Source organism: Sporosarcina sp. GW1-11 (assembly GCF_033088395.1).
GTDB lineage: Bacteria > Bacillota > Bacilli > Bacillales_A > Planococcaceae > Sporosarcina.
Genome location: NZ_JAPMIW010000001.1, coordinates 335,470 through 393,140 on the forward strand (window position 1 = coordinate 335,470; position 57,671 = coordinate 393,140).

At 40.5% G+C, this 57,671-nt stretch carries 53 protein-coding genes and 3 pseudogenes (1 of these 56 running past the window's edge); 9 read left to right on the forward strand and 47 right to left on the reverse strand.

What is annotated here, in order from left to right; genetic code table 11:
• Window positions 1-420: pseudogene (locus ORD22_RS01660) on the forward strand (dihydrolipoamide dehydrogenase); the annotation flags it as partial.
• A 192-nt stretch (window positions 421-612) separates the two neighbouring features.
• On the opposite strand, the gene ORD22_RS01665 reads toward ORD22_RS01660, so the two are convergent.
• The 9 genes from ORD22_RS01665 to ORD22_RS01705 all read right to left on the reverse strand — a co-directional run bounded on the left by ORD22_RS01665 (window position 613) and on the right by ORD22_RS01705 (window position 11,503).
• A complete protein-coding gene (locus ORD22_RS01665) occupies window positions 613-1,032 on the reverse strand; it encodes a PaaI family thioesterase (RefSeq protein WP_317644102.1) in 420 nt (139 codons plus the stop codon).
• 60 nt (window positions 1,033-1,092) lie between these two features.
• Complete coding sequence (locus ORD22_RS01670) at window positions 1,093-1,911, reverse strand: phosphotransferase (RefSeq protein WP_317644103.1); 819 nt, start codon at window positions 1,909-1,911, stop codon at window positions 1,093-1,095.
• 495 nt (window positions 1,912-2,406) lie between these two features.
• Window positions 2,407-4,074 carry a UvrD-helicase domain-containing protein gene (locus ORD22_RS01675; RefSeq protein ID WP_317644104.1) on the reverse strand — a complete coding sequence of 556 codons (1,668 nt, stop codon included), beginning with the start codon at window positions 4,072-4,074 and terminating at the stop codon, window positions 2,407-2,409.
• A complete protein-coding gene (locus ORD22_RS01680) occupies window positions 4,058-6,595 on the reverse strand; it encodes a hypothetical protein (protein WP_317644105.1) in 2,538 nt (845 codons plus the stop codon). The genes ORD22_RS01675 and ORD22_RS01680 overlap by 17 nt, the downstream gene beginning before the upstream one ends.
• The gene (locus ORD22_RS01685; RefSeq protein WP_317644106.1) at window positions 6,549-8,951 is read right to left on the reverse strand and encodes a UvrD-helicase domain-containing protein; all 2,403 of its coding nucleotides are present in this window, start codon (window positions 8,949-8,951) and stop codon (window positions 6,549-6,551) included. Before ORD22_RS01685 ends, ORD22_RS01680 begins: the two co-directional genes overlap by 47 nt.
• A gap of 641 nt (window positions 8,952-9,592) precedes the next feature.
• Window positions 9,593-10,381, reverse strand: a complete 789-nt coding sequence (locus ORD22_RS01690; protein ID WP_317644107.1) for a flagellin — start codon at window positions 10,379-10,381, stop codon at window positions 9,593-9,595.
• Window positions 10,382-10,537: 156 nt separating this feature from the next.
• Window positions 10,538-10,834 (reverse strand): TolB family protein, encoded by a 297-nt coding sequence (locus ORD22_RS01695; protein WP_317644108.1) that lies wholly within the window; start codon window positions 10,832-10,834, stop codon window positions 10,538-10,540.
• Window positions 10,824-11,213 (reverse strand): flagellin, encoded by a 390-nt coding sequence (locus ORD22_RS01700; protein ID WP_317644109.1) that lies wholly within the window; start codon window positions 11,211-11,213, stop codon window positions 10,824-10,826. Before ORD22_RS01700 ends, ORD22_RS01695 begins: the two co-directional genes overlap by 11 nt.
• Before the next feature lie 17 nt (window positions 11,214-11,230).
• Window positions 11,231-11,503, reverse strand: coding sequence for a flagellin N-terminal helical domain-containing protein (locus ORD22_RS01705; protein WP_317644110.1), 273 nt, complete (start codon window positions 11,501-11,503; stop codon window positions 11,231-11,233).
• Between the two features lie 301 nt (window positions 11,504-11,804).
• Between ORD22_RS01705 and ORD22_RS15185 the strand changes: the two are divergent.
• A pseudogene (locus ORD22_RS15185) lies at window positions 11,805-12,736 on the forward strand (endonuclease).
• Window positions 12,737-12,766: 30 nt separating this feature from the next.
• On the opposite strand, the gene ORD22_RS01715 reads toward ORD22_RS15185, so the two are convergent.
• From ORD22_RS01715 to ORD22_RS01745, 7 genes and pseudogenes are all read right to left on the reverse strand, one after another.
• Window positions 12,767-13,456 carry an acylneuraminate cytidylyltransferase family protein gene (locus ORD22_RS01715; protein WP_317644111.1) on the reverse strand — a complete coding sequence of 230 codons (690 nt, stop codon included), beginning with the start codon at window positions 13,454-13,456 and terminating at the stop codon, window positions 12,767-12,769.
• Window positions 13,449-14,501 (reverse strand): nucleotidyltransferase family protein, encoded by a 1,053-nt coding sequence (locus ORD22_RS01720; RefSeq protein ID WP_317644112.1) that lies wholly within the window; start codon window positions 14,499-14,501, stop codon window positions 13,449-13,451. The genes ORD22_RS01715 and ORD22_RS01720 overlap by 8 nt, the downstream gene beginning before the upstream one ends.
• Window positions 14,502-14,504: 3 nt before the next feature.
• A complete protein-coding gene (locus ORD22_RS01725; RefSeq protein WP_317644113.1) occupies window positions 14,505-15,128 on the reverse strand; it encodes an acetyltransferase in 624 nt (207 codons plus the stop codon).
• Complete coding sequence (neuB, locus tag ORD22_RS01730; protein ID WP_317644114.1) at window positions 15,121-16,200, reverse strand: N-acetylneuraminate synthase; 1,080 nt, start codon at window positions 16,198-16,200, stop codon at window positions 15,121-15,123. Before neuB ends, ORD22_RS01725 begins: the two co-directional genes overlap by 8 nt.
• Window positions 16,197-17,327: a UDP-N-acetylglucosamine 2-epimerase gene (neuC, locus tag ORD22_RS01735; protein ID WP_317644115.1), complete on the reverse strand. Its 1,131-nt coding sequence runs from the start codon at window positions 17,325-17,327 to the stop codon at window positions 16,197-16,199. The genes neuB and neuC overlap by 4 nt, the downstream gene beginning before the upstream one ends.
• Window positions 17,314-18,489 (reverse strand): LegC family aminotransferase, encoded by a 1,176-nt coding sequence (locus tag ORD22_RS01740; RefSeq protein ID WP_317644116.1) that lies wholly within the window; start codon window positions 18,487-18,489, stop codon window positions 17,314-17,316. The genes neuC and ORD22_RS01740 overlap by 14 nt, the downstream gene beginning before the upstream one ends.
• Window positions 18,486-19,500, reverse strand: a pseudogene (locus ORD22_RS01745) (NAD-dependent 4,6-dehydratase LegB). Before ORD22_RS01745 ends, ORD22_RS01740 begins: the two are co-directional and overlap by 4 nt.
• 131 nt (window positions 19,501-19,631) lie before the next feature.
• On the opposite strand from ORD22_RS01745, the gene ORD22_RS01750 reads away from it, so the two are divergent.
• Window positions 19,632-22,505, forward strand: a complete 2,874-nt coding sequence (locus ORD22_RS01750; protein ID WP_317644117.1) for an IPT/TIG domain-containing protein — start codon at window positions 19,632-19,634, stop codon at window positions 22,503-22,505.
• A 165-nt stretch (window positions 22,506-22,670) separates the two neighbouring features.
• Here ORD22_RS01750 and ORD22_RS01755 read toward each other — a convergent pair whose 3' ends face one another.
• The 14 genes from ORD22_RS01755 to ORD22_RS01820 form a co-directional block, all read right to left on the reverse strand.
• A complete protein-coding gene (locus ORD22_RS01755; RefSeq protein ID WP_317644118.1) occupies window positions 22,671-24,350 on the reverse strand; it encodes a motility associated factor glycosyltransferase family protein in 1,680 nt (559 codons plus the stop codon).
• A 1-nt stretch (window position 24,351) separates the two neighbouring features.
• Complete coding sequence (locus ORD22_RS01760) at window positions 24,352-24,861, reverse strand: hypothetical protein (protein WP_317644119.1); 510 nt, start codon at window positions 24,859-24,861, stop codon at window positions 24,352-24,354.
• A 62-nt stretch (window positions 24,862-24,923) separates the two neighbouring features.
• Window positions 24,924-25,736, reverse strand: a complete 813-nt coding sequence (gene hag / locus ORD22_RS01765; protein ID WP_317644120.1) for a flagellin Hag — start codon at window positions 25,734-25,736, stop codon at window positions 24,924-24,926.
• A gap of 205 nt (window positions 25,737-25,941) precedes the next feature.
• Window positions 25,942-26,163, reverse strand: coding sequence for a carbon storage regulator CsrA (csrA, locus tag ORD22_RS01770; protein WP_317644121.1), 222 nt, complete (start codon window positions 26,161-26,163; stop codon window positions 25,942-25,944).
• 1 nt (window position 26,164) lies between these two features.
• The gene (gene fliW, locus ORD22_RS01775; RefSeq protein WP_317644122.1) at window positions 26,165-26,611 is read right to left on the reverse strand and encodes a flagellar assembly protein FliW; all 447 of its coding nucleotides are present in this window, start codon (window positions 26,609-26,611) and stop codon (window positions 26,165-26,167) included.
• 92 nt (window positions 26,612-26,703) lie between these two features.
• The gene (locus ORD22_RS01780) at window positions 26,704-27,255 is read right to left on the reverse strand and encodes a DUF6470 family protein (protein ID WP_317644123.1); all 552 of its coding nucleotides are present in this window, start codon (window positions 27,253-27,255) and stop codon (window positions 26,704-26,706) included.
• 22 nt (window positions 27,256-27,277) lie between these two features.
• Window positions 27,278-28,153, reverse strand: a complete 876-nt coding sequence (gene flgL, locus ORD22_RS01785) for a flagellar hook-associated protein FlgL (protein ID WP_317644124.1) — start codon at window positions 28,151-28,153, stop codon at window positions 27,278-27,280.
• Between the two features lie 16 nt (window positions 28,154-28,169).
• On the reverse strand, window positions 28,170-29,726 hold the full coding sequence (gene flgK / locus ORD22_RS01790) for a flagellar hook-associated protein FlgK (protein WP_317644125.1): 1,557 nt from the start codon (window positions 29,724-29,726) through the stop codon (window positions 28,170-28,172).
• 12 nt (window positions 29,727-29,738) lie between these two features.
• A complete protein-coding gene (locus ORD22_RS01795) occupies window positions 29,739-30,242 on the reverse strand; it encodes a flagellar protein FlgN (RefSeq protein ID WP_317644126.1) in 504 nt (167 codons plus the stop codon).
• A 21-nt stretch (window positions 30,243-30,263) separates the two neighbouring features.
• The gene (gene flgM, locus ORD22_RS01800; RefSeq protein WP_317644127.1) at window positions 30,264-30,527 is read right to left on the reverse strand and encodes a flagellar biosynthesis anti-sigma factor FlgM; all 264 of its coding nucleotides are present in this window, start codon (window positions 30,525-30,527) and stop codon (window positions 30,264-30,266) included.
• Window positions 30,528-31,102: 575 nt separating this feature from the next.
• Window positions 31,103-31,519 carry a TIGR03826 family flagellar region protein gene (locus ORD22_RS01805; RefSeq protein ID WP_317644128.1) on the reverse strand — a complete coding sequence of 139 codons (417 nt, stop codon included), beginning with the start codon at window positions 31,517-31,519 and terminating at the stop codon, window positions 31,103-31,105.
• Between the two features lie 5 nt (window positions 31,520-31,524).
• Entirely contained in the window at window positions 31,525-32,139 is a 615-nt protein-coding gene (locus ORD22_RS01810; protein WP_317644129.1) for a ComF family protein, read from the reverse strand.
• On the reverse strand, window positions 32,136-33,476 hold the full coding sequence (locus ORD22_RS01815) for an ATP-dependent helicase ComFA (RefSeq protein WP_317644131.1): 1,341 nt from the start codon (window positions 33,474-33,476) through the stop codon (window positions 32,136-32,138). The genes ORD22_RS01810 and ORD22_RS01815 overlap by 4 nt, the downstream gene beginning before the upstream one ends.
• A gap of 44 nt (window positions 33,477-33,520) precedes the next feature.
• On the reverse strand, window positions 33,521-34,369 hold the full coding sequence (locus ORD22_RS01820) for a DegV family protein (RefSeq protein ID WP_317644199.1): 849 nt from the start codon (window positions 34,367-34,369) through the stop codon (window positions 33,521-33,523).
• A 561-nt stretch (window positions 34,370-34,930) separates the two neighbouring features.
• On the opposite strand from ORD22_RS01820, the gene ORD22_RS01825 reads away from it, so the two are divergent.
• A complete protein-coding gene (locus tag ORD22_RS01825) occupies window positions 34,931-35,707 on the forward strand; it encodes an enoyl-CoA hydratase-related protein (RefSeq protein WP_317644132.1) in 777 nt (258 codons plus the stop codon).
• 40 nt (window positions 35,708-35,747) lie between these two features.
• Here ORD22_RS01825 and ORD22_RS01830 read toward each other — a convergent pair whose 3' ends face one another.
• Window positions 35,748-36,146 carry a flagellar protein FliS gene (locus tag ORD22_RS01830; protein WP_317644133.1) on the reverse strand — a complete coding sequence of 133 codons (399 nt, stop codon included), beginning with the start codon at window positions 36,144-36,146 and terminating at the stop codon, window positions 35,748-35,750.
• 112 nt (window positions 36,147-36,258) lie between these two features.
• Between ORD22_RS01830 and ORD22_RS01835 the strand changes: the two genes are divergently transcribed.
• Entirely contained in the window at window positions 36,259-37,068 is an 810-nt protein-coding gene (locus tag ORD22_RS01835; RefSeq protein WP_317644134.1) for a flagellin, read from the forward strand.
• A gap of 77 nt (window positions 37,069-37,145) precedes the next feature.
• Here ORD22_RS01835 and ORD22_RS01840 read toward each other — a convergent pair whose 3' ends face one another.
• The 9 genes from ORD22_RS01840 to lplA form a co-directional block, all read right to left on the reverse strand.
• Entirely contained in the window at window positions 37,146-37,382 is a 237-nt protein-coding gene (locus ORD22_RS01840; RefSeq protein ID WP_317644135.1) for a late competence development ComFB family protein, read from the reverse strand.
• 31 nt (window positions 37,383-37,413) lie between these two features.
• Entirely contained in the window at window positions 37,414-38,859 is a 1,446-nt protein-coding gene (gene aspA / locus ORD22_RS01845) for an aspartate ammonia-lyase (protein WP_411567607.1), read from the reverse strand.
• 95 nt (window positions 38,860-38,954) lie between these two features.
• Complete coding sequence (locus ORD22_RS01850; RefSeq protein WP_317644136.1) at window positions 38,955-40,925, reverse strand: S9 family peptidase; 1,971 nt, start codon at window positions 40,923-40,925, stop codon at window positions 38,955-38,957.
• Between the two features lie 207 nt (window positions 40,926-41,132).
• On the reverse strand, window positions 41,133-42,686 hold the full coding sequence (locus tag ORD22_RS01855) for a fatty acid--CoA ligase family protein (protein WP_317644201.1): 1,554 nt from the start codon (window positions 42,684-42,686) through the stop codon (window positions 41,133-41,135).
• A gap of 542 nt (window positions 42,687-43,228) precedes the next feature.
• Window positions 43,229-45,163, reverse strand: a complete 1,935-nt coding sequence (locus ORD22_RS01860; RefSeq protein WP_317644137.1) for an FtsX-like permease family protein — start codon at window positions 45,161-45,163, stop codon at window positions 43,229-43,231.
• On the reverse strand, window positions 45,135-45,914 hold the full coding sequence (locus tag ORD22_RS01865) for an ABC transporter ATP-binding protein (RefSeq protein ID WP_317644138.1): 780 nt from the start codon (window positions 45,912-45,914) through the stop codon (window positions 45,135-45,137). The genes ORD22_RS01860 and ORD22_RS01865 overlap by 29 nt, the downstream gene beginning before the upstream one ends.
• A complete protein-coding gene (locus ORD22_RS01870) occupies window positions 45,895-46,917 on the reverse strand; it encodes a sensor histidine kinase (protein ID WP_317644139.1) in 1,023 nt (340 codons plus the stop codon). The genes ORD22_RS01865 and ORD22_RS01870 overlap by 20 nt, the downstream gene beginning before the upstream one ends.
• The gene (locus ORD22_RS01875) at window positions 46,917-47,621 is read right to left on the reverse strand and encodes a response regulator transcription factor (RefSeq protein WP_317644202.1); all 705 of its coding nucleotides are present in this window, start codon (window positions 47,619-47,621) and stop codon (window positions 46,917-46,919) included. The genes ORD22_RS01870 and ORD22_RS01875 overlap by 1 nt, the downstream gene beginning before the upstream one ends.
• Before the next feature lie 75 nt (window positions 47,622-47,696).
• Window positions 47,697-48,689: a lipoate--protein ligase gene (lplA, locus tag ORD22_RS01880; RefSeq protein WP_317644140.1), complete on the reverse strand. Its 993-nt coding sequence runs from the start codon at window positions 48,687-48,689 to the stop codon at window positions 47,697-47,699.
• Window positions 48,690-48,896: 207 nt separating this feature from the next.
• On the opposite strand from lplA, the gene yhfH reads away from it, so the two are divergent.
• Entirely contained in the window at window positions 48,897-49,022 is a 126-nt protein-coding gene (gene yhfH / locus ORD22_RS01885) for a protein YhfH (RefSeq protein WP_317644141.1), read from the forward strand.
• A 506-nt stretch (window positions 49,023-49,528) separates the two neighbouring features.
• On the opposite strand, the gene hemY is transcribed toward yhfH, so the two are convergent.
• Genes hemY through hemE form a run of 3 tightly spaced genes read right to left on the reverse strand, consistent with a single transcriptional unit; the run spans window position 49,529 to window position 52,976 of the window.
• Window positions 49,529-50,944: a protoporphyrinogen oxidase gene (hemY, locus tag ORD22_RS01890; protein ID WP_317644142.1), complete on the reverse strand. Its 1,416-nt coding sequence runs from the start codon at window positions 50,942-50,944 to the stop codon at window positions 49,529-49,531.
• 28 nt (window positions 50,945-50,972) lie between these two features.
• The gene (gene hemH / locus ORD22_RS01895; protein WP_317644143.1) at window positions 50,973-51,908 is read right to left on the reverse strand and encodes a ferrochelatase; all 936 of its coding nucleotides are present in this window, start codon (window positions 51,906-51,908) and stop codon (window positions 50,973-50,975) included.
• Between the two features lie 24 nt (window positions 51,909-51,932).
• Complete coding sequence (hemE, locus tag ORD22_RS01900) at window positions 51,933-52,976, reverse strand: uroporphyrinogen decarboxylase (RefSeq protein WP_317644144.1); 1,044 nt, start codon at window positions 52,974-52,976, stop codon at window positions 51,933-51,935.
• A gap of 263 nt (window positions 52,977-53,239) precedes the next feature.
• On the opposite strand from hemE, the gene ORD22_RS01905 reads away from it, so the two are divergent.
• The 3 genes from ORD22_RS01905 to ORD22_RS01915 all read left to right on the forward strand — a co-directional run bounded on the left by ORD22_RS01905 (window position 53,240) and on the right by ORD22_RS01915 (window position 55,762).
• Complete coding sequence (locus ORD22_RS01905) at window positions 53,240-53,749, forward strand: antibiotic biosynthesis monooxygenase family protein (RefSeq protein ID WP_317644145.1); 510 nt, start codon at window positions 53,240-53,242, stop codon at window positions 53,747-53,749.
• A 136-nt stretch (window positions 53,750-53,885) separates the two neighbouring features.
• The gene (locus ORD22_RS01910) at window positions 53,886-55,049 is read left to right on the forward strand and encodes an amidohydrolase (protein WP_317644146.1); all 1,164 of its coding nucleotides are present in this window, start codon (window positions 53,886-53,888) and stop codon (window positions 55,047-55,049) included.
• Between the two features lie 176 nt (window positions 55,050-55,225).
• Window positions 55,226-55,762 (forward strand): competence protein ComK, encoded by a 537-nt coding sequence (locus tag ORD22_RS01915; protein WP_317644148.1) that lies wholly within the window; start codon window positions 55,226-55,228, stop codon window positions 55,760-55,762.
• On the opposite strand, the gene ORD22_RS01920 is transcribed toward ORD22_RS01915, so the two are convergent.
• The 4 genes from ORD22_RS01920 to ORD22_RS01935 all read right to left on the reverse strand — a co-directional run.
• Window positions 55,725-56,102, reverse strand: coding sequence for a YhjD family protein (locus ORD22_RS01920; protein ID WP_317644149.1), 378 nt, complete (start codon window positions 56,100-56,102; stop codon window positions 55,725-55,727). The genes ORD22_RS01915 and ORD22_RS01920 overlap by 38 nt on opposite strands.
• A gap of 143 nt (window positions 56,103-56,245) precedes the next feature.
• Window positions 56,246-56,827, reverse strand: coding sequence for a nuclear transport factor 2 family protein (locus tag ORD22_RS01925; RefSeq protein WP_317644150.1), 582 nt, complete (start codon window positions 56,825-56,827; stop codon window positions 56,246-56,248).
• Between the two features lie 56 nt (window positions 56,828-56,883).
• Window positions 56,884-57,564 (reverse strand): response regulator, encoded by a 681-nt coding sequence (locus ORD22_RS01930; RefSeq protein WP_317644151.1) that lies wholly within the window; start codon window positions 57,562-57,564, stop codon window positions 56,884-56,886.
• A gap of 28 nt (window positions 57,565-57,592) precedes the next feature.
• Window positions 57,593-57,671, reverse strand: partial view of a sensor histidine kinase gene (locus ORD22_RS01935; protein WP_317644152.1) — the 3' end only. It continues 1,070 nt past the right edge of the window; only the last 79 of its 1,149 coding nucleotides appear in the window; its start codon lies beyond the right edge, outside the window; it ends in the stop codon at window positions 57,593-57,595.

The following is a 57,671-nucleotide window of genomic DNA, read 5'->3' on the forward strand; positions in this document are numbered from 1 at the left end:
ATCGCAGGTGTGCCGACAGAAGCAGATTTCACTTTATCCCCGGTCATTGTGCACACACTGCCCCCCATCGCTTCTGTCGGGCTGACAGAAACGGAAGCCACGGATCAGAATTACTCCATCAAAACGAGTCAATTCCCGCTGGCAAGCAACGGATATGCATCTATTTTAGGGAAGAAAGACGGCTTTGTGAAAGTCATAGCCGAAGAAGGCAGCGACCTAATACTCGGCATCCATATGATCGGTGCAGGCGCCATCGAACTCTCAAGCACGATGGCAATCAGTATGGAAATGGTCGCACGTGCAGAAGATTTCACCTTCCCGAACTATGCACACCCAAGTAGTAATGAAGCGCTATTAGAAGCTGTTGAAGGCTTGACTGGACTAGCAATTCATATGGCACCACAAAGAAGTAATTCCTAAACCCGGTTAACGTAAACCGGGTTTTTTCATGTACTTATTTCATTCAATTCACTAATAAAAACCTTTCCCGTTTTACCGGAAAAGATTTCTAGAACTGCTTTTACAAAGCTGAAAAAATGCTCCAATAATCTGTACATAACAATCAGCACCCCGTGAGCACCGTTGACGTCTCTTCGCCCACACTGGTTCAACTTACTTAGTCAAAATCATTACAGAAGAAACGACATCTCCGACTTTCTTATCCTTTTGAAAAAGACTAGACACTACGTAAGCCATCTTGCGTCCGAGCCTTTCTACACGCGCTTCCACTTCCACAGTCCCTGCAAATACAGGCCGATGAAACGTCGTATGTATATCAACAGAAGCAAATGTCTGATCTTCGGTTATTTTTGAAGCAATCGCATAAGCCATCATAATATCTGCCGCGGATGTTAAAAAACCACCCATCGACACTCCGTTTCCGTTAATAAACTTTTCATCCACTGTCCAGACACCTCGAGCCAATCCATCCTCTGCTGACAGTACTTCAATCTGCAATGTCAAATCACAATTCGGCGGTGTCGCTTCCCCCTTTACTACCTCCATCAAATCCACTGTTTTCGACTGTTCCATAAACGCATTCACTCCTTTGCTTTATTCTATCACACTGTCATCCTATCACTAAAAATCCCATTACTCATGTCCATACAAACGATAATACTGCTCTAAATTCTCGATCAGGCGCTCCGTCCGCATTGATGTATACTTTTCATACGAAGGATCTTCCTTTTCTTTAACGAGCGACCATAACGACCAAAGAAAGTCTAACTTCAACTTTTGTAGATCAAGCGACTTTTTCGAAGAAGCCAGCAAACCGTAATAACCGAGTAACAGTTGCTCTTGCTCCTCATTTAACTCACGCTCCAAAATAAACGCCGCCAAATCCCACTCCGGCAAATAATTCGCACTATACTCCCAGTCGATCAACAGTAACTGCTTTGCATCATTCTGAATAAAATTAGACGTCACCGAATCCATATGACACGACACATAGTCCTGCCGCTCCCCTTGCATCAACTTCCTCATCCGCTCCTCCAACAACACATAGATCGAAGGTATTTCAGTTAACGCACTTTTATACTTCTCAACCTCTTCCCAATACATAAAACGATTCGTAAATTCCCTTTTTGATGAATGAAGCGTTGACAACACATCTGCTACCTTCTCCAAATACTCCGGCGTCACAATTAGATCTCGCGTTAAATGAGCCGTCGCGTCGTAATACGGTGTCATTTTAATCCCATCATCCGTAAACACCACATTGCCGACCGTCACCCCAATTTCAGCCGCAATTTGCTGGTTTTCTTTTTCATGCTGGCGATTAATAATATCTTCAAACTCATGCGCTGGGAAACGTAAGACGTATTTTCTCCCTTTATGTGCAACGAGGAAGTTTAGGTTGGTGAGACCGCCTAGTCTTTTGATGTATGTTAGTTCTTCGATTAGAAACACTTTTTTGCCCCCTCGTTTTGTACTATTTCACATTTTCAAAACGATTAACAATAAATACATTATGATAGCAAAATGAAATCTAAAATCCATTTTATCCTTGAGATAAAAAAATTGATAGTAGTTGAACAAAAAATGGTCCCAATTGAATAGAATGGTATCATACATCAATGTTCTTTAATTTCATTTTTTAAAATTTGACTCATTTCGAAGGTTACTGCAAATGATATTGAATTATCAGGAATCCTTCGATTGAATTGAGTTCACCTATGCATCACATAACTCGAGAACTATTCTGAGCAGCGTCTATATTGTGTCTTGTACATATTCGTTTTCTGAAAAAGGACAACAATGGACACAGCAATCTTGCTGTAATCAATTGTTGTCCTTCTGTTGATTAGAGGTGAATATCGAACACATTAGTTTTTCACATAGGTCCACTTCACAAATAGCCGATTTAAATTATCATTAATCTTTAATGCATATCTTCAAAACACTTTATTTGTATGGTGTTTTTTTAAAATTGCAGTCATATAAAACAGTATCAATACCTCGTATGAACGGAGATATTCCCCTTGTTTTTAAAGCCACATAATATATATGCAATTCATCTTTTGCCCGCGAACAAGCAACGTACAGTAACTTTTTTTCCTCATTCTCAATTAAATCATAATCTTTATCATAATGTAAATCGCCAATTTGCCGACCGTTATACTTTTCATTCAATTCTTCAACCTTTAATTTTAAGGGATAATGTTCTTTGTCAAAATGCATGATGAACACATAATCAAATTCCAGCCCTTTTATCTCATAAGGCGTTGTAAAGAAAATCGGCTTTTTGACACTATTGTAATTATACTTTCTTCCGTACTTTTTTATATCCACTACATCAAATTCACGATTTAGTCGAAAACGTATATTTTCTTCCTGTCGTAGTTCGTTTTCAGTATATCTATGAATAACAGCGATTGTTTTGTGTGGTTTTTTTTGATGAATGTTTTTTATTTCAGCAATCATTTTTGTTGCCAAGCGTTCCATTGAAGAAAAATGAATAATTTGTGGTTTGATTCCTTCACGGAAAAAATCCTGATCATCATCTCGGACATTTTCGGTATCCAGAAACTTCAACGATCCTGCAAAATCCATAATCTGCTTGGTCGACCTGAAATTTTTCGTCAGTCTGTGATTCGTCCGGGGATTCAATTTTAGTTGCAGCTCTTTATATGGAAGAGGGCTTCTCTTATAAATCCGCTGCTTGTCATCGCCCACTAATGTGATCGTGCTTTTCGCTAATAATACAAGACTTTTAATCTGCATCGGCTGCAAGTCCTGAAACTCATCCACCAAAATATGATCATATCGAAACGCTACGTTAGGACGAATAGCCATCTCATTCAACAAGTATAAAGCGTAATCTTCCATATCCAGCCGAATTTCGCTATAATTATTCTTCATAAATTCATTATATTTTTGAAATAAATGAAAAATGGTAGACCGCTGCTTCATCCGGACACTCGGATTAATCCCCCTTCCTGTCCTCTCATTCTCTAAATACTTTTCTTCAGTTATTAAGCCGTTTGCTTTCATCCAAAAGAATTCTTCTTGCAGAAACCTGGCTGTATGTGTTTTAAATAATTTTTCGAGCGTATGATATTCCTTCGAGTTTCTGAAATGATGTAGTACAATTTCAATTTTACCGATGATATCATCTTCATGTTTTTCAATAGATGCCTGGGTTACGTATAACCGCTTCATTTCAGAGAATCCACAAGATTTTGTTAAAATGTCTTGAACTAAATTATGGTATGTCACAATCTCCACTGAATGCTTTTTTGATAGCTCTTTATATTTCTCTGACTGATTTAACCTTTTGATTGTATCGTCTATCAACACTTGATTAAATGTCACGTAAAGAATTCTTTTCCCGCTGTCTGCCTGCTCCATAATTTTTATCAGGCGGTATGCCAGCATAAGGCTCTTCCCACTGCCAGCAGATCCTCTGATAATTAGCTGCTTTTCACTGGACTGTACAACATGTGCCTGCTCATTTGTCGGCTCAATGCCCGGGATCAGCCCTTCTAAATCAAAATAATTCTTCCACTTCTTAGAGAAAACACTGCCGAAGTTCTCCAGCCTCTCTCTTCGGTCATTACGTAATGCTTTCAATGGAATACATCCCTTCGTTACAGCTGGCAAGATGAGGACACATTTTACAATGATTGCCTGGTTCTGCTTTCACATCATACATGCCAGTATTGGATTGGAATTGCTTGATCAGTTCATTTTCATTTGAATTGTTGTTACTTCTAAATTGATTTCTAGCTTTCGTGCGGCGGTTTTCTCTGTATACACTTCTCAATATTTGAATGCTTTTCATTTCTTTAGGGTAAGAAATATTTTCAAAATGTTTATAATTCCTTAATGTCACCTTATATTCCATGTCGATTAAATTTTCTTTTTTGGTGTACGTCCAATGCGGAAACAGCGGATAAATCAATTCTCTAAACTCTTCACGCTCATGCATCAATTGTGAGAATAACTTGCCAATCTTGCTGAATACAAATTGCTGATGGAAATCCGAGTGATAAACGGGATGTCTCTCCACGATGCACGTCAAATAAAATTTCTTCGAACAAAAATCATGATCCAGCCAAAACAGGTCCGGTATCTTCCCTTTTAAGTTCCTTGAAATGGAACTCTTCTCCTCATCGTTAGCCGTCATAAAAGACTCTGCTGGTACTACTGACTCTTCATCATGTTGATACACCGATATTATACCGCCCTGATAAAGATCAGCTAAAATATCAAGATAGACGTTCTTAATACCGTCTGTATGCAAGTCTTTAATCCAGCTGAATATAATTTTCCCTGTAAAACCGTTCAGCAGACTATAAATACGGTATACACCAAGCGTCTCAAATTGTTTTTTCACTTCATAATCAATCCACAGCGAATGAAACAGTGTCGACTGCATATGAGCATCTTCAGGAAAATTGATTTTCACTATCTCTTTTAACTCCGTATAAGTAAAAAAAATAGATAAATCGGTATGGTGACTGACAGGGAAATTAGTAAACGTAAGATTGGTCAGATGCAGTGGCTTAAGCACTTGATCATTGAGAATATAATCCAGGAGCAAGCCTTCAGAGGGTATATTGTTCTGACTGCCGTGTTGTTGATTTGCCGATAAAAAGATTATGTCGAACAGTTCCTGCATTCCGAAATTCCACTCTGCGGGAAATCTGTGCGAAAAGACCTTGCGCCAAGCTGATTTGTTTTCATTGTCCCCGGCCTTCTTTAGTACTTCAAGCCAGCGTTCCATATATTCATTTACATTCACACTTTCATTCTCCATCAGCAATACGTAATGACAAATCCTCTTTAGCTCATGCGCCAAATCCACCAGCTGAGTGATGGTTATATCATGCCTGTCCGGATGAATATACGAAAAAGTTCGGAATGGATTCAGCATATACCGTTTCATATGATTCGAATGAACATCTTTCATATTCTCTCGATCCAGTGATTTGCTGACTAATTCTAAATCCTGAAGTAGTTGCAACCTGTCAATTATGGATTGAAAATTCTCTGTCCCCTGCATGTATTCCTGCAGTTCAATTAACAGCGACAGCGCCTTCTCCCCCGTTGCGGATGATGTCTGTACCCATCCGCTCGTCAGCAGCTCTGTAAATATATGATATGTTAGCTCTATGTCGTCGTCTTGCCTCTTGCATTGATGCAGGAAATAAATGAATTTACCAAATTCGTCATCATACAATCCTTTTTTATCGAAAAAAACCAACCGTTCGACTTCATCGGACTCAATCGCAAGGAATTGATCAGAATGCATATTAAAGTATTTTTGAAAATCATCAGGAGTATAAAACTCCGTAATTTCAACGTTTGCAGCATCATAGTATACGCCAGGAATATTTTCATTGAAAGCAACAAACTTACTTCCTCTGTCCCCGTTCAAGGGCATCGTTTCTTCTTTCTGACTTCTCCTGATTTTCTGTCTCCCCACTACCGAATATACTTTGTCCCAAAATGAAAACGTTCGGGGATAGCGCTGATCATAGGGAATAGTAAATTCTATTTTGATTCCTTTTTCACTGAGCCAATGAAAAAATTTTAGGCGGAAATAATTCAAGTATTCTATTTCATACACATAGATAGTCTCCAATTGAGTGTGTCCGCATAGAAGACTTGAAATTTCTTCTTTCGTCAATTGATTTAGACGCCGCCGATACTCCGTAAATACTTCTTTCGATAACAAAAAATTGACGAGCTGAATAATCTCCACCTTGTCTGATTGATCGCTTCCCGGCGTAATGGATGTAAGTTCAAATTCCGCAAAGACACGACATGTTTGAATAAACTCAGGTAATCTATCGAGCAGCTTCTCATTCAAACCGGTCCGCTGTATCTCTTTTCTCAATACTGATTTCAAATAAATATCTGTCAAAGGAGTTTCCAGTGAAGGAAATAACTTACCTCTTACATTATCCAGACTTACCGCCCTCAAGTTATATTGATTGTTTACGGTTCTGGCAAGCGCGTTTGTCGCAAAAATATGCAGTTCATTAATTCGTGCATCAGTGCCTTTCAGCTTTTTAGTTAAGTTCTGATATGCTGTTACATTAAAAGCTTGTTTGGAAATTTGCTCTTCGTCTGTGATCAGCCGCAATCAAGTCACCCCACTTTCTAATTTCATGATTATTGGTAAACTCCGGTGCATCATAGTACACTCTCTTTTTAGCTCTGGTCATCGCAACATAAAGAAGGCGGGCTTCTTCCCCAATATTCTCCTGACTGTCATCTCTTTTTAATTCGTCGTACAGATTATTAGTAAAGGTTTTACCTTTTTCATCATATGCCTGATATCCAATTTTCCCTTGATCATAAAGAATTTCCAACGCAATAAAGTGATTGATCTGTTTGGAAGTGTTCGGTAACACTACATAGTCAAACTCGAGACCTTTTGATTTGTGTACAGTCATGATTTTCAATCGTTTATCTTCCAACTCGTCAATCCTTTGATACGTTTCTGTTTTATCTGTCTGCATCTTAATCCGCAAGATGCTTTCCAGTTGATTCAATGTAGATATACCATCCTTCATTTCTTTCTTCATAAGATAGATCAGATGATTGAGATTCAACATATATTCTCGCCGGGCGAACTCCGCCAGCTGTACTAACTCTTCTGACTGTCGTTCAGTCAACAGTCGCTCCTGCAGAAAGCGCTTCATATATATTTGTGCTGGATTGATCTCTTGAATGATTTCATTCAGTACTTTAAAAATATTTTGATGTCTGAATTTCTCTTCATATGCCACGAATTTTTTGTCGACATCTGCCAACAGACTGTCCTTCCTCTTGTTTGAAAGGAAGTGTTCGATCGTATCATCCGTTGTCAATAATCGATCGCCATACGAAGAAAAATGCAATGTATACCGGTTCTTCCAGTTGGAAGGATGGACAAATCGCATGATAAGCTGGTAAAATTCCCTAACTACAAGCGACCGGTAAAAATCGCCGTCTTTTTCAGAGGAATAGAAAATCTTATTCTGCTCACACAATAAAGACAACTCGTTCACTTCTCGATTTGTTCTCACTAGCACTGCCGTGTCTGTACCTTCACAGCTTTTTAAAAATTCTAGATACCTATGAATGCTTTTCACGTCAATATTCACAAATGGTTCGTCCGTCACCAATTCTTCCTGCTGCCGCCCTGGATATAACCGATCTTTTTTCTCATAACGGAAGTTGCGCACCTTATCGGGCCATGTAGAAAATAGTTGATTGAACTTATCCAACAGCGCTCCGTCAGACCGATAGTTCATCTGCAGACTGAACTTGTGATCCATTACTAGCTCCTTTTCCATTTGCTTAATAGCAGTATAATCGGCTCCTCTGAATCTATAGATGCTCTGTTTCACGTCTCCTACTATAAAAATATGGAGAGGATAGGATTTGCCTAAAAAAGAAAGGAATTTTGTTTGCTGTTCATCCGTATCCTGGAATTCATCTATGAATATGTACTGGTACGGGATGACTAATCGGTCCCTGCGTTTCATCAGGGAGTTCAGATTCACAATTAAATCGGTAACATCCAAAACCTCTTTACTTTCTTTGAACTCTGAAAATTTTACCGCTGATTTGGTTACAATGTATTTAAACATTTCATGGGAAGAATCATCGGATCCGCCGAAGTCCAACTTTTCTATTTGGCTAGTTGGAATAGAATAATGATTCAATCGATTCATGATTGCTTCTGTTATCTGGATCAGTTTGTATTGCTCAATATACTTAAAACGATCGAATATTTTAGGTTGTTCCTGATGGTATTCGTCCAGTACCTGTTCAATAATCTTACGTCTTCTGTATACAAATTGTGATATCGGTAATTTTGCTGAACCATATCCGCTCTCTTCATTCTTCTGCAGCAACGTATGCGCGAATGAATGAATCGTGCCAATCTCCATCTTTTTTAATTCCAATAACCATTGCAAATATTGATGATTTTTAGTGAAATGAAAGTATGATTTCAACTTCTCTACAAGTTTACTCCGCATATGTAAAGCTGCTTTATTCGTAAATGTAATCAGAACTACCTGGGAAAGGTCTAATTCTGGAATCATATATTTTAGAAAGAGAATCCGGTTAATCATCACTGTCGTTTTACCTGTCCCTGCACCTGCAGACACACTGATATTCGTATTAATTTGGGCATGCTCAATTAGAAATTGGTCATGATTAAATAAAGGGGTATGAACCGTCAGAGTCTCAAAAATATCCGGAGTAATAATTCCATTAAAAAATGTGAAATTATTTTGCAGACTTTCAGTAAACATCGTTTCATACACAAATAACATTTGAGCATGCAGAGCTTCATTCAATAATTCATCGTCCTCAATTTTGTCAGTTAGATCATAGCTGAAAAAATAGCACTTCGTCCCGTTTTTAATCAGACTACGTAATTCCTCTATCGTTTCTTCTGTAATATCACTGCGAAATATAATGCACGAATAATATTGTTTCATACCTTCCCCTCCCTTTTCTTCATACCTTTGCAACAAACTATTACATTTTTAATCAGTTTGATTTACATACATTGCTTCATATATACAACCAGAATCTTCTGAAAAACATTATTGGTTAAATGGTATCATAAAATATTACAAAATGTTACATATAATTATGAGTTATCTCTTTTCATCAACAGTTATTTTGAGCTAGTATTAAAAATTAAATTATTTTTCAATTTCTGCAAAACCTAAAACTTGAATTTTTTTTAAAATCAAGTTTTTTACACGAGTTTTTAATAAATAAATTCATGGAAAGAGTTCAGTTCTAGACTTATTAGTGAGAATTTACAGATTCATAGACATAGATAATCCCCCAGCTGAATGACGGCTGGGGGATTTGTTAGTGAGGTCACCTGTGCATCACACAACTCAAGGACTATTCAGAATAGTTTACTAGTTATGTGTTGCTTAGGTGCATGTTCTTACAGAATACACTCATAGATGTATTCGACTCCCTGACTTGATTGATGTACTTGTGCACCAAACTTTCACAATTGTTTAAACAATCACGATCATCGTAATAATCATGTTAGTTTCTCACACAGGTACTCCTTACTATTATTGTTAGTACACCCATGCATAGATATAGACCCATCCTACTTCAACAATTCCAATATCCCCTGCGTCATCTGATTCTCCTGAACTGTCATGGTCTGTGAGGATTGCAAAAGAATCTGATGGGCTGTCAGCTCAGTGATCTCCTTCGACATATCAGCATCCCGTATTCGCGACTCAGCAGCGGCCAGAATATTCTCGCGGTAATTCGCTACGTTATTGCCGACGTGTTCCAGAGCGTTTTGGTAGCTGCCGTATTTGGAGCGTTCACTGGAAATCTTCTGTATTGCCTGATCCAACAAAGAAATGGCTTGATCTGCCTGTTCTCTCGTGACTACGGAAATGCCTGCTATACCGAGTGCTGTCGTGCGTGCATCGGTCAACACAATTTTCATATTTTGGCCTACGTTAGCACCTACCTGCAGAAAAAGCATCGTACCGCCAGTAGCGGATGAATCTTCAGAGGTCGTGTCGCTTAATTCTACTCTCCAAATATCTCCTGACGTACTAGAATCTTTCGCATTATCCGAATGAAATACGATATATTTCCCATCCGGTGACCAGGAAGGATATATATTATGCTGATGGTCCGCGGCAGTATCCATTTTGCTCGTGATATCTGTCTTGCCAGAGCCGTCAAAATTCATGACAAACAGTTCGTTATCCTGGCTTTCGCTGGATATTACGGAAAAGGCAATCATTCTACTATCAGGAGAAATTCTGGGTTCAGAACTTTCAACGCTCAACAAAACTTGAGATTTCGTATCCAAATCAAAAGAATAAATCCCACCGATCGCCTGATATACCAGAATTTTTCCGTCAGGCGTCAATCAAGGAGAATTGGCATGCGGGTCATTCACTCTTTCTTTCCTTATTCCATCAGATATATAATCCCTTGTCTGTCTGGAAGTACACCGTCTTTCCATCAATAGACCACGCAGGGCGGGAGCCAAACCCGCCGTTCATTGAGAGAGTACCGTCTGTCGTCAATTGCTGACTGTCAGAACCGTCTGCCTTTGATACATATAAGTTTTTTCTTGCACATAGGCTATCATATGCCCATCCTCAGAAAGTGCTGGCTGACTGGCATTAGCCACGATTTGCTGCTGGCCCGATCCGTCCGGTTTCATCGTAAAGATATTATTATCACGGGTAAAGGCTATCGTGTTTCCTTTCCAGCTCGGCTGTGTGTCGTAGTCTGTCGTTGAAGTTAGTTGCTTTTCCGATCCATTAATTACCGTAACACCCTTTGCGCCGCCTACAGTATTTGTCCTATTCAGCAATGGGATCGTATTGGATTCCGTTCCGTTTGCAATCTGGTCGATNNNGAAGCAGCTCGCGATCCTTGTCAGTCAGTGTATCGTTTGCTTCCTGTACAGCCAGCTCCCGCAGACGAATCAACATCGGATCATTGTTATTGCCGAGCGCCGCATCAGCAGTCAACGTCAGCGAGATTCCGTCTTCAATATTTTGTTTCGCCTTCTCCAGACCTCTAATTTGGCCGCGCATTTTTTCTGAAATCGCAAGACCCGCCGAATCATCCACCGCCTGATTAATTCTCATACCTGAGCCGAGTCTCTCTGTAGAACTAGAAATGTTAATAACATTTTGCTGCTGTTTGCGATAATTATTGAGCGCCGGTATATTATGATTAATCCGCATAATAGTCACTTCTCTCACTAGTCTTGTTTTATTTTTCTACTGATACTCATATGTATACACGTTAACTTACTAAGTATTATAAGCGACTGCGCATCCTGCCCATTCTGATGTGCCCGCCTAGATCCACGCTGCAGTGCCCGCAACTTCTCGCTAATTGCCAGGCCCGAAGCATCCACCGCCGCGGACGTAATCCACTTTCCGCTCGACAGCTTCGCCATTGACTTTTCCAGACGGTCATTCGCCTGATTCATATTACGCTGCAAACCAAGCGATCCGTTTTTGATGATCATAGTATGTATTCCTCCACGCGTCCCATATATTTCAGTATTGCTGAGTGTGCATTTGGATGTATAGGATTGATATACGTATTATATCGGTTGTAAATGGAGGAATTTTACTATTATCAGGGTTTTCTTAGGAGGGTTTTCTTAGGAGGCTATCAAAGTAGCGGGTAATGAAGATAGGAAAAATACAAATATGCAACGTTTATAGTGCAACTAGTTATCGAAACTACAAGATCTAGTTCACACATGATTATAGTTAGCAAGTCAGGTATAATTAGAACAAATATTTGTAAGGCGGTGTATTGTAATGGATCAACAATTTAGTTTCTATGCACGTATTTGCGGAAAATTACTCGGAGACGGCTGCCTGACGAAACAAGTAAATAGAAAACCAAGATTTCAATTCATGCACCGAACAGAAGATGTAGGCTGGGCGCAGTACTGTCATGAACGCTTACAAGATTTCCTGCCGTTATCACCGCCAACTTATTCTAAAGTCACGGATCCGCGCCTAAGTAAACAGTACTCGGAAAGATATATAGTGCAATCGAGAACGCATCCAATAATCACCAGTCTTTATACGACGTGGTATCCGGAAGGTAAAAAGTCACTCCATTTGAATTCCTGGAATTTTATTTAAATGAGGAAGCATTATCTTGGTGGTACCAAGACGACGGTCATGTGAAAATAGTCAATGGGACGATGAATAAAATTATACTTTCTACCGACAGTTTTACTACATCAGAAAATGAGCAACTAATCCAACTGCTGTTTAAAAAGTTCAAACTGCGCTTTTCTGTAGATGGACAGAATCGGTTGATACTATATGATCAGTTCCAAATCATATACTTTCTTAAACTTGTTTCTCCATGGCTGAGCCCTGCGATGGAGCGCAAGGCAGCTGTTATGTTGCCATTAAAACCTATTGCCAAAAGAACGACTGTATACCTGCCATCCACAATCAACCTGAGAAAGCCAACTGCTGAAATCAATGAAAAACTTGTTAAGCTTTATTCGCTTTTTTGTTTAGAGAAGAAATCAGTTTGTCTTCATACGATTTTCAAAGAATTTGAGCAGCTCGCTTCAATTAAACACACGATGGCAGCGGGATACCAGATTGTTATTCAGGAGCCTTATCGGGATTTATTAGCTAAGGTTCGTCAGCAGACTGAGTTGTCTATTAGCTTATTAGTAAACTATTGTTTTGTCGGCTTAGTAAACGAAGTTCAAATAAACTAATTCGATAAAAAGAATAACTTAATTTTACATTTATCCATTATTATTAAAGACCCATTCACACCAAGAAAAGTCCTCCTCGTTATCAATATCATAGGACCTATCTCTCGGCATTATATAAGCACTTGTCTCTTTGGTTAAAAATGTTTTATTCTTCTGTAACCAATTTATATCCGCAACATAAACTGCACCATTTAAAGAGAATACTCTCGGTAAATCTTGTCTCCTTACTGAAAATTGATCTTGTTTAATCAATGGATGCATTAATCCACCTTCATCTACCGAATACATCCAGTAAGGTGACGATTCCGCTTCTGTTACACTAACGCAAGCTGGCGATTGTGTTTCCATTAACATGTTTATACAAGCATCAATATCATCTGTAATTCTTAAAGGAGATGTAGGTTGTAGAAGAACAACATAATCATAGTCTGGAATATTTTCAAGAGCGTGTAAGACAGGATCGATTCCAGGCGTTTTATCCAAAGCTAACTCCTTTGGACGTATAAAAGGAACTTCGCATTCATAGTTTTTAGCAATATCAATAATTTCTTGATCTTCAGAAGTTAAAATTAACCGATCTATATACTTTGACTCTTTTGCTGCTTCAATCGTCCAAGCAATTAATGGCTTTCCCGCAAGATGTCTAATATTTTTTCTATGAACACCCTTCGATCCCCCACGTGCTGGAATAATAGCTAAGACCTTTTTATCATTAATCATATATACCCTCCTTATAATCCCAATTCGCCTTCTCATAATCTGCAATCCGGCCAATATCAAGCCAATATTCTCTCAATGGAAACGCAGAAACAATTTTCTGCTTATCCATAAGTTCTTTATATAACTCAGGCATATCATAAAATTTATCGACTGGAATAGTATCTAATATTATTGGGTCTAATACATAGATTCCAGCATTGACATAACTTTTATGTATAGGTTTTTCAACAATCGACAACAGTTGGTGGTTATTCGTTTCGATAACACCATAAGGTATCTGGTATTGATGTTCCCTTACACACATCGTCGCACAAGAAGCTGTTTCTATATGAAAATCAAGCAATTGTTCAAAATTCACCTTAGTTAATAGGTCTCCATTCATTACAAAGAAAGGTTCGTTTGGCTTGTTTTCAAGTAAAGATAATGCTCCAGCGGTTCCCAATCTTTTTGTTTCTTCGATATACTCAATATTCACACCTAAGTGGGTGCCATCTTGAAAATAATCCATAATCAGTTCTTTTTTATAATTCACAGATATCACAAAGTTTGTGAATCCATGGTTTTTAAAGCCTTCTATAATCGTTTCTAAAATAGGTTTATTTCCCACATTTAACATTGGTTTAGGTAGTGTATCTGTCAGTGGGCGCAGTCTAGTTCCTAGCCCTCCCGCCATCAATACTACTTTATTTTGTTTTTTATCTACAAATTCAAGATTATCTGAAAATAAGATGTTAAGTAACTTTTTATCACCCGAAACGATAGGTAGCTGTTTAAGCTTGGCCTTCTTTAAACGTTGCTCATAATAATTAGTACTTTTTCCGTCTGATTCACAAATTGGAGTCGCATTCATTACTTCCTTTATAGAACTATCAAGGGATAAACCTCTTAAAATCCCGCGGCGAATATCTCCATCTGTGACAGTCCCAAGTAAGTACATTTCATCATCCACGACTGCCGCAAATTGCATACTTGTTTCATCTATTAACTTCATCACTTGAATAATCGTTGTTTCTGGTTGAATTAATACATTTTTCCAATTATTCATCGACTACACTTCCTTCGCTGGTACTCCATATGCTTTTTTATTGCTACCTATAGTAGTCACGACGACTGAACCTGCCCCAATTAACGTTCCGTCACCTATCGAAATCCCTTGTATTACAGCTGATCCTGTTCCAATATGACAGCCTTGACCGACAGTAACGCTACCTGATAACGTAGTGCCTGGAGCGATATGTGTATGACTTTTCACTTTGCAATCATGATCAATGATCACGCCCGTATTAATTATGACGTTATCAAAAACATTCACATTCGTTTGCATAATAACTCCAGCCATTATTTGTACACCTTCTCCTAATTTTACTGATGGAGACAAGTTTGCACTTGGATGAATAACGCTGGTAAACGTATAGCCTTTTTTCTTATAACTTTCAAATAATTCTTTACGGAAGGTTGATACACCAACTGTTCCAAGACCAATCACTAACTCTACTTCATTAGGACAATAACTCTCAATCACATCATCAGTTCCAAGATACACCAAATGAAATAATTCTTTTCTTTCTTTTGGTGCAGTATATCCTAATATTTTTTTATTTAAAGTAATCAATGTCTCTATTAATACAGAAGCATGGCCACCATCACCTACTATTATTATCGGCTTATTCATCAATTAATTCATCCGGATTGTAACTTTTAGACGCTCGTCTACCAACAATTGACCAAAGCTTACTAGGTTCCATTCCATTACCTGGTCTTTTAATAGTTAAATGAGCTTCTGTTATAATTTCATCAATACTAATTCTTTTTTTAGCAACTATACTTTTCCTAGCAACCATTCGATTTTCACACTCAATGTTAGTTGGCACTTTTATGCCATCTCCTAATGATTGCTCTATAGCACGAATACCACTTACCATTTCTTTTAACTCTTTCGGTTCTAATGAAGCCTTATGATCTGGACCAGGTAATGCTCGGTTCAATGTAAAGTGTTTTTCTATAACTGTTGCTCCGAGCGCAGCCGCAGCTAATGGAACTGCAATACCAACTGAATGATCTGAAAAACCAGTAGGTAATTGTAATTCTTTACTCATTTTATTGATCGCTTGTAAGTTAATTGTCTCATATGGTGCTGGATATTCCGTTGTACAGTGTAAAACCGTTACAAACTTTTTTAAGATATCTTTTGCTTCATCCGTACGATAGAATTTCACGGCTTCATCCAAATCAACAGCTTCTTGCGGAAATGCAAGTCCATAGGCTAAAAAAGATAGTGCTTCATGGATCTCGTCAAGCGTTGCCATGCCAGTAGAAATAATAATCGATTTTCTTTTTGTTGCAATATAATGAATAAAAGGACTGTTCGTAAGCTCTCCAGACGGAATTTTAACTTTTGATAAACATATATCATCAAGTAAAAAATCGACACTTTCAAAATCAAAAGGCGTCGATAAAAACTCAATCTTTTTAGTTTTACAGTAGTCATTCAGCTTAATAAATTGCTCATACGATAATTCCAAGCTTTTCAACATATCAAACTGTGAAGTAGCCTCTCCAATATTATCAACTTGATACGCAGCTTGTTTGGCTGATTTAGTAACAAGGTTTTCAGTTTTAAACGTCTGAAACTTCACCGCGTCTGCCCCGGCTTCTTTTGCCACATCGACAAGTTGTTTGGCTAGCTCAAGCGAACCATTGTGATTCACTCCGGCTTCTGCAATGATGTATGTGTGATTTCTCATATATCATAAAACTCCTTTCTAATTGAAAACGAGGGTAATCCTTTTATGATATCCACTATTTTAGATGCCACCTGACCATCTCCAAATATTTTTTGGTGAGTTCCTTTAAAGTTCAAAGCCTTTTCAATCTGGTATTGTATTGAATCTTTTTCAAGTTTTGCATGAAAGATGGATGTTGGACTTTCTCTTCCTGCTTGTCTATCGCCACAATTTACAGTAGGTGTCGATAAGTAGGGCACTTCGATTAAACCACTAGAAGAGTTTCCAACAACTACTTCAGCATGTTTAACAGCACTTAAATAATTTATTTGACCTAATGATTCAAATAAATATGCATTGGCATTTTCTAAAGTGAAACTTTCTATCAAATTATTGATTAACCTTCCGCCATTATCTGCATTTGATTTTGTAAAGATCAAATTAAATTCCGAATAATTCTCTAGCGCTGCAAGCACTGAATAAATACCGTCAGTCTGTCCATTGGTTTCAGGATGGTAAGTGATTAAGATAAATGGCTTATCATTATTTATCGCTAATTTTGAATAGAGTTCCTTTTTAGGTAGTAAAGATATCTTCAATATATTTTCAATTCCTGGCGCTCCTACATTCCAAACTCTTTCCGGTGATTCTCCTAGCTGAATAACACGAGTACGATGTGATTCTGTACTCGTGAAATGCCATGTAGCCATTTTGGTAATAGAATGACGAATGGCATCATCATATGCACCGTACGTCAATTCCCCACCATGAATATGTGCGATAGGAATACGGGAAATTAATGCTGTTTGTGCAGATGCAAACATTTCAAATCGATCTCCGAGTATTATTAGCAAATCTGGCTCTAATCGCTCAAATGCGTCAACAAGACCAATTATTCCTAATCCCATTGATTTAATAACTCCCGAAGCTGTATCTGACGACAAGAGCATCTCTACTTTCTCATCAATCTTAAACCCATCTTCCTCAATCTGTTTATAAGTAAGACCAAACTCCGGTGAAAGATGCATGCCTGTAACTACTACTTGTAATTCTAACTCATCATCTTGTTGTATAGTTTTCATAAGCCAGTAAAGCAAGCCGTATTCAGCGCGAGTACCAGTCACGATACAAATTTTACGTTTTGTCATAAAATGCATGTCCTTTCAATGGATTCGATGGAATGTTAATGATTGTTTCCTTTAACTTTTCAGTAACAGTTAGCTCATCTTTAGGACAAATCTTATATTCTGACAACTCATTCAAAGGTGTCCAAATAGGACGCGCCATCGCTCCCGCATCATTTAACAAAGCCAATACATCATCTCGTCTATGTACTTCAGAATCTAAAATAACCGTCTGTAACCAATAGTTGCTAGTTGCAAAAGTCGGCTCCATAAATAATCGAGTGCCATCTATCTGTTCAACTAACTTTTCATAACGTATAGCAAGTGCTCTTTTAGACGCTAAAAAACCTTCAATTTTCGTTAACTGTGCACAACCAAGTGCCGCATTTAAATTCGGCATCCGATAGTTATAACCAATCTCATCATGAACATATTCCCACTGATGCGGAACTTTCGCAGTTGTCGTAATATGTTTCGCATAATCTGCGAGCCTTTCATCATTCGTCAAAATGGCCCCACCGCCACCTGTAGTCATGATTTTATTGCCATTAAAACTTAAAGCAGCCGCTACACCAAAGCCACCAGTATGCTTGCCTTTATAATAAGAACCTAATGATTCAGCTGCATCTTCTACCAGTGCTAAATTGTACCGCAGACAAAGTTCTACTAGAGGATCCAGATCAACCGGATGCCCAAATGTATGCATTGGTACTACTGCACGGATTATTCTGTCTGTCTTCTTATTAACTAGATTTCCGTTTTTCATAACACCGATTTCTTTAATATACTCTTCTAATTTCATTGGATCCAATCCAAGCGTTTCTTCACTCACATCTACAAAATGCGGAATCGCTTGTAAGTACGATGCCGCATTCGCTGTTGCAATAAAGGTTAAGGCTGGCATAAAGACCTCGTCATTCGGCTTCACACCAGCGATTTTCATTGCAATTTGAAGTGCAGCGGTTCCATTGACAACAGCAACAGCACGTTTGACACCTGTAAATTCTGCTAATTCCCTCTCAAAACGATCAACATATTTTCCAACAGATGATACCCAACCTGACTTCACGCAATCAGTTACATATTCGATTTCCGTGTCATTAAATGTCGGTTCATGCAATGGCACAAAGTATTTTCCGTACATTTTCTTAATTTCATTTGCAAAGCTTACCCACTGCTCGTTCATATGTTATACACATCCGTTTTATAGGAAGCTAAATTAACTGGATTCGTAAACCATTCTATCGTTTCTTCTAGTCCTTTTCTAAAGCCTTCTTTGCCACCATACTCTGGCTTCCAACCAAGCAATTTCTTAGCTTTTTGGTTATCCGCCCATAGACGCTCTACTTCACTTTTATCTGGTCTCAGACGTTGTTCATCTGTTTCAATTGTTACATTCACATTCATAATATCTGCGATCTTCATAGTTCGATCCAATATTAATAACTTCTCCAATGGATTTCTCATTATTCATAACAGAGATAAATCCATTCACGGTATCGTTGACGTAGTTGAAATCACGCGTTGGACTGATTGCTCCTAGTTTAATAGTCGTTTTTCCTGAAGCAATTTGCCCAATAATTGTTGGGATCACCGCACGGGCAGATTGGCGAGGACCGTATGTATTGAATGGTCTGATAATCGATACTGGTGTGTCGAAAGATTTATAAAACGATAATGCCATTTGGTCTGCCGCTATTTTTGTTGCGGAATACGGTGACTGTCCTTGGAGTGGATGATTTTCGTCGATTGGTACGTATTGCGCTGTTCCGTACACTTCGCTCGTTGACGTATGAACTACTTTCTCCACACCTAATTCACGTGCAGCTTGGACGATATTCAATGTACCTTTAATATTCGTATCTACATACGTGTCGGGTGAATGGTAAGAATAAGGAATCGCAATGAGTGCTGCAAGGTTTAAGACATGCGTACAGCCTTTCATTGCTTCTTTTACACCGTACGGATCCCTAATATCTCCTGCAAATACGTCTAAATTATCCTTTACTTCTTTTGCTGCTGAATCTAGCCAGCCCCATGAGTTAAAAGAATTATAATAGACGAAAGCTCGAACGTCGTGACCTTGACGAATGAGTTGTTCTGTTAGGTGGGAGCCTATGAAACCATCCGCACCAGTAATTAATATTTTTTTATTACTTTTTTCGAAATTAACTAATCCCTTTCTCACATACAACACATCTTTTCATTTTATTATATATATATCATAAGTCCTAAGTATCCAATTACCCTAAATACCTAAGAAAAAGCACACTTTTGTCGATAGAATGAGTATAATGTTTCTAATAACTAAAAGAAAGGAAGAAAACTATGAACTTTCTAAAGACTTTGAAGTTGTTTTTAATCGCTATACTTATTATCGGCATTATCACACCAAATTCAACAAAAGCAGCGATAATTAAGGCGACCGACTTGGTAAGTATCAACAAAACTATTAGTAAAAATAGTTTAGTGCCTAATGAAGTTATTGACGTTACCCTTACTATTAAAGGCACACCCCAAGACGTATCTTCTGTAAAACCTAATGATGTGATTTTGATCATTGATAAATCAGGTAGTATGAGCGCGGATAATCGTATGAACGCTGCAAAAGTTGCCGCTAAAGAATTTATCGATTTGATGGATTTAACGAAACATAAAGTTGGAATTGTTGACTTTGATACAAATGCATACTCTTTTCCTTTGACGGATGACAAGAATGCAGCTAAAAATTATGTAGACACCATTCAACTCGGAGGAACTACCAATACAGGTGATGCGGTAAGATTGGCAACTTCCATGTTAAAAAACAAACGGCCAGAAGCCCAGCCTACTATTGTTATAATGTCAGATGGAGCAGCAAATAGTACGCCTGACGCTTTAGCAGCTTCTAGAACAGCCAAAGATGCCGGGATTACTTTTTATTCGATTGCTTTATTAGGTCCTAATGACAGCACTGATAGCGCTCCTAACATACTGCTAAAAGGAATGTCTACATCATCTGAGACTCATTATTTTGTATTAGGTTCAATTGGCCTCTCAGATGTATATAAAAAAATCGTTGAACAAATAGGCCTTGCTAGTGCATATAATGTAACGATTACAGACACTATTTCATCCGAATTCGAATTAGTAAAAGGTTCTTACAAGGATCATATTCCTCAGCCTACTGTTTCAGGGAATACAATTCAATGGTTCATTTCAGAATTAAAAACAAAAGAACTAAGCTTCACTTACCAAGTACGCTCGAAATCTGATGCGGCTATAGGTAAATACCCTGTTGCACAAACTTACACTACATTTGAAGCTGGCAACGGATTGAAATACACTTTAGATTCACAAAATCCGATGGTTGAAATTAAAAACCACGGACCCATTATTACCAATATTTCCGAAGAAAAAGGGCCTGTAACCGGTGGAGAGAATGTTACAATCACCGGTAGTAACTTCTTACCAAATACTAAGGTTTATTTCGGCAATAGTCTAGCACCAATAATTTCTGAATCCGCTACTGAAATTGTGGTAACTACACCGCCTTCAGCGAGAGGAACTATTACAGTCAAAGTTGAAAACACAGACCGACAATTTGCATTAGGTGAGTATTATTATTATGCCGAACCAACAATTAAATACCTTTCACCTGCCGAAGGCCCCTTTGAAGGTGGTAATAGAGTATTAATCTTTGGATCTAACTTTATGAAAGACTCTGAGGTATATATAGACAATACGTTGGCTGAATCCACGTTTGGAACAGGTCAAAGATTATCAGTAATAGTACCCCAAGCTAAAGTTTCAGGCGCTGTTAATGTAAAGATTGTGAACCCTGACTCTACTGAGATTGAAGTTCACGATTCTTATACTTACTTACCACCCTTACCTCCTGTTGAAGTTGAAGTCAACAGTGTATCTGTAAATTCTAGTCAATTAACTGGTGGTATTATAACTTATGTTTCTGGGAAAAATTTTGAACATGGTGCAAAAGTATTCTTTGGTGAACATGAAGCTCCTAGCGTAAGCTGGATGAATTCTAGTAAAATCAAAGTTACAGTTCCTTCTGCTGAATCAGCTGGTTTCACGGATATAAAAGTGGTCAATCCCGATAACAAAGAAGGAATACTTTCAGATGGATTTGAATACTTGGCTCCTCCAGAAAAGCCGAAAGTTGAACTTCATAAATTAGGTTCAGATTCTGGTGTAATAGAAGGGGGCGAATTACTCTATTTATTTGGAAAAAATATAGATAGAAACGCTAAAGTATTTTTTGGTTCTAATGAAGTACCAATTTATAATTTCGTTAATATAAGCAAAATTCGTGTTAGAGTTCCTGCGGCAACAATACCTGGTTTGGTTTCTGTGAAAATTGAAAACCCTGATGGTAGTTTTGCAGAATTACAAGATTCATATGAATACATGCCGCCACCGACGCCACCTAAACCTGAAATAGATCGTTTATCATTAACTGATTTACTTGTTGGTGAAACGAGTACACTTTACTTATTCGGAAAAAATATTTCACCATTAGCTAAAGTATTTTTTGGAGACATTGAAGCTAACAGTGTAATTGTAACTGCAAGCAAGGTACGAATTATTGTACCTACGGCTACTCTACCTGAGAAGATAGATGTTAAAGTATTAAATCCAGATGGACAGGAAGCAATTTTAGTAGATGGATTTGAATACAAAGAACTGATTAAAGATCCTGCACCAAGAGCACTGACTTTTTCACAGCAATCAGGATCCATGGCGGGTGGAGAAACAATGACCATTACCGGAGAAAATTTCAAAAGTAACACTAAAGTGTTTTTTGGAACTAGAGCTGCTACAGTAATTAGTGCATCTGATACTGTACTTGAAATTAAAACTGCTCCTTCTACAACAATTGGGTCAGCAACAATAAAAATTGTAAATCCAGATGGACAAGAACATGTCGAAGTAGATGCTTATAATTATGAGGACTTAAAAGCTACAATTACTAGAATGTCACTAAGCAGTGGTCCTATAAATGGTTCTACTACAGTGTATATTTATGGAACAAACTTCAACAAAAACCTTACGGTAACTGTGGGTGATATTGAAGTTCCCTACGATTTTCTTGGTGCAACCAGAATTCGTATTAAAACCCCAAAGGCAAACATGGCCGAAACCGTGAAAATCTCTGTAGAAAGATCTGGCTTTAAAGATTCAAGAGATTATACCTATAATTAACATATAGTAAGCCCGTAATATAAAAAAGCGCACCTTTTCGGCACGCTCCATAAACAGCCCGACTGCTTCATTTTATTGAAGTAGCGGGCTGTGTTTTTTTAAATTTAGGTGGCTAACTTGATTGTACAATTGGCCATATTCTTTTATAAAGGCTTCTAATGAATATCAAATATACTTTTCTAAACGTTCGTCAGACAAAATATTTTCTAAATATTTTATAATGATTTGATAAAAATTGTGTAATTCGCTTATCATGTTCATTAATTCTTTGGTCGTGTATCTATTTCTAGGCTTCATAGTTTGAAAAACATTAGATACCCTATTAAACTCAAAAGTTAATTTGGTCATTAATACATCCTCTAATATTCTATGTTTTGATACTGCCCTAAATTGTTTAACAATTCCCGGCATATCATTTACGTCTATATATTTTTTGTTTAAATGTGAATTAACAGCACTATCCGCTTTCTTAACATCTTTTTGCAACATTTTAATATCCTTTATAAAATCTTTAATTTGGATTTTATTATCTTTTTCTTCGCTCTTCATGGAATATATATTCTTTTGTTTTTTACTATTATTTGATCTTTCTATAGCCTCTATATATTCAGTCCCTTTTATTTTTGCTCCGTGGGATGATAAGTTATATATTCTCATCGTATGCGTAAATGATTCTATTACATTTTGCATACTTTCTAAAAAAATTTTTAAAGGTAGCGTGGTTCCTGTCATTTCCCCTAAGTTATTTTCCACCATAAGCTCCGTCTTTAAATTATACATTCCTTCATGATGTTTAATTCCTTCAGCGTAATACTGGCCATTAAGCAAGGCTAGATCTTGCCCTATTAAGTACACTTCTGAAAAGCCCAGATATTCAATCACTTGGAGAGTAAATATAGCAACTGACGGTGATGGGTATGGAAATGTATAAAGATCTTCGTATTGACTTGTAATATAGTCATCTTGGGACCTCGCAACTATTGAAGGGCCTCGATGATTTTTTTGAATTTTAGAGTTGGACATTGTTTCATAAATTAACGCGCCTGAAAATTCTAGCCCCTTGAAGTGAGTTGAATAATTTATTTCACTTGCATCTACACTAGTTACAAAATCAGGTTCTATACCATTGCTTAATAGTGCTCTCAATGCAGATCCTACAGAAAATATATGATAAGAATCATGAACATCTTTAATAACATGCATTTGTGTCTTCAAAGAAGGGCCAGACGCTGCTAATATCGCCTTTTCTCCAGCGTATTTTCCTTTTAAATCCTTAATGCTTATTGAATTTTTAGTATAAGGTAAATTTAATAGGGGTTCTATAAGCCAGTCTGATGAAAATTTCTTCTCTGTATTATCCATTATTTTTTTTGTTTCTATACCATCTTTAATTATTTGAACACATTGTTTTAATCGAATGTCACTTGTCTTACTGTAATTAGGATGTAGTTGAATATTTGTGGATATGCCAATGAATTTAGATAGATAAGCACTAAAAGTTAGTGGTGTGAAACTTTCCGAATTGAGATAAGAAATTTCATCATGGGAACTGATTGTTTGAAGATAGCTATCCGCAAGTCGTACTTCTGGAAAAGGTTCTATAAATAGATAGTGCACATTGTTTCGAAACATTTTACTTTCTATTAACTTTTCTAGTAGAATTCCATTACCTAAGCCAATAAAGATAAAGAATTGATTTTCGCAGTTTTCTATTTTCTTTAAGAAACGCTCTATTTCTTTACTTGGAGAATACAGCGAATTTAGAGGAATAGAAACGTTATTATTATAATATGAATAAACCATTGAACCATCATTTGATAGCTCTTCTTGAATTGTATATGTCATTTTACATAACCTCTTGAATTTCATCTGAAACATTTTGAAGAAGTGGCAATAATTCATATTCTATTACATCTATTATAAAGCTCATATCATTCAACTGAGCTCTTTCAAAAACCTTCTCTGAAATAGACTGTAAAAAGTCCGAATTAATTAAATCCTTTTGTATAAAGTTCGTAATCGGAATAAATGATAATATTGCTTCCACCACACTAGTGTATCCATTAATAACACTTAATTGATCATCTAAATCTCTTATATCATCAATATATTGATTGACCTTTTCAATGTAACCATTTAATTCCTGTTTGAATTCACGAAGGAGTTGCGTAGTATGTATGGCTCTTAGATATTGAGGAGCGTTATTTTGTATTACTAGATTCTCAATTGCCGAAGGATTTAAAGGTATATTATTTTCATCTACTAATACCATTTTTTCTCTTATTAAATATTCATTAATAGTTTTTGCGATATTATCAATATCCTCAGCAATTCGATCTCCATTTATGTAAATCATAAAATATCCCTCCTATATTAAGAAAAAAGATAGCCGGGAAAGGGCTATCCTTTTTTTCTTTATTAACGAAGTAGTTGTAATACTCCTTGTGGCTGCTGGTTTGCTTGTGAAAGCATAGCTTGAGCTGCTTGAGTCAAGATATTATTCTTAGTGAAGTCCATCATTTCTTTAGCCATATCTACATCACGGATACGAGACTCCGCTGCAGTTAGGTTCTCAGAAGATGTTCCTAAGTTATTGATTGTATGTTCCAATCGATTTTGAAGCGCACCTAGTTTTGAACGTTCTGCTGACACACTGGAAATAGCAGCATCGATAGCAGAAATAGTATTGTTAGCATTTGTGTTGTCAGAAACATCTAAAGCATCAACACCTAAAGCACCAGAAGACATGCTGTTAATCGCTATTGTAATCGTTTGACCCTTATTCGCTCCTACTTGGAAAGCAGTATTAGAGATACCGCCACTCAAAAGTTTTTGAGTGTTAAATTCAGTAGTAGTCGCAATTCTATCAATTTCTTCAACGAGTTGATCTATCTCATTCTGAATCTCGTTGCGGTCAGACTCAACGTTCGTATCATTTGCACCTTGAACCGCTAGCTCACGCATACGCTGTAAAATATCGTGTGTTTCGTTCAGCGCACCCTCAGCAGTTTGGATCATGGAGATACCATCCTGTGAGTTCTTTGCAGCCATATCCAATCCGCGAATCTGTCCACGCATTTTCTCGGAGATTGCTAGACCTGCTGCGTCGTCTCCTGCACGGTTGATCTTTAAACCTGAAGATAATTTCTCAATATTGCTTGCTGCTGCTGCGTTGTTTGCACCTAGTTGGCGGTGCGTGTTCATTGCTGCCATGTTGTGATTAATAATCATAATAGTTTCCTCCTTGAGTGTTTGTTGGGTTCACGTCCATGTGACCCTGATTTTTGTGGCGGTGTCAAGAGTCGGCCGCGCTCTCTCTGCCGCTTACATTACTAATATCGGACGGGTTACTAGAGTGTTTAGTGTTTTTTTAAAGTTTTTTGCAATTCTTTTTATATGTGTAGAAAATATGTCGCTCATTTGCTAAGTACGTCACTCATTCCTTACCCTTTAACGTAGATAGCCAGTTGACATCTAGCGTTAACGATTCAGCGTTTGATTCCGTAATGGACTGAACTAACTCTCCCCGTACGATATCAACAGACTTCGGTGCTTCTATCCCGATTCGGATCGTATCGCCTTTTACTTCGAGAATTTTCACTTCTATATTGTCGGCAATTTTAATAGTTTCGCCTGCTTTCCGTGAGAGGACTAGCATATTAGCTCTCCTTTCCGCCAATTGGATGTTTGATGGCATAGCGATTGTCATTTAGAATCATTTGTTTCGCTTTTCTATTTTCTATATGAAAAAGTAATGGCGCTTGTAAATTAATAGTAGAATCTGTTAGCGGTTCTTTAATACATACGATACCTAGCACCATCAAATCTTCTGGTTTTTCAATTTCAAGCAAATCGATTGTCGGTTCATCAATTGTGAAATCATAGTCTTCTACAAGCTTGTACGGATTCGCTACAACGAATGCGATGCCTGCTTGTTTTGTCGACTGCAGTATTTGAAATTCCGAGCCATCTCCAATCGGCAGAATGACAAATTCTTCTTCGTCTTCAAATCCTGGAAGTCCTTTTGGGAAATGCCACGCTTTTGATAAATCGACTTCCACTTTATCGTGGAATTTCGTTTCAATTTCTTTTATTGTATTCACCATCGTTCACTCTCTCCTTCGCTTGTATCTTAATAAAAGGCACTATTAATCATGGAGTAAAATAAAAAGAACGGTCGACCACCGCTCTTTTTTCTCTACACCTTCCAATCAATATCAATCGATCCATACTGCTCCATTACAACATTGACTTTCCCAGGTGTGTAATTATGGATTGGTTTATTTATTTGCGCATCTATGATCGGCTTTTGTGGTGTTACGTTGATGTCCAGCGAGCCTGCGGTAATGTCTGTTTTAATCTTTGTACGGTCGCCTACGAACTTTACTTGTAGTTCTGCCATCGGTCGCTCGGTACTTTGTTTGACGATGTCCGCAATGATAGCGCCATTCTCAATTTTCATCAACTGCTGACCTTCTTGTGCACGACGTCCTATTCCTTCTTGCACTTTTTGCATACCATATTGTGCATTTTCAGCTGTTCGGCGAAATACGCTTTTCATATCGATATCTGCACGGTTTTCTGTTGTGTCGAGTGATAGTTGCGGGCGCGTAGTAGACATTTCAAGTATCGCCGCCGGTTGCTCTAGGTTCAGCGTTGCTCTCGGTTGCTCGATTTCTTGAATGGGTTTAGTCACTTGTAACCCTATCTTCGCTGGTGTTGTTTGAATTTGAAGTCGCGGAATATTCACTTCTATCACTCTCCTCTACTTTTTATCGTAAGAAATCGACTAGTGAAGGTTGGATGATGCGCGCACCTACTGATAATGTCGCACGGTGAATGGATTCTGATGTAATCAAATCAGTAATCGTTTTTTCATAATCGACGTCTTCGTTCTCGGAACGTTGCTTTTTCGCAGCACCTTCCTGCATTTGAAGACGGTTGTCCATTAGTTCTGCCCGATTCGAACGAGCTCCGATATCTGCACGTTTTGTTAAAACATCATCCATAAGTATGTCTATCTCTCCAAGCGACGCACTAAAATCATAGGAGTCGTCTATATTATTTTTTATATCTGTAAACAACTGATTAATATTATTAAACATGTCAGATGTATTCGTACTCACGCGTAGTTCGACTCCGTCAAATACTTCAATGGATACATCTTCTTTAAATGGTGCACTTGATTGATACGTGCCTGTCGCTTTGTCGAATAACGGCTGATCAGTCATTTTCCCACTGAATATATGCTTGTCTCCGACTTTCGTATTCGCCAAGTCTTGGAGTTGCTCTTGTAATTGTTCTAATTCAATTTTAATCTTGTCCCGGTCGCTGGCTGTCATCGTCCCGGTATTAGCTGCGTTCGCCGCAAGTTCTCTTGCACGGTGGAGTACTTGTCCAACATGATCAAGCGCATCATCCGAACTATCGAGCCAGTTATTGACTTCGCCTAAGTTTTTCTGAAATTGCTCGACTTTGTCTACTTGCATGCGGTAGCCAAGACCCTTCATGACAATCACTGGATCATCAGATGGACGGCTAACCTTTTTCCCCGTGTTTAATTGTTCTTGTAGTTTTCCCATTTTCGAATAGCTGCCTGATAAGTTGCGCAGCATATTTTGTGAAAGCATAGATTGTGTTACGCGCATGGAAATTCCTCCTTAATTATCTACCGACTAGACCCATACCGTTGACGATTTTATCGAGTGCTTCGTCCATGACCGTGATCATACGGGCTGATGCGTTATACGCTTGCTGGAAACGAATCATATCGGTCATTTCTTCATCTAGTGAGACGGAACTGATAGAATCGCGTCGGTTGGATACCGCCAAAAGAAGTGTGCCTGTGTTTTCCGTCATTTTCACTGCCTGCTGTCCTGCGACTCCGAGCTCCCCGATTGCTTGTGAGAAGTAAGTCTGGATACTTGAACCGCCCAATCCAGGTAATTTTGTAAATAAAGCATCTGCCAGTTTTTGAGCATTCTCGCCATTCCCAACTTCTGGTGCACTTCCAGGTTCAGAAGTTGAAGCAGCTACTTTATTTGGATTTTTAATCAGATTATCATTTATACCAATTGTGCTAGCAGTAATTGTTCCTCCAGCTTTAGCTATGAAGAAAGCTTCTCCTTGCTGGCCTTGTAAATCCGTAGCATACGGAGGTGTACCACTTGGACCGCCCATATGAATTTTGTTAAACTCTGTCGCAAATTCTTCTGCCATTTTATCCAACTTCGCTAACATATCTGGATACAGACCTTCAGGGGTACCGCCATCTACATAACCATACGACTCAACAAGGGATCTCAGTTCTCCACTTTTGACCATATTGCCTACAGGTAGTGGTGCGTCGCCAGCGGGTAAACCATTGAATGTGAATCCCGTGATGTAACTCGGAAGGTTTCCATTCGCGTCTATACCGTCTACTGTAAGGGTAGAGTATTCCATTTTCTTCAATACTGTGATCGGCGCGCCATTTGTCTTAATATTAATGGTCACTGTACCTTCAGCAATTGCCAGCGCACGTCCACCTGATTTTTCATAACTTACTTCGATAGGTAAGTACGTTGATAGTTTATCTAGTAGTCCGTCGCGTGCATCGTAAAGGTCGTTTGGTAAATAACCATTCGGCTCTACGTTCGCAATTTGACGGTTCAGTTCACTAATTTGCTTTAAAATAGAATTGACATCGTTCGCGGTAAAGTCAATTTCATCCGCATGATTGCTTCTAATTTCTGATAGTGATTTGTGGATGTAGTTGAAAGAGTCAGATAACGCCACTCCCCGTTCCACTACAACCGCACGCGCTCCACCGTTTTCCGGGTTCGTTGCGAGCGTCTGCAAAGATTGCCAGAGGTCACTAATGGATTGCTGTAAGCCATATTCAGAAGGCTCCGCAAGTACATCTTCCATTTGTGCAATCGCTTTTGTACGTGATTCCCAGTAACCAAGCTTATTTGTTTCGCTGCGGTATTGGTGATCGACGAACGCATCGCGAATCCGTTGAATTGAACCTGCCTCTACACCAGTTCCAAGGAATCCTGGTTGCGTTCCAGCATTCAATCCGACTCCTGGAAATCCTGACGTCGCCTGCATATTGACACGCTGGCGTGAGTAGCCGGGTGTATTGGCGTTCCCAATATTATGTCCTGTCGTATAAAGAGCGGATTGCTGTGTGTACAATCCGCGTTTGCTAGTTTCTAATCCCATGAATGTCGAGCGCATACTGTGGCCTCCTTAAGCTTGGGAGTCGAATGAGGAGAACTTAGTTTGCGCTCCTGATGACTGCCCTTGTACTTCATTTTTCGAATAGTTGACGTTTTCCGGACGCGGACGGATCATGTCCAGCGATAGATTCACAAATTGAAGCGATTGATAGGTCAGTTGTTGGTTGAGTTCGTTCTGCCGTTTCAACTCATGAATCGCATGCAGGAGACGGTCCCTCGCCTCTGCTAACGGTTCTTTGTCCGGTTCGTTTGCTACTTCTATTAGATGCGTCATCGTTGGTTCGGCAAGTACTGGACTTCCTTGTTCAGTTACATATTGCTTGACTGCGTGTACGCGTTTTTGATCCATTTGCACAATAGCCGCTAAGTGGGCTTGCTCCTCTTTCAACAGTTGGTCAATCCCATCGATATCACCGCTTTTCAACAGTGCTGTCTTGTCGTTGGACAGACGGAGCAAGCTCATATGCAGTTTTTCTAAGTGATTGAGCATTGTTAAAATCGGTTCAATAGACAATGGTATTCCTACTTTCTATGATTACTTATTGAAATACGATAGCAGTTTTGAAGCGAGTGTTTTCTCGTCTACTTGGTACTCGCCGGACTGTACTTGTGCTTTTAGCTGCTGTACGCGTTGTTGACGTTCGGTCTCTATTGGAGATGCCGCTGATAGCTTTTTCGCTTCCGTTGAAATTTCAAGCTTGTCAGATTTCATTTGATAAGACTGCTTCGCTTGCTCGACTTTCATTTGTTGATTGCGGTACGGGTTCACTGGCGGTGTCTTGAATCCATCAATTTTCATACGTCTCGCTCCTTTCTAAGTAGACTTATTTATATGTCCTATTCTTTATTTCGGCAGATTGCAAGGATTATTTAGGGTCTTTGGGACGGAAAAACGAGCAGGACAAACTGCTCGTTTTGGTTTTCGACTTGGAATAGGCTAGTATGCCGTTTCGCTGCGTTCCAGGCGGACGCGTGTCTTATGGACCCGCGGTGAGCCAACCGGTCGCAAGCTCCTCTGGTTGTCTCACCAGTCGGGCTGATCCCCGAGTCGCCGCCTTACACTTCGCTTCACTGGTGTTTGCTTCTTAAGTTAGTGAGTGGAATGATCAGCTTTTGACTTAGACCTTTCATTTGGACTTTAAAAAATAGGGAACAGACATTAAGTCACTTGATAGCTACAATGAAGTCTCAAATTACTTGGAGTCTAACTGTAGGATTGAAGCGTAAGAAGGGGTGACTCCTGGAGGATCAGCGTGAGTCTGAGACCCTGGACTGAACAAAAGCCGTTGCGAAGAACGGCTTTTGCGAGTAAAAGTGAAGCGTTAGGAGCACATCCTTGCATTAAATTCTGGACTACATACTAGTAATTCTCTCTTACTTCCTATCTTTTTGTGCATAGTACGTGCCACGTTCTTTAGTTTTTAATGCTTCACGTAATTCTAGCGCAGCATCATGCATGCTGATTTCACGTTTGATTTCGCTCGTACATCTATCACATAGTTTTCCCGTAGTCGTGAGCGCACCGCATTTGTCGCATGGATAGCCAAGGTTAGGAAATAACGCGGGTTGGAGTCTGCCTTTACGTACCCATTGATACAGTAATGTTTCCGTGACGCCTGTTACTTCAACAATCCGCTCGATATTGGCTGCACGATTTTCACGCTTGCGTAAAAAACGGTAGACTTCTTCAAACATTTTTTCTTCAATGGCTGCACATTTAGCACATACATCCCTAATTCCTGTAAAATTAAAAAGTTCTCCACATGTCGGACAATTTCTTACTTCCGCCATTACTATCACTTCTCTCTTATAGGTCTGAATAACGTCACAGCTTCCACTCGCTTGGCGCCTTTATTTTTAAGCGCGCGTGCGGCATGACGCAATGTAGTTCCCGTCGTATAAATATCATCGACGAGTATAAAAACTAACTCACTATTTGGTATATCGGCTAGTACTTCGAATAGTTCAGTCATCTGTAGACGTTGTGCACGTGTTTTTTCACCCATTACGGATTCCGTCGTCTTTTGTAAGTAGTTTGTAAACGGAATATTGGAAGCTTCTAGCAAGGCATCGACTTGCGCGAACGTTCGATCCTTTTTATTTACAGGGTGCATCGGAATAGGTACGATAATTTTTTTCGGATCGTTCAGCACATTGCGTAACTCACTAGCAAACACGGTAGCGAGCGCAATGTCTTGCATGAATTTGAATTGATGTAAATAGTCGCGCGCTTGTTCATTGTAGGCGTATAGCGAATGAACAGAATCGAGAATCTCATCTTCTTCTACGCAGTCGATACGTTCGAATCCATTAAAACATGCCGGACAGATTGACGATGTTTTCGCAATTCCTAGCAACTGCTGCCACGTCGGCTGATCGTCTAAGGGTTTGTTGCACAATAAACAATTCATCGCGGTACCTCTTGCTTATTCAGCTTGCGAATTTCGCTTTTCGCTTCGTCCATTGCGTTTGTAATGCCTTGATGGAATAGCACGAAATCACCTGAAGTGTTCGGTACGGACCGCCCGACTCTACCCCCGATTTGGATGAGTGCCCCTTTGTTGAAAATTGTTTGCTCTGCTCCAACGACCGCCACTTGTACGTTCGGTATCGTAATGCCCCGCTCAAGTATGGTCGTCGTTAACAGGCCAGGAATTTCTTTATCGCGAAGCAGTTGCACGCGTTCTTTACGATCTTCGTGTTCGGCATGCACTGCACAAATTCTACTATCTAGTTGCTGGAAAAGTGTTTCCGCTAGTTCCATTAATTCAATCTGATGAAAGAATATGAGAAACGGTTGCTGATTGTCTATACGTTCTTTCGTCCAGCGTAGCAATTTACTCGGGATTTTCTTCTTTTTCAGCTGTTTCTCATAATTCCATAGCGAGACGTTACGAGGTTCAGGTAATGGTTGTCCATGGTAACGCCTTGCGAGTATGGATATATTGCCTTGCTTTTTATTCATCGCCAGTAACTGTGCTGAAGGTGTCGCTGTGACGAAATGGATTGGTCCATTCGGTTTAACCGCTTTCTTTACAGCTTGCTGTAGCGTTTCATCTGCCGTATACGGAAAGGCATCCGCTTCGTCTACGAAAATTGCGTCAAAAGCTTCGTGGAATCGATACAGTTGATGCGTAGTCGCTAATATTAATTGCGCATCATAATGCTCTACTTCCGCTCCCCCGTACAATGCTTCGACTACGGTATCCGGGAAAGCCGTTTTCAGTCGCGGCAGTAATTCTAAAATGACATCTACTCGTGGGGCTGCGAGACAAACTCGTTTGCCTTCATTCAATAAGTAATGGATTGGCTGAAACAGCATTTCTGTCTTGCCAGAGCCGCACACTGCATAGAGTAAGTGCGAGATGCTTTGTTTTGTGCTAGCGAGTAATTCGTTTGTTGCTTTCTGTTGGGATGGTGTTAAATTCCCTTGCCAGTTCATGCGGTGATTCGTTGGATAAACGGGTGCTTGTCCCGTCCAAATTAGCAGTTCCGAACAGCGAGAAACGCGCCCCATATTAAGACAATTTCTGCAGTACGCACAGGTCGTTTCGCATTGCGCGCACTCGAATGTAGTAAATGTTAATTGATTCGAATTAAAACAGCGGTTACACGTATAGTGCATACCGTGCCACGTTGCTTTCGCTGTAACCCCTTCAATTACTTGAATCCAACCTCGTTTGACGCATTCATTTACAGATGCTGCTGGGAATGGCATGACGCGACGTAGCCAAATTCGGCCCGCCAAAAATTGTTGTAGTTCAGTGTAGTCGGCTATCGAGGATTCCTCCTTTATGTTCCGCGCCGTTTCACCCAGCCGAGTCCCATCGCCCCTTCACCAAGATGTGTGCCGATGACCGGACCGAAATAGCTAACCGTGAAATCGACGTTCGGATGTTTTTTCTCAAGCAGTTCTTTCCACTCCACCGCTTCTTCATAGCGATTGCCGTGAATAACGACTGCGTCCAATAACTGATCTTTCGCATATTCTGCTAATAAATCTTCAATGCGTTTCATCGCTTTTTTTGATGTACGGATTTTCTCAAAAGGTACGATGACTTTGTCTACAAAGTGCAGAATAGGTTTCACTTGTAGTAAACCACCGACTAATGCTTGCGCGCCTGATAAACGCCCGCCACGTTGTAGATGAGATAAGTCGTCTACCATGAAGTAAGCTTTCATCGTTTTCTTCATTTCTTCTAGTTCTTCAAGTATTGCGTGCGGGTCGACACCATCGTTCGCTAGTTGGGCTGCACGGATGGCATAGAAGCCTTGGGGATAGGCTGAAATTTCTGAGTCAAACGGTAAAATTTCGATGTCAGGTACGATGTCGATAGCTTGTCTTGCACCCATGTACGTGCCACTGATGCCGCTTGATAGATGGATAGAAATTACGGCATCGTATTCTTTTGCTAGTTTTTCGTAAAGGGCTTCGAAGTCCCCAATCGCAGGTTGCGATGTTTTCGGTAGTGGGACTTTTCCGCGGGTCATTTCATAGAATGCGTCCGTTGTTAGATCGACTTCTTCTGCGTACGATCGGCCGTCGATTGTTACGAGCAAAGGTATCGTGTAGATCCCAAGCTCCGCCTTTATATCATCCGGCACATACGCCGTACTGTCTGTCACAATTGCTGTTTTCAACATGATCAACTCCTACCCCCTATTCTACCTGAAATCAATGGTGTTGGCATCTGTGAAATGGATTTTGAACTGGTAAGTTGTACTTAGTGTTGTGTCCGGGATTTCCGTTCCGGGTGGACGCGTTCTGGAGGGCCCGCGGTGAGCCAACCGGTCGCTTTGCTCCCCTGGTCGTCTCACCTGTCGGGCTGATCCTCCCAGAGTCGCCACCCTGCACTACAATCCTACTTAGTATGCGGGAGTAATAATGTATCGTTCCATGAACTTAATAAGTTTAGTTAGTGTTTCATATTTCACAAACTGAGTACTAATCATAGTTAGTAAGCTGAAATCGATGTCCTGTATTCTTAAAGTAGGATTGGAGCGAAAGCCGTAACGAAGAACGGCTTTTGCGAGTAAAAGCGAAGCGTTAGGAGCATCGGTTTTAAGGTGTGGTTCACCGCCCTCGGGAACGCGACCCGGAACGAAAATCCCCGACTACTCATCAATGTCACTCTCTACTGTTTCCAACCAATTCATGCTATCGTGTAAGTAGACTAGGCAAATACGAAAGGGGTTTTGGTTATGCAGGAGATTCGTTATGAGCAGAGGGGTTCGGTGGCGTATGTGACGCTGGATCGGCCGGATGCGATGAATGCGTTCAACTTTCAATTATTGCTAGAGCTTGGAGAAGTCGTGGAAGGGATTCGAATCGACCCTACCATTCGTGCGGTCGTGTTTACAGGGAGTGGCGATCGGGCGTTTAGTGTTGGGGCGGATTTGAAGGAACGTAAAACGCTGACGGATGCATTGGTTCGACGCAATCTGAATAAAATCGGTGACGTGTTCAATAGGATTGACCAGCTACCACAGCCAACAATTGCGGTAATCAACGGCTTTGCGTTCGGTGGCGGAATGGAACTCGCACTCGCTTGTGATTTCCGAATTGCAGTAGATTCCGCAGTCATGGGACTTACTGAGACAGGACTTGCGATTATTCCAGGAGCAGGCGGCACACAGCGATTACCTCGATTAATTGGCGAGGCGAAAGCTATGGAACTAATTTTAACCGCTAGACGTTTAACTGCAGATGAGGCATTAGATTATGGTCTGCTGACGAAAAAGGCTTCTGCAGAACAATTACAAGAAACCCTAGAGACGTTTTTGAATTCATTGCTTGCAAATGGACCTGTTGCAGTTGAGCAAGCAAAGTTCGCGATCAAACAAGGGATGAATGTAGATTTACAAACCGGATTAGCGATTGAGCGGAAGGCTTACGAAATGACATTGCCAACGGAAGATCGAATTGAAGCGTTGAATGCTTTTGCGGAGAAACGCAAGCCGGTATTTAAAGGACGATAACGACAAAAAGGGAAGGCTTCGTTTGGGGAAGGCTTCCCTTTTATACTATATCCGTCGTAAAACGATGACGTCGCTGTTGTTGACGAGCCGCGGTCCACGCTTCAGCTAGCTGATCCACCTGCACCTGAACATCCTGTAGTAGCTCATACCGTTTATATAACTGCACCGTAACAAGATTCTGGTTAAGAATCACGTACAACAACACAAGCCGCTTCCCCTCTTCCGTCTGCTGATCCACCACACCAATCAATTCAAACAATACTTGTTGCAACTTTCTCAACGACTCTGACACATCCGAACTCTTCTGGCGTTCAATCGTCGCTTGCGTCTCTCCTAGCAAATGGCTCATCTCATTCAGCAACTCGATGATTGTATCCATCATCGGGGTCGTCGCGCTTGCCGTCGTCTGATAGACCTCAATCGCGCGTTTTAAATACATGTAGCTCACCCCAAATGCTTTTCTTTTATTATCGTCTAGATTGGTTGATTTTGAATGTAAGTGGCCGATATAAAATAGGATAACTAAAAGAATAGCTAAAGTAGGTGAAGGGATGCGAATAAACAGCTCAGAAAATATTGCGTTCTCATCGAATCGGGCGCAAAGGAACGCGACGGATATGGATAAGACGCTAATGAAGCTAAGCACCGGTTCAAAAGTGGCAACTGCAAGCCAAAACGCTTCCGGTCTTGCCATTTCTGAAACGATGCGTGCTCAAATCCGGGGACTTTCTCAAGCGCAGAGCAATATGCAAGACGGACTATCTGTACTAGAATTATCCAATGAAGGTCTCAACAATATCAATAGTCTGCTACAACGCGGGCGTGAAATGGCGGTTGCTGCCGCAAATGACACCCTAACAAACGACGATCGAAAATCTAGCAGTTTGGAATTGGATCAGATTATGAAAGCGATCAACGACACGGCTGGAAAACTTGAGTTTAATACGATGAGAATTCTTGGAGATGACACGCCAATCAATTTACAAGTAGGGGCGAATCCAGGACAAAAGATGACCATCGGAAATCTTGACGTTAGTACGACAAAGTTAGGTCTCGACGGCGCTTCAATTGCAACTCGGCAAGACGCTTCGGATTTAATCGCTACGCTGGATAAGGCGATTGAAACGATTGGCGGTCATTTGACAAAAGTAGGTTCCGAGATGGAGGCCATCGAGCATCATCTGACGAATGCTTTAGTGTTCGAGGGAAATATCACTCAGTCGCTTTCTATGCTGGCGGATACGGATATGGCGAAAGAGATGATGAATTTCGTCCAGCAAGACATTCGTCAAAAAGGCGATCAAATGCTGATCCAATCTGTCAACAGTAACTTGCAAGAAGCGATCTCTTTATTGAAATAAACAAAATAAAAACCCTTCCGAGAATCCACTCGGAAGGGTTTTGAATGTTGTCGCATCGTGGATTCTCCGCCACGATTCTAGCTGCCCAAGCAACTTTTGATAGAATCGCAGTAGATCCTTGGCGATATTTCGTGCACCGCGCGGACAGACAAACTATTCGATTCTTTAACAATATATTGCGGTTGTAAGTTGTTCAATGTCATTGCGAGCACATCATTCATACAGTGCTCGCATGTGCATGGCATACGCAGTTGGTCTTTATACTTCTTTAGAACGTCCAAGGCAACGATTTCCATCATGTTATGCACTTTCATACTGAACGACTCCTTTACCACCCAAAAGAAATCACTTCGATAAAATGATTTTCTTCTTAAGCAACTCTTTACCCGAAATTCCTGGCTTCGTCATTTCAAACGGGTGCAGGATTTGATCTAACTCTTCTTTTGTCAAAATCTTTTTCGCAATCAACAACTCACGAATAGACTTGTTTGTCAACAATGCCTCTTTAGCAATTTGTGATGCCACTTCATAGCCTACGTGTGGGTTAATCGCTGTAATCACACCGATACTCTTCTCTACGTTCTCTTCTAAGTGTTTAACGTTTGCTGTAATGCCATCTAAGCAATAGTCACGGAATACGCCGAAGACATTCGTCATGATCTTCAATGACTGCAATAAGTTGAAGACTAAAACGGGCTCCATGACGTTCAATTCGAACTGACCGGCTTCAGAAGCTAATGCAATTGTCGTATCATTACCGACTACTTGGAACGCTACTTGGTTCATCACTTCTGCCATAACAGGATTGACTTTACCAGGCATGATAGAAGAACCAGGCTGTCTTGCTGGCAATGTAATTTCATTCAAGCCTGTACGTGGACCTGATGCCATGAGACGTAAGTCGTTACACACTTTAGACATATTCAACATCGTCCCGCGCAGGGCTGACGATACTTGTACATACGAATCTGTATTTTGTGTTGCATCTACTAAATGTGTAGAAGATTTTAGTTGAAACCCACTATTTTCTGATAAGTATTCTGCTACTTTTTCTATATATAATGGATCTGCGTTTAAGCCCGTTCCGACAGCTGTTGCGCCCATATTAATTTCATATAAGTAGACACGAGAAACACGCACACGCTCGATATCACGACGTAATACCATCGCGTATGCTTCGAATTCTTGCCCTAAACGGATCGGAACAGCATCCTGTAAATGTGTACGCCCCATTTTCAGAACGGATTGGAACTCAATAGACTTTTTCAAGAATGTTTTATGAAGCGATTCCATGACACCTAGTAGTTTATCTACTTTCATCAGTGTCGCAATATGAATAGCTGTTGGGAACGCATCATTTGTAGATTGCGCCATATTCACGTGGGAGTTCGGACTGATAATGTCGTACTCTCCTTTTTTATGACCGAGGATTTCAAGTGCCCGATTCGCAATAACTTCGTTGGCATTCATATTAACTGATGTTCCAGCGCCACCTTGGATTGGATCGACTAAAAATTGGTCACGTAACGCGCCATTTACTACTTCATCAGACGCTTGAATAATTGCTTCTGCTAGGTTTTCATCTAATTGACCAATGTCACGGTTTGCCTGTGCTGCAGATTTTTTAACAATTGCAATTGCACGAATCAAGTCCCGATTGACACGATAGCCCGTAATCGGGAAATTTTCAGCAGCCCGCAGTGTCTGAATACCATAATAGGCATTGTGCGGAACCTTCTTTTCCCCAATAAAATCCTTCTCAATTCTATATAGATTCTCTTCTTCCATCACACAGAACCCTCTTCTCAAATGTTTTTTCATTTACTACTATCCTACATACACGATGCGCCATGTATGGACAATTTGTATACGCCTCCTATCTTACCTCAAAGATAGCGTTCAAACCACCCGATAATTTCATTAATTCTGGCCACGCGTAAATTAGGTAATCCTGTTCTAGATAAATCATGATCAGACTCTGGAAAACGAACGAATTCGGTGACTTTTCCTAGATCTTTTAATGTAATAAATAACTGCTCTGCCTGCTCAATTGGACAGCGGAAATCACATTCAGAATGAAGAATGAGCAACGGTGTGTCGATTTCATTGGCATACTTAAGTGGCGAATGTTGCCATAACGTATCCACGTCTAGCATGCTTGAGTTTAGTTGCCAATCCGCCAAATAATAGCCGACATCTGAGACGCCGAAAAAGCTCACCCAGTTGCTGATAGAACGTTGCGTCACTGCTGCTTTAAAACGATTCGTATGCCCAACGATCCAATTCGTCATGAAGCCACCATAACTGCCTCCAGTCACACCCATTCTATCCTCGTCAATCCACAGTTCTGTTGCTAGCACTTCATCGACACCTACCATAATATCTGCATAATCACCGTTACCATACTCCCCACGCACACCGTCAACATGTTGTTGACTATAGCCATGACTGCCACGCGGGTTCACATACAATACACCATAGCCATCCGCCGCCAGCACCTGCATCTCGTGAAAATAGGTGTTGCCGTACATCGCATGTGGGCCACCATGGATTTGGACAATTAACGGATACTTCTGGCCTTCTTTGTAATCCGCTGGTTTCAATAGCCAGCCTTGCACATCAACGCGGTCATTCGAATAGTAAAGTGCTTGCGGCTGAACGAGCTGTACTTTTTCCAACCAGTCTTTATTGAATGAAGTTAGTACAATACGTTCGCCCGTTGCAATTGTTTGATAATACAGTTCTCCGGGATGTGTCGCTGTACTCACAGTTAAAAGTGCGAATTCTCCATTGGACGAGACATCGTATCCATAAATATGTTCATCTTCACCCGTTGCAGGATAGATCGCCCCGTCAAGCATTGCACCATATAAGCGTACGTCTCCCATGACAGACAGTTGGAAATACAGTTGTTCATCTTCCGTCCAGACTACACCAGGTGCATAGGCTTGTTGTAAATGGTCGGAAATGCTTTCATCTCCAACAGGTGCATCGAGTCCAGCAGTCATGTTCATCGTTAGACCGTCTGTTTGATCATAGACAAAAACATCTGCTTGCGTCGCGTTTTTAAACGTCAAATCAAAGCCAACATAAGCAATATAACGGTCGTCTTTTGAAAAATGTACTTTGCCAAAATAACCTTGTGCATCGTTTAAAACTGTTTCTTCCTTTGTTTCAATATCGACTAAAAGTAGCGGTGAGCTAAAATCATGATCATCTTCTGGCAAACGCTTCACGCTCATCACGAGCTGCTTCCCGTCAGAAGATATCGCTTCTAGTGAATGATGGAAAGGCTCAGAAGTGAAATCCGAGATTGTTTCTGTTGCGATATCGATACAGCCAATTTGTGTAAATTCATCTTGCGGGACTACACCGATTCGATCCGCTTTGTATTTCATTTTTGTCACGCGGATCGGTTGCGGGAACTTTTCTTCCGTTTCCTTTGTTGAAGCGAATGTTTCACCTGTTTTCACCGTGCCGCTACACCAGATTTTCTGTCCACACGGGGACCATTCAAACGAATCAATTCCGTGTTTAGTATCTGTTAGTTGGCGCGCTTCTCCACCACCTACTTGCAGTACGTATAGTTGGTTCTTTTCTGTTTTATTGGATAAGAAGGCTAGCATCTTGCCATCCGCTGACCATTTCGGTGCGCTAACTTTTTGTTTGCCAAATGTCCATTGCGTCACGTCTTTCGTTTGTAAGTCGACGTGATGGATTGCGGAATAATAGGCATTGTCCTCTTTGTTCAGTTCCGTTACGACTATAACTGCGGCCTTGTCGTCTGGCGCGAGCACAGGATTCGTCACTGATTTTGTTTCAAATAGATCTTGTATCGTTACTGATCGTTTCCCCATCCAATTCCTCCCGCTTTCGTAGTGTGTTTTTATCCGCAGCTAGGTATCTACCTCAACCATACCAAGGATGCGCAGAGTTTTGCAATTATTCATGCGTTGGATTGTTTGATTGCATAGAAAAAAGCACTGAGTAGGTCAGTGCTTAAAAATTCATCTAACAAGTAAACAAGAAAGTGATTCTTTTTCATCTATGCTTATGAAATTCGATCAGCTTCTAATCTGATCTTTTAAAGAACGTCTTAAAATTTTACCTGTTGTATTTTTCGGTAATTCTTCAAGGAATTCGATATGTTTCGGCACTTTGTATTTCACTAGGCGCTTGGCACAGAAATCATGTATTGTTTGCGCCGTTGCTTCTGAACCTTCTTTCAGCACGACATAGGCATGTACTTCTTCGCCGAAGTTGGTGTCTGGAATACCAACTACTGCAGCTTCTATTATATCCCGGTGACTGAATAGTACTTCCTCTACTTCTCGAGGATAGACGTTGAAACCACCAACGATGATCATATCTTTTTTGCGATCTACGATATAAAAGTAACCATTTTCATCGCGACGCGCGAGGTCACCGGTATAGAGCCAACCGTCACGAATGGTAGCTGCGGTTTCTTCCGGTTGCTTATAATACCCTTTCATCACATTCGGTCCACGAACGATTAGTTCACCAACTTCGTTAACTGGTACTTCTTCGCCCAGTTCATTAACGACTTTATTTTCGACGTTCGTAATATTCGTGCCGATTGAGCCAGGTACACGTTCGCGGTCTAGTGGATTGAAGCAAGTAACTGGCGACGCTTCCGATAGTCCATAACCTTCCGACACGCGGACTTGGAATTTCTCTTCAAAGTCATGTAATAGCGACACCGGCAGTGACGAGCCTCCTGAAATAGACAAGCGAATAGTTTCGAAGTCTTCCGTTTTTCCTTCTGGATACTGATAAAGGAAATTGTACATCGTTGGGACACCTGCAAAGACTGTAGCCTTTTGTTCGCGAATCACCGTAAAGATGTCTCCTGGGCTAAAGCGTGGCTCCAGTAAGATAGTCGCACCTTTTAGCAAAGGTGCATTCGCTACAACGGTCAACGCAAAGACATGGAAAAGTGGTAGTGTCGCCACAATTCGATCATTTTCTGAGAAGCCTAAATAATCAGCGACGTCGCGTGCATTGGAATAAATATTCTTATGTGTTAACATCGCACCTTTTGGACGGCCTGTTGTGCCAGATGTATATAATATGACAGCGCTTTCATTTTCGTCAACTGTAACCATTTCTGTTAACGGCTTCGCTTGCTTCATAAGAGTAGTAAACGGATGGACTTTCGGCTTAATCTGCTCCGCCAACGCATCCAATTTCTCACCTGCATCTGGGTTCACTTCACAGACGATAAAGTTTTCAATTGTCGGGAATGTTTGACTTGCGACTTCTACAAGTGGCAATAACTGATCAACTGCAATGACGACTTTGGCGTCACTATTTTCCAAAATATACGAAATTTCATCCGGTGTATATAACGGATTGATCGGCACAGCCGTCGCTCCGATACGCATCGTAGCATACAGTGAAATCAAGTAATGTGGTGTGTTGCCGAGTAAAAAAGCAACCTTATCTCCTTCATTAACCCCTAAGTCTTTTAAAGCGGAGGCAAACATTGACACCGACAGATCAAACGCTGCATATGTTGTGTCTTGTCCCATAAAACGATAAGCAATCTTGTGCGGATTTGTCTGAGCAGTTTGGTGAACGCTAGAAACTAGATTCATACTTCCATCTCCTATTCCAATGAATGAACAACCATTCAGTATTTCACTCATTATACTGACAAAGCATTTATTTGGCAACTGTTTCCTGAAAGTTTTGTGAACTAATTCGGTGTGCGGGAAGTATATCGTTACTCTGCGCTTCAGGCGGACGCGTTCGGGAGGGACCGCGGTGAGCCAACCGGTCGCAAGCTCCCCTGGTTGTCTCACCTGTCGGTCTGATCCTCCCCGAGTCGCCGCCTTACGCTCCGATTCACTAGTGTTTTTCCTGAAGATAGCGAGCCGAACGTTCAGCTTATTACATAGCTGTTGTGTTTGAGCTTGATAAGTAAAGAATTATTACTTGATAACTACAATGATATTCAAAAGTGCTTGTATTCTAATTTTAGGATTGGAGCGGAAGACGGGCGACTCCTGTGGGGTTAAGCGGGATAGGCGAGACCCCGCAGTGTCGCATGGCGACCGAGGAGGCTCCCTCCCGCCCCACGGAAAGCGCCCGTCTGAAGCGCAAATCCTGGACCACTCACAAACTAAAAACACCCACTTCAAGAAGTAGGTGCTTTAATATGTGAAATATAGCGCCAGCGGATTAGGTAGAAGTAGAAGATTTGCATGACTGTGAAGCCGAGCAGCACTAGCGTTAGCTCCTTCACAATCGAAATCTCGGCCAATGCGTCCCAAATGACCTGCAGCGACAAAAACGCAAAGACACTGTGGATGAACGACACACCCCACGGGAAGAAAAATTGCGGGATAAGTTGACGATTGACGATCTTCTTAAATTCCCGATCCGTCATCCCAATCCGCTGCAACACCGCATACTGCTTACGATCATGACTAAGCGACGTATACAGCCTAAAGTAGATGAAACTACCTGACGCAAGGAATAATACCCCAGCCAACAACAATCCCATAAACAGCAGCAACGAAAACGTCATGCGGATATGCGAATAATTCAGTCCCGGATTCTCAAACTCAAAACGAACAGGCGCTTTATTCTCTAATACAATACTTGCGAGCACTTGCGAATTGATTGATAAACCAACGTTCTTCGTCTCTTGCCATTTTTCAATATTGAATGCATAGTAAGTAAATGCTAACGAACTCCCAAGCGTTTGTTCTTCTACCTTATCAAAATCTAAATGATTCACGACAATTGTATTGAGACCGAGCGCGTTTGGCGGAAATAGCCGATAGGGATAAATTCCTTCGATTTCCAGTGACATATTACTTTCCGCCAGCTCCGTATGCACAAGCTTTTTTGCTAATTTACTTGCATCCGAGGCACTAGCCGGTAAAAACAGTGCATGTCCTTGTTCTAGCTGAAGCGGCTTTTCACCAAATGATAGAGCTAGTTCATTTAAATCTGCCAATTTCACAATATTGACTGTGTTTTTTGTATAGGATGACTGCTGTTGAAGCACGCGAAATCGGACGGCCCAATAATCGATCCCTTGCTGTTCTAATTCTGTCGCCAGATGTGCAATGTGACGGTATTCGTATTCATTCTGTGGCAAACTCTTATAGACTAGCCCTAGTGGATTCACTTCACGGTATTGCGAAGCAAATGACGTCAGGGATGCGAGAATGCCAACCGACATAAACGCGAGAGTCGATACGATCGTTACGATGAAAAACATGCGTGCATTTTCTTTCAATCGTACAATGCTTTCGGAAATCGAAATCATCCAGTAATCCCGCCAAAAAAACTGCTTTTGTCTGCGTAGCGCATGTAAAATAAGTGGCAAAGTATCCGTGAAAAAATAATACGTACCAACCGTAATGAGTGGCGGCAGTAAAAAGAACAGACTAATAATACTAGAGCGCGAAACGAAAGCAGCCATACTATATGCGAGAAGTAATAAAATGACACCAAATATACCGCGACTTTTTGAATACGTATAGACCGATTCGACGGCCATATCTCCGTGCAGTAAGTCTGAAATTTTCCCTTGTTGAATAAAGACAGGTGCTATATAAGAGATGATTGCAAATAAACTAAGGAAAGCACCTATCGTCAAGGCGAACGGTTTCCATGATAAGTAAAGCGGCAACACCGGGATTTGGACAATCGCTTTGACGATCATAAAGAAAAACTTCGAGAACATAAAGCCGATGAAGATTCCTGTTACGATTGAAGCAAACCCAAGCAACATCGTCTCGATGAAAATGAGTCGATGCAATTGCCGTCTTGCCATACCGAGTAACAGCAACACGCCAAATTCTCTAGAGCGTGCTTGCAAGAAAGAGCGCATCGAATAAAACAGGAAAAATAACGTAAAGATAAAAAGAATAACTTCCGCTATCCCCATGCCAAGAGATGAAATTTCTTTTAAGAATGTATTTTCAATCGACGGATGAAACAGTAACATCGAGTACAAAAAGAACACCATGACTGAAAACACACTCGCCATGAAAAATGCTGCATACACCCTTCGATTTCGTAAAACATTACGGTAAGCGAACTGTCGAAAAGTCATTCACATTCCCTCCAAGTAATGACAGCACATTCAAAATACGCTGGAAGAAAGTTTGTCTACGTTCATCTTTATAAATTTCATTGAAAAACTCACCATCTTTAATAAACAACACGCGATCACAATAACTTGCAGCAATCGGATCATGCGTGACCATAATAATCGTTGTTCGCTCATGTAAATTGATATGTTCTAGTAATTCCAACACATCTTTTGCAGATTTCGAATCCAAGTTGCCTGTAGGTTCATCTGCCAATACAATCTTCGGCTGATGAATTAGCGCACGGCCGATTGCTGTACGTTGCGCTTGTCCGCCTGATAATTCATCCGGTCGACGTTCTAAAATTTCTTCCAGATGCAATTTCTTTGCCATATCTTGTACTCTAGCCCTCATTTCTTCAACAGGAAGTCCGTCAAGAGTGAGTGGCAGCACCAAATTTTCTTCCACCGTTAGCATTTGCAGAAGATTAATTTCTTGAAAGACGAAGCCGATCTGATGTCTGCGAAACAAAGCAATTTCGTTTTGACTAAGTGTTTCCAGCTCCACTCCACCAATAACGATCTTGCCGTATGTTGGTATGTCCGTCGCCATCAATAAATTCAGCAACGTCGTCTTGCCGCTCCCCGAAGGTCCCATGATCGCTACGAACTCCCCTTCTTGGACGTCAAAATCCAACTGAGTCAATGCGCGATGCATCACCTTGCCTTCGTAGATTTTCGTAACATCTTCCATTTTAACGATTGGTTTCTTCATTTGGCTGTTCACCTGCCTCTCCATCTGTAAATAATAGCTTGATTGTTGTACCTTCGCCTTGTTTTGACGAAATCGTTAGCTCGTGGCCAAGACGCTGACAAACTTCGGACGCGATATATAAGCCCATTCCAGTAGATTCGCCGGTTAATCTGCCGTTCTCTCCTGTAAAGAACGCTTTCGTCACACGATGCAAGTCAGATGCAGGTATTCCGATGCCTTCATCTGTAATTTCAAGCTGTAGTCCTTCTGGCTTTTGTTCTGCAGTGACAACTATTTTCTTCCCTTTTTCAAACGTATATTTGACCGCATTCGTAATAAATTGATTGAGCATGAACTTAATCCATTTACGGTCTGTTGCAACGGTCAATTCTTCATCGACCGTTAAGACTGGAAAGAGGCCTTTTGCGATAAAGAGACGCTTATTTTCATTAAACACTTCTTGTAGAATCATTTTTAGCGGCAGTCGCTCAATTTGCATATCATCTTCAAATGTTTCGAGTCGTGCATTGACTAGGACGATTTCAAGGCCCGTCTGGATGCGCTCGACTTCCTGGCTAATACTCTTCTTGTCCACTTCTTCTTCTTGCAATAATAAATTGATTACGGAAATCGGTGTTTTCATTTGATGGACCCATTGATTCATAAATTGTAAATGGCGATGTTGCACATTATACAGCGTCTGAACTTCATGCTGATACAGACGATACAACTCACGAGTGAATTCTGTCGTTTTCCGATGTTCGGGTGTCAATACATGACGAATGAGTGCGTCTTCCATTTTCTTTGGCTTTTCAATAATTTTTGCATAAAATGAACGTCGCATAATGAACTTGCCCGTTAAATAACCCGCTGTCAGCAATATGCTCATCGCGACAGAATAAATAGCTGTGTTTGGATTTCGGACACCGTCAAGCCAATATAACAGCAAGATGAATAAGACAAGTCCGAGCTGAAACAGCATAAAAGGCAGATGTTCTCTAGCAAACAGTATGAATCCCTTCATTATCCCTCCGACTCCGGCACGAATCTATAGCCAGCACCACGCACGGTTTCAATCCACGAATTGACATCATAATCCATTAGTTTTTTACGTACACGTGCCATGTTTACATTGAGCGTATTTTCATCTACAAATGATTGATCATCCCATAATTCTTCCAGAAGTCGCTCTCTTGAAACAACTTTCGGTGACTCGCCCATTAGCAGTTCTAAGATGACACATTCCTTTTTTTGAAGAGGAATCTCTTCTTTCCCTTTTTGCAAGGTCATTCGTTCTATATAGAGCGTCAAATCACCTGATACAATTACTCGTTCTGATTGATTAGGTGAATATTCACCGACGGATCGACGCAAGTGACTTTTAATTTTCGCTAGTACAATTTCATAATGAAACGGTTTCGTGATAAAATCATCGCCACCGTTTTCAAGCGCAAATACTTGATCCATATCTCCTGAACGTGCGGAGATGAAAATGATTGGACACATCGTATGTTGTCGTAGTTGCCTGCACCAATAATAGCCGTCATAAATCGGCAAGTTAATATCGAGCAGTACTAAATGTGGGTTATAAGCTACACATTCTTCCACTACTCGATCAAAGTCTTCGATTACCGCTACATCATACTGATACTTCTCCAGCGTACCCGCCAGCAATTGCGCAATTTTTTGATCATCTTCCACAATGAATATTCGATGTTTCACTACAATCCCTCACTTCCTATTGTATGTAGTATAAGCGCATTTGAAAAAAAGCGCATGCCTCGCAAGACACGCGCTTCACAATTAGTAGATTAATCCAACAAATTCATCGAGTTGAATGCCACCTAAAATCCTCTCTACGTCCATTGAATCGAGTGCATCTGTAATCGCTTGGCGCTCATATTTCACACCAATCAACCGTTGTTCTATTTCTTCTACTTCCCCAACACCAAAGAAATCTCCATAAATATGAATAGCTTCGATACTACCTTTTTCAACTTGCAAACGGACATCTATGCCCCCTACCGGAAAACGCTTGGATTGTTGTACGTTGAATTTCGGTGAGCGTCCGTAATTCCAGTCCCAATTACCATAACGTTCAGCTGATAACTTGTGGATGTTCTTCCAATCTTCTTCTGTCAATTCCTTGTATTGAATATTCTCTTCACCATCGAATATCGAATTCAAGATTTCTTGTCTAAACTGTTCGATTGAGATGGGTTGTTCTAGAAACTCTGAAATATTCGCTACTCTGCTACGAATGGATTTAATCCCTTTAGACTCAATCTTGTCTTTCTTTACTTTCAGCGAGTTCACGACACCTTCCATATCTGTATCAAACAGTAATGTACCGTGGCTGAACATGCGATCGCCCGTCGCGAATTGCGCATTACCCGAAACTTTACGTCCTTCGATTAAAATATCATTGCGTCCTAGTAGTTCCGCTTTGACACCCATCTTCGCCAAAGCATCTGTGACAGGCTCCGTGAACTTTTTGAAGTTGCGGAATGAATTCCCATCATCTTTTGTAATAAAGCTGAAATTCAAGTTCCCTTGATCGTGATAGACTGCGCCACCACCCGATAAGCGACGAACTACATGAATACCTTCGCGGTCCACGAACTCTGTATTAATTTCTTCAATCGTGTTTTGGTTTTTACCGATGATGATCGATGGTTCATTGATATAGAACAGCAAATAAGAATCTTTATCGATATCCATTGTTTTTAACGCATACTCCTCAATCGCTAGGTTAATTCGTGGATCGGTAATGCCTTTATTGTCGATAAACTGCATATTTTTCTCTCTCCTCACAATTTTGTCACATTATTTTTAGTTAATTCTTTCAATTTAGAACGTTAAAAACCCTCGTAAAGCGCGTCATGAAAGGCTTGAATCCATTTTAACAGAAATACAAAGGGAGTGTTGACTTTTACAACCTGTTATAATACACTGTGAATAGATCATTTAGTTATACAACAACAACAAAGGGGATTGATTATTATGGTAGAAAGCATCGTAGAATTCTTCAAGAACTTGCCGGCAAAGGTTTGCGCGTCATGCGGAAACGAAATCGAAGAGCAGCATGAGTGCTACTCAAATCACTGTGATCACTGCAACATCAAATAAATAGCCTCTCATTCGGCGGATATGCATATATTCGCTTTTTTTTTATGTTTAAAAATAGATAGTCTCTAGACAAAATAGTTCAAGTATCCTATTAGAATGGCTACTTGAACTGTTTGATTTGTAGGAAATAGATAGTACGTAGAAATAAATACATGGTGTGTGGTCCGGGATTGAAGCTACAGAGGCGGACGCTTTCCGGAGGGCGTGGCTTGAGCCAAGCGAACAGCGAAGGGTTCGCTTTGCCGTATTTCTGCGGTCTTTGCAGAAATTAAGGCAGCTGTGCTCCTAACGCTTCGCTTTTGCGAGTGAAGCGCAGCGAGAAGGAGCATATCTTTGCTTTGACAGGTGAAACACCCAGCGAGCGTAGCGAGGGGTGTGGTTCACCGCCCGCCCTCCGGAACGCGTCCGCCTGGAACGCAGCGAAACGGCATCCTTCCCCCTTCTCAGTTATTCATTCCACAAACCAAAAAGCTCAAGCAGCCACTTTACATGGTTGCTTGAGTTTTTTATTTGAAGAGCTGCTTCAAGACGTTCTCCATAGCGACGACTCCCTGATCGATACAGTCTGGCAGGCCGACTCCGTTATAGGAAGCGCCTGCTAGTTGAATCATAGGAAATTGTTGTTGGAGTTCTTCTCTCGCTCTAACAATCTTTTCTTTATGTCCGACACGATACTGCGGCCGGTCGTCTTTCCAACGTGTTATGATACAGAACTCTGGCTCACTTTGAATATCCAAAATATCCCGCAAATCTTTGAGCACAATTTTCTCGATCTCACAGTCAGGTAAATCAACAATTGCCTCTTCGCCAACACGTCCAACGAATGCTCTGATCAGTACTTTATCGTCCGGAGTCGTTGTTGGCCATTTGCGATCGACTAATGTGCAGGCAGTAATCGAGTGACCGCTACTGCGGGGAACTAAAAATCCTGTTCCGTCGATGTTACGTTTCATAGCCTCTTTTGGAAAGCCCACTGCAACCGTAGCAACAGATGTCATCGGTATTGTCCCTAATTCCTTGAGCAGTCCGTGCGATTCAAATAATTGTCGCGCAACTGTATGGCTTGTCGCCAAAATAACAGCATCCGCTTCGATTTTCTTCTGATCACTTAATGTTAGAATTGCACGTTCGCCTTGCTTATTGACTTTGGCTACCCGCGTGCGTTTCATCACAGTTACCCCATCAAGCTGTTCTTCGAGTGCTTCTACCACTGACTCCAAGCCGTTCTTGAATGTATGGAACGCACCCATTTTCTTTGAACTATGGCTATTTTTTTGCGGCAACTGTTTAGGCGTTGTTTTTTTCATGCCCAAAATTAAGCTTCGATGTTTTTTTTCCACCTCATAAAACTGTGGAAATGTTGACTCTAGGCTCATATGGTCAATATCACCGGCATAAACACCCGACAGCAACGGCTCGATTAGATTTTCCACCACTTCCGTACCGAAGCGTCGTCTGAAAAACTTGCCGAGTGACTGATCACCTGTTACTTCAGAACGCGGAAGAACCAAATCTCCCGCTGCTCGTAGCTTGCCGCTTAAGCTAAATAGTCCCGACGTGATAAATGGTTTGATTTCGGTTGGGATCCCCATCACAGCGCCTGCTGGAATAGGATGCATTTTATTATGTAATAAAATATAGGCTTGGCCTGTCGCATTTCTAACGAGCTGATCCGCTATGCCTAAATCACTAGCCAATTGATCCACACTTTTCTTACGGATTAAAAAGGAGTCGGGACCGCGTTCGATCACATAGCCGTCTCGACGGACTGTTTGGATTTTCCCACCTAGTTCAGTAGATGCTTCTATCAAAGTGATATCTAGTGGAAGTCCATGCTCACGGGCTTCTTTTTGCATATAATACGCTGACGAGAGCCCAGTGATGCCTCCACCGATAATTACTACTTGCTTTCGTTCGCTCATGTCCTCCGTCACTCCGATTCTGCTAAATTTAATTCGATTCCTTCAACTGATCAAGTACAGCATCTGCCATTGCATCTACAAATAAAGGATCCGTATTCGGCATTGCCGGTCTATGGTAGGCCGCACCGATAGCGTCACAAACGACTTTACACTCATAATCATTGTCGTATAACACTTCCAAGTGATCGGAAACGAAGCCTACAGGCGTATAGACAAATGATTGGTAGCCTTTTGTTTCATGTAATTCACGTGTTAGGTCTTGTACATCTGGTCCAAGCCAAGGATCTGGTGTTTGTCCTTCACTTTGCCAACCAAGAGCATACGTTTTTACACCCGCTGCTTCTGTGATCAACTCTGCTGTTTCCTTCAGTTGATCGGCGTACGGATCACCGTTTGCCAAAATCTTTTCAGGCAATGAATGCGCTGAAACGATAAGACACGTATTTTCACGTTCTGCTTCATCCATTGCATCATATGTTTGACGTAATTGATTGGACCAATAGTCGATGAATTTAGGTTGCTTGTACCAGCTTTCCACGGAAGTCATTATAATACCATGCTTGTCCGCTTCTTCTTTCGCACGGCCGTTATAGGATTTTACTGAGAAAGTAGAGAAGTGCGGTGCTAATACGATAGATACCGCTTCTTTAATACCGTCATTCTCCATTTCTTGTACAGCGTCTTCAACAAATGGCGCAATATGTTTTAAACCGATATAAACCTTGAATTCGATGTCGTCTTGTACTTCGTTTAATCGATTACCTAATGCATACGCTTGATCTTCTGTAATGCGTGCAAGCGGAGAAATGCCACCGATTGCTTCGTAGCGATTACGTAGATCTTCTAACTGTTCTGGCGCTGGTGGACGACCTCTTCTAATATGCGTGTAATATGGCTCTAAATCCTCGTAGGTGTATGGTGTTCCGTAAGCCATTACGAGTAAACCCATTTTCTTTTTCGTCATCACGTTCACCTCATGGTTCGATTTTTATTTTGCGCGTAGTTGTGCACTGTATTCATGCACAAAAGCAGTCAGACGTTTCAATGTCGCAGGCTGCACTTCAGGGAAGACACCATGTCCTAAGTTAAAGATATGGCTACCGTGTTCAACACCTTCTTCGACAATGCGCTTCGCACGCTCTTCAATAACTGACCAATTTGCAAGTAACAGCGTTGGATCCAAGTTTCCTTGAAGTGGCTTTGTAAGACCACGTTCTCCTGCTTCTTTAATCGATAAACGCCAATCCAATCCGACAACATCTACTGGAAGATCATGCCATTCATTTGCTAAGTGGCTTGCCCCTACTCCAAATGTAATCAATGGAACGTTTAGCTTACGAAGTTCAGAGAAAATACGTGTCATCGTTGGTTTGATGAAGATTCTGTAGTCTGATACGTGTAACGCTCCTACCCATGAGTCAAATATTTGCACTGCTTTTGCACCAGCTTCAACTTGTGCTTGAATATAAGCAATCGTCATGTCCGCTAATTTATCCATTAACGCAAACCAAGCCTGTGGTTCCGAAACCATAAATGACTTTGTTAAGTTATAACTTCTTGACGGTCCACCTTCAATCATATAACTCGCAAGTGTGAAAGGCGCTCCAGCAAAACCGATCAATGGAACATTCAATTGTTCTTTCGTTAGGATCTTGATTGTTTCCAAAACGTAAGGCACTTGATCTTCCGCTGAAAACTCGCCTAGCTTTTCAATATCTTGAACCGAACGAATCGGATTAGAAATTACTGGACCAACGCCCGCTTTAATCTTTACGTCCACTCCGATTCCAACTAATGGTGTGATGATATCTTTATATAAAATAGCTGCATCTACATCATACTGATCAACAGGTAGCTTTGTTACATACGCACATAATTCAGGTTGATGTGTGATTTCTTCCAAGGAGTATTTCTCTTTAATTTTTCGATATTCTGGTTGTGAACGTCCCGCTTGACGCATGAACCACACTGGTGTGTGCTCAATTTCCTCGCCTCTAGCTGCACGCAATAACGTATCATTAAATGTTGTCATTTTCACCGATTCCTCTTTCCATTATTTTATGCATTACAGTTGTTCAGAAGATATACGTTACTCATGATAAACGGTTGATTAGTCAATGTATAGCGAATTGCGTCTTTGTCATAATTTTGTGCTTTGATTACCTACTGATTTGCCATGTTTTAGACAATGATTCATTTCGAACTAGCTAACTTAGTGTTTGATTTGAGTAATTTTAGGGAACTAATTACTATAGAATGTAAGATTACTGTTACTTGCCAGAGGAGGAAATATAGATGAATATTTATATCACGACTGGAACGATCGACTTTATGGAAAAGGTCAAAGATAAGTATGCGGATGAATCTATGTTGTTAATGAACGGTGGCGGTCACACGCTTTTGCTACATGAAACGAATGGCAAGTCCGTGTTCCAAACACCCCGTAAATATGAAGTAGTAGGTGCATTTGGTAACCTGACAGAACCTGGATACTTCGCGCTAGACAACGTCGCGGTAACGGATGAAGGTAAACCGATTTTCGAACATCGGTACAAAGAAATGGGCGAAAAACTTAGAGACATCCCGGGCTTCATCGCTTTCCGTCTCCTGCGTCCAATCGGTTCTGACACATATATCGTTCTGACTGAATGGACGGATAGACGATTATACGATCTATGGCGTAACTCACCCGGATATAAACTATCCAATCCAAATGATTTCAAGGACCAAGGTGGCACGACTCTACATATCTTCACAAGTGCACCTTATACTGCGACTTACAAGACACCGACCGAGGAGGTTTGACGTTTAACCGTCAAACCTTTTTCTTCGGACTTTTATCTGAAACTTCGGATTCCGAAATTTGCGACGCTTCACTCTACTTGTTATAATAAATACTATGTTTTACATGAGCATTCTCAGTCTGAAAGGGGTTTTCTTAATGAAAGATCAATTATTCAAGAAGTTAGAACAATCTTATGACGATATGGTAGAGATTCGACGCTATTTGCATATGAATCCAGAAGTTTCATTTAAAGAAGAAAAAACCGCTGCGTACATTGCGGATTTTTATAAACAATTATCAATCGACGTTCGAACAGGTGTCGGCGGTAATGGCGTGGTCGCACGCGTTAAAGGAAGTAAGCCTGGGAAAACTGTGGCAATGCGTGCGGATTTTGATGCGCTACCTATACAAGATCAAAAAGACACACCTTACGCTTCTACAGTGCCTGGTGTCATGCATGCTTGCGGACATGATGGTCATACAGCAACTCTTCTGCAACTAGCCAAAGCACTAAATGAAATGCGCGAAGACTTAGCCGGAGAATATGTTTTCATCCATCAACACGCTGAAGAACTGGCTCCGGGTGGTGCGATTGCCATGATTGAAGATGGTTGTCTTGAAGGTGTGGATGTTATTTTTGGTACACATCTATGGTCACTCTATGAGACTGGGATTATTCACTATGCAGTGGGTCCGGTTATGGCTGCGGCTGACCGCTTCTTAATTAAAATACAAGGTGCTGGTGGACATGGTGCATCTCCTCAGCAAACAAAAGATGCGGTCGTTATCGGTTCACAGTTAGTCATGAACTTACAACAAATCGTTTCTAGACGTGTAGATCCAATCGAATCAGCTGTATTATCAGTGGGCTCTTTCGTTGCAGATAATGCGTTCAACGTTATCGCAGACCAAGCAGTTTTAGGTGGCACGGTGCGTACATTCACACCAGAAAACCGTGATTTGATGGAGCGTGAAATCAAGCGCGTAGCAGAAGGTACAGCAATCACAAATGATTGTCAGATTGAAGTAGGGTATTTCCGCGGCTACCCTGCTGTCATTAATCATGAAAAAGAAACAGAATTCCTAAAAACTGTAGCAAAATCTATTCCTAATCTAAAAGGCGTAGAGGAAATGCAACCGCAGATGGGCGGAGAAGATTTTGCGTATTACTTGGAAAAAGTGCCTGGCACATTCTTCTTTACAGGCGCAAAACCAAAGGATGCGTTTCCACATCACCATCCACGTTTCGACATTGATGAAGAAGCAATGCTTGCAGCAGCCAAAACACTTGGTGCAGCCGCAATTGAATACCAGAAGTGAAATAGTGCCACCGACAGAAGTATACTTCTGTCGGTGGCTTTTCAAATGTATACGTCAGAAAACAAGCCGAATTAATAGAATATTCACCATTTTGTATTTTTAATATTGATTTTCGTTTTTTCTGTTTTATAATTAATAGAACAAGTATATTGTCCTATTACTAGGGAGGGATCGATATGGTAAATCAACAAAATTTGTCTTCTTATATTGTTACATTTAATACTTTTGCATTACTTCATGGACAACATTCAAATCCATTCTATACAAAAGTTGTAGAAAACAATCGGACATTCATTGTCGAAAAAACGCCATTGGAAATTATGAAAGATTCTTGTGCTCATTATCGTACAAACTTCGATTCGATTATTAACAGTTCAAAAAATGACTTGAAAAATCGTCCGAAGCCACCGATCATGCTAACACACTTAAATAATCGACCACTGTTATTCTTCCCTTTACTGTCACCAACGTTACATAAAAATTCGTGGGTTGCTTATCATGCAGTGAAAGATACACATCAATGTGCAGACGGTGTCTCTGTTGTATTAAAAAATGACACGCATATGCCACTGGATACTTCGATGGCAACTGTTTACCGTCAAATGGCACTGTCCCACATATTATCGCAACGATTCGACAATGCCCAAGAAGAGTTAAGAAGTTCCTATTATATGATTATGGACCGTAAAAACTCTGACTCTCCAATTTCCTAAGGTATTGATTTAACAGCTCTTCGGTACGATTTCGTAAGCGTACATTCAAGTAGCGACGAGTATCTTCATAGCCATTGTATAGGAATAGATACTCTGTAAATAATTCATCTGTCGATTGCCGAATCACTTTCATCTTGCGTCGCTGCAAATAGTTCGCTGTTTTTTGTAGATCTATTGTTACAGCATTCATCGTTTCATCCAATAAATGAAGGTATGGACTTTTCAGTTTAATTGGAGCTTCTTGCAGAATACTACGGTCCCGTTCTAAAATAGTTAGTAGCATCGGTAAGTATATATAGTTCTCCATATAAGGTAATGCCTCCGCAGGAAGGAAAGGCATATGAGTCACCTCCTCGAAAAAGAACAAACGTTCGTAAATAGATTATAATTCTATTTGTTCAAAAAAGCAAGTATCACTAGTACGGTAAACTTTTTTCATTTTCTTGCATGAAAAAAGTTCCAGCATAATCGCTGGAACTTTCATTAGTTTACAGGTTCGTTCACATTTTCATCTCCGATAAAGTAAATTGAAAAGACTTTCCATTGACCGTCTTCTTTATTAAAAACAGTTACTTGGCGTCCTTCAGGAGCATTTTCTACACCGCTCTTCACGTCAGTTAAGGTTGTTTTCATAGTCGCGAACAATTGCGCCTCTTTTTCACTATATTTCACAATAGTTTCATTGTCTGTCTCGCGTCTTATGGTAGTTGATTTAAACATTTCTTCTGCAACAGCCCGTTCTTCTTCAGCGTCATAGCCTTCTTTAGATAACGTCGCGAGATAGCCATCAATATCTTGATTATTAAACGTCTCGATATATTCATTAAATACTTCCAGAATAGCCTTACGTTCGTCATCCGGCACATCTGTCGCTTCTTCCACTTGATCTCCCGACATGCTAAACCCTACCTTATTGTCATCCACGCCATGATCGATCGCTCCGCTTCCAGGAGTTGCTTCACCGTTATCGACATCATTTGGATTTGTTTCCTCTGATTTATTACATGCGCCTAAAACTAAAGCTAAAGCTAAGGCGATTGATGCGGCTGCTATTTTCTTTTTCATAATTTCCTCCCACATAGAGAAAAAGGCCTTTCAATTTCAAAAGACCTTTTCATTTTTTAATTAACTTCTACCCAACCATTTTTGATCGCTGTAACGACGGCTTGTGTACGGTCATTCACATTCATCTTCTGTAAAATACTAGACACGTGGTTTTTCACGGTTTTTTCTGAGATGAATAGCGTTTCACCAATTGTTCGGTTACTTTGGCCATCTGTCAATAACTGTAACACTTCACATTCACGCTTCGTCAATAAATGAAGCGGTCGACGGATATCATTTTGTTGGAATGATCCTTTATGTTCTCTATCACTCAAACGACGGAATTCCGACACGAGATTATGCGTCACTTTCGGGTGCAAATATGACCCACCATTAGCTACTACTTTAATAGCCTGTACAATTGCATCTGCATCCATCTCTTTCAACATATAGCCGAGTGCACCTGTCTTCAACGCATGTGTCACATATGACTCATCATCATGAATTGAAAGCATAATAACTTTAGCATCTGGATATTCTTTGACCAACTGCTCTGTAGCATCGATACCATTCATACGTGGCATATTAATATCCATTAGAACGACGTCTGGCTCCCACTGACGATACACTTCAAGTACTTCACTTCCATCGTCACCTTCCGCCACTACATTAAACGAATCCTCAAAATCTAAAATTCGTTTAACTCCTTCTCGGAATAACTGATGATCATCTACAATTAAAATTTTTGTTGTTTCCATATTCTATTCCTCCCAATATTCACATTACTTACAGTTCTTCATCTAGCGGAATTCGTAAAAGAATCGATGTGCCTTCTCCAATTTTCGAAATCACATTCATTTCACCT

Excerpts from the sequence above, each read along its gene's own strand:
- yhfH (WP_317644141.1), top strand. The coding sequence starts at position 48,897 with ATGGTAGAAAGCATCGTAGAATTCTTCAAGAACTTGCCGGCAAAGGTT.
- ORD22_RS01860 (WP_317644137.1), bottom strand. The coding sequence starts at position 45,163 with ATGACTTTTCGACAGTTCGCTTACCGTAATGTTTTACGAAATCGAAGG.
- ORD22_RS01760 (WP_317644119.1), bottom strand. The coding sequence starts at position 24,861 with ATGATTTACATAAATGGAGATCGAATTGCTGAGGATATTGATAATATC.
- ORD22_RS01870 (WP_317644139.1), bottom strand. The coding sequence starts at position 46,917 with ATGAAGGGATTCATACTGTTTGCTAGAGAACATCTGCCTTTTATGCTG.
- ORD22_RS01720 (WP_317644112.1), bottom strand. The coding sequence starts at position 14,501 with ATGAATAATTGGAAAAATGTATTAATTCAACCAGAAACAACGATTATT.
- ORD22_RS01805 (WP_317644128.1), bottom strand. The coding sequence starts at position 31,519 with ATGGCGGAAGTAAGAAATTGTCCGACATGTGGAGAACTTTTTAATTTT.
- ORD22_RS01715 (WP_317644111.1), bottom strand. The coding sequence starts at position 13,456 with ATGATTAATGATAAAAAGGTCTTAGCTATTATTCCAGCACGTGGGGGA.
- ORD22_RS01850 (WP_317644136.1), bottom strand. The coding sequence starts at position 40,925 with ATGGGGAAACGATCAGTAACGATACAAGATCTATTTGAAACAAAATCA.
- ORD22_RS01915 (WP_317644148.1), top strand. The coding sequence starts at position 55,226 with ATGGTAAATCAACAAAATTTGTCTTCTTATATTGTTACATTTAATACT.
- ORD22_RS01665 (WP_317644102.1), bottom strand. The coding sequence starts at position 1,032 with ATGGAACAGTCGAAAACAGTGGATTTGATGGAGGTAGTAAAGGGGGAA.
- ORD22_RS01830 (WP_317644133.1), bottom strand. The coding sequence starts at position 36,146 with ATGTATTTAAAACGCGCGATTGAGGTCTATCAGACGACGGCAAGCGCG.
- flgL (WP_317644124.1), bottom strand. The coding sequence starts at position 28,153 with ATGCGCGTAACACAATCTATGCTTTCACAAAATATGCTGCGCAACTTA.
- ORD22_RS01865 (WP_317644138.1), bottom strand. The coding sequence starts at position 45,914 with ATGAAGAAACCAATCGTTAAAATGGAAGATGTTACGAAAATCTACGAA.
- lplA (WP_317644140.1), bottom strand. The coding sequence starts at position 48,689 with ATGCAGTTTATCGACAATAAAGGCATTACCGATCCACGAATTAACCTA.
- ORD22_RS01685 (WP_317644106.1), bottom strand. The coding sequence starts at position 8,951 with ATGAAACAATATTATTCGTGCATTATATTTCGCAGTGATATTACAGAA.
- ORD22_RS01810 (WP_317644129.1), bottom strand. The coding sequence starts at position 32,139 with ATGAATTGTTTATTGTGCAACAAACCCTTAGACGATCAGCCGACGTGG.
- flgK (WP_317644125.1), bottom strand. The coding sequence starts at position 29,726 with ATGCGCTCGACATTCATGGGATTAGAAACTAGCAAACGCGGATTGTAC.
- ORD22_RS01740 (WP_317644116.1), bottom strand. The coding sequence starts at position 18,489 with ATGAACGAGCAGTGGGTAAGCTTTGCAAATGAAATTAAGAAAATGTAC.
- ORD22_RS01930 (WP_317644151.1), bottom strand. The coding sequence starts at position 57,564 with ATGGAAACAACAAAAATTTTAATTGTAGATGATCATCAGTTATTCCGA.
- ORD22_RS01925 (WP_317644150.1), bottom strand. The coding sequence starts at position 56,827 with ATGAAAAAGAAAATAGCAGCCGCATCAATCGCCTTAGCTTTAGCTTTA.
- hemH (WP_317644143.1), bottom strand. The coding sequence starts at position 51,908 with ATGACGAAAAAGAAAATGGGTTTACTCGTAATGGCTTACGGAACACCA.
- ORD22_RS01905 (WP_317644145.1), top strand. The coding sequence starts at position 53,240 with ATGAATATTTATATCACGACTGGAACGATCGACTTTATGGAAAAGGTC.
- ORD22_RS01705 (WP_317644110.1), bottom strand. The coding sequence starts at position 11,503 with ATGATCATCAAAAACGGATCGCTTGGTTTGCAGCGTAATATGAATCAG.
- ORD22_RS01825 (WP_317644132.1), top strand. The coding sequence starts at position 34,931 with ATGCAGGAGATTCGTTATGAGCAGAGGGGTTCGGTGGCGTATGTGACG.
- fliW (WP_317644122.1), bottom strand. The coding sequence starts at position 26,611 with ATGGTGAATACAATAAAAGAAATTGAAACGAAATTCCACGATAAAGTG.
- csrA (WP_317644121.1), bottom strand. The coding sequence starts at position 26,163 with ATGCTAGTCCTCTCACGGAAAGCAGGCGAAACTATTAAAATTGCCGAC.
- ORD22_RS01725 (WP_317644113.1), bottom strand. The coding sequence starts at position 15,128 with ATGAATAAGCCGATAATAATAGTAGGTGATGGTGGCCATGCTTCTGTA.
- ORD22_RS01750 (WP_317644117.1), top strand. The coding sequence starts at position 19,632 with ATGAACTTTCTAAAGACTTTGAAGTTGTTTTTAATCGCTATACTTATT.
- ORD22_RS01755 (WP_317644118.1), bottom strand. The coding sequence starts at position 24,350 with ATGACATATACAATTCAAGAAGAGCTATCAAATGATGGTTCAATGGTT.
- hemY (WP_317644142.1), bottom strand. The coding sequence starts at position 50,944 with ATGAGCGAACGAAAGCAAGTAGTAATTATCGGTGGAGGCATCACTGGG.
- hag (WP_317644120.1), bottom strand. The coding sequence starts at position 25,736 with ATGATTATTAATCACAACATGGCAGCAATGAACACGCACCGCCAACTA.
- hemE (WP_317644144.1), bottom strand. The coding sequence starts at position 52,976 with ATGACAACATTTAATGATACGTTATTGCGTGCAGCTAGAGGCGAGGAA.
- ORD22_RS01835 (WP_317644134.1), top strand. The coding sequence starts at position 36,259 with ATGCGAATAAACAGCTCAGAAAATATTGCGTTCTCATCGAATCGGGCG.
- ORD22_RS01855 (WP_317644201.1), bottom strand. The coding sequence starts at position 42,686 with ATGAATCTAGTTTCTAGCGTTCACCAAACTGCTCAGACAAATCCGCAC.
- ORD22_RS01920 (WP_317644149.1), bottom strand. The coding sequence starts at position 56,102 with ATGCCTTTCCTTCCTGCGGAGGCATTACCTTATATGGAGAACTATATA.
- ORD22_RS01910 (WP_317644146.1), top strand. The coding sequence starts at position 53,886 with ATGAAAGATCAATTATTCAAGAAGTTAGAACAATCTTATGACGATATG.
- ORD22_RS01840 (WP_317644135.1), bottom strand. The coding sequence starts at position 37,382 with ATGAAAGTGCATAACATGATGGAAATCGTTGCCTTGGACGTTCTAAAG.
- neuC (WP_317644115.1), bottom strand. The coding sequence starts at position 17,327 with ATGACAAAACGTAAAATTTGTATCGTGACTGGTACTCGCGCTGAATAC.
- neuB (WP_317644114.1), bottom strand. The coding sequence starts at position 16,200 with ATGAGAAATCACACATACATCATTGCAGAAGCCGGAGTGAATCACAAT.
- flgM (WP_317644127.1), bottom strand. The coding sequence starts at position 30,527 with ATGAAAATTGATGGATTCAAGACACCGCCAGTGAACCCGTACCGCAAT.